Origin of the sequence: Mesorhizobium sp. dw_380, assembly GCF_018588885.1 — a bacterium.
Classification (GTDB): domain Bacteria; phylum Pseudomonadota; class Alphaproteobacteria; order Rhizobiales; family Rhizobiaceae; genus Mesorhizobium.
Genome location: NZ_JAFFIW010000028.1, coordinates 1 through 55,146 on the forward strand (window position 1 = coordinate 1; position 55,146 = coordinate 55,146).

Annotated in this window: 55 protein-coding genes (1 of these 55 only partly in view); 26 read left to right on the plus strand and 29 right to left on the minus strand. The window is 63.8% G+C overall.

Annotated features, from left to right (window positions below; all coding sequences use genetic code 11):
- Positions 1-39 precede the first annotated feature (39 nt).
- The 4 genes from carB to JT360_RS23080 form a co-directional block, all read right to left on the minus strand.
- Positions 40-3,543, minus strand: coding sequence for a carbamoyl-phosphate synthase large subunit (carB, locus tag JT360_RS23065; protein WP_214474391.1), 3,504 nt, complete (start codon positions 3,541-3,543; stop codon positions 40-42).
- A gap of 207 nt (positions 3,544-3,750) precedes the next feature.
- Positions 3,751-4,620: an SH3 domain-containing protein gene (locus JT360_RS23070; protein ID WP_214474393.1), complete on the minus strand. Its 870-nt coding sequence runs from the start codon at positions 4,618-4,620 to the stop codon at positions 3,751-3,753.
- A gap of 142 nt (positions 4,621-4,762) precedes the next feature.
- Entirely contained in the window at positions 4,763-5,521 is a 759-nt protein-coding gene (locus JT360_RS23075) for a metallophosphoesterase family protein (RefSeq protein WP_214474395.1), read from the minus strand.
- A gap of 7 nt (positions 5,522-5,528) precedes the next feature.
- Positions 5,529-5,885, minus strand: coding sequence for an ArsR/SmtB family transcription factor (locus JT360_RS23080; RefSeq protein WP_214474398.1), 357 nt, complete (start codon positions 5,883-5,885; stop codon positions 5,529-5,531).
- 218 nt (positions 5,886-6,103) lie between these two features.
- Between JT360_RS23080 and JT360_RS23085 the strand changes: the two genes are divergently transcribed.
- Complete coding sequence (locus tag JT360_RS23085; RefSeq protein WP_214474401.1) at positions 6,104-7,282, plus strand: MFS transporter; 1,179 nt, start codon at positions 6,104-6,106, stop codon at positions 7,280-7,282.
- Positions 7,283-7,303: 21 nt separating this feature from the next.
- Here the strand turns inward: JT360_RS23085 and JT360_RS23090 are convergent, their stop codons facing one another.
- The gene (locus JT360_RS23090; protein WP_214474403.1) at positions 7,304-7,762 is read right to left on the minus strand and encodes a MarR family winged helix-turn-helix transcriptional regulator; all 459 of its coding nucleotides are present in this window, start codon (positions 7,760-7,762) and stop codon (positions 7,304-7,306) included.
- A 216-nt stretch (positions 7,763-7,978) separates the two neighbouring features.
- Between JT360_RS23090 and JT360_RS23095 the strand changes: the two genes are divergently transcribed.
- Positions 7,979-8,773 (plus strand): SDR family NAD(P)-dependent oxidoreductase, encoded by a 795-nt coding sequence (locus JT360_RS23095; RefSeq protein ID WP_214474404.1) that lies wholly within the window; start codon positions 7,979-7,981, stop codon positions 8,771-8,773.
- A 201-nt stretch (positions 8,774-8,974) separates the two neighbouring features.
- Here the strand turns inward: JT360_RS23095 and JT360_RS23100 are convergent, their stop codons facing one another.
- Positions 8,975-9,574 (minus strand): LysE family translocator, encoded by a 600-nt coding sequence (locus JT360_RS23100; RefSeq protein ID WP_214474405.1) that lies wholly within the window; start codon positions 9,572-9,574, stop codon positions 8,975-8,977.
- 56 nt (positions 9,575-9,630) lie between these two features.
- Between JT360_RS23100 and JT360_RS23105 the strand changes: the two genes are divergently transcribed.
- On the plus strand, positions 9,631-10,539 hold the full coding sequence (locus JT360_RS23105) for a LysR family transcriptional regulator (protein ID WP_214474406.1): 909 nt from the start codon (positions 9,631-9,633) through the stop codon (positions 10,537-10,539).
- 66 nt (positions 10,540-10,605) lie between these two features.
- Here the strand turns inward: JT360_RS23105 and JT360_RS23110 are convergent, their stop codons facing one another.
- The 3 genes from JT360_RS23110 to JT360_RS23120 form a co-directional block, all read right to left on the minus strand.
- Positions 10,606-11,256 (minus strand): dihydrofolate reductase family protein, encoded by a 651-nt coding sequence (locus tag JT360_RS23110; RefSeq protein ID WP_214474407.1) that lies wholly within the window; start codon positions 11,254-11,256, stop codon positions 10,606-10,608.
- Positions 11,257-11,363: 107 nt separating this feature from the next.
- Positions 11,364-12,218, minus strand: a complete 855-nt coding sequence (locus JT360_RS23115; RefSeq protein WP_214474408.1) for a protein-L-isoaspartate O-methyltransferase family protein — start codon at positions 12,216-12,218, stop codon at positions 11,364-11,366.
- A gap of 53 nt (positions 12,219-12,271) precedes the next feature.
- Positions 12,272-13,636, minus strand: a complete 1,365-nt coding sequence (locus tag JT360_RS23120; protein WP_214474409.1) for an Nramp family divalent metal transporter — start codon at positions 13,634-13,636, stop codon at positions 12,272-12,274.
- A gap of 233 nt (positions 13,637-13,869) precedes the next feature.
- On the opposite strand from JT360_RS23120, the gene mntR reads away from it, so the two are divergent.
- From mntR to JT360_RS23140, 4 genes are all read left to right on the plus strand, one after another.
- A complete protein-coding gene (gene mntR / locus JT360_RS23125; RefSeq protein WP_056578997.1) occupies positions 13,870-14,322 on the plus strand; it encodes a manganese-binding transcriptional regulator MntR in 453 nt (150 codons plus the stop codon).
- Between the two features lie 273 nt (positions 14,323-14,595).
- Positions 14,596-15,519: a KPN_02809 family neutral zinc metallopeptidase gene (gene ypfJ, locus JT360_RS23130; protein WP_214474411.1), complete on the plus strand. Its 924-nt coding sequence runs from the start codon at positions 14,596-14,598 to the stop codon at positions 15,517-15,519.
- Between the two features lie 301 nt (positions 15,520-15,820).
- Positions 15,821-17,086 carry a TCR/Tet family MFS transporter gene (locus JT360_RS23135; protein ID WP_214474412.1) on the plus strand — a complete coding sequence of 422 codons (1,266 nt, stop codon included), beginning with the start codon at positions 15,821-15,823 and terminating at the stop codon, positions 17,084-17,086.
- On the plus strand, positions 17,083-17,994 hold the full coding sequence (locus JT360_RS23140; RefSeq protein WP_214474415.1) for an aldo/keto reductase: 912 nt from the start codon (positions 17,083-17,085) through the stop codon (positions 17,992-17,994). The genes JT360_RS23135 and JT360_RS23140 overlap by 4 nt, the downstream gene beginning before the upstream one ends.
- A 6-nt stretch (positions 17,995-18,000) precedes the next feature.
- On the opposite strand, the gene JT360_RS23145 is transcribed toward JT360_RS23140, so the two are convergent.
- From JT360_RS23145 to carA, 3 genes are all read right to left on the minus strand, one after another.
- A complete protein-coding gene (locus JT360_RS23145) occupies positions 18,001-18,384 on the minus strand; it encodes a helix-turn-helix domain-containing protein (RefSeq protein WP_214474417.1) in 384 nt (127 codons plus the stop codon).
- Positions 18,385-18,395: 11 nt separating this feature from the next.
- Positions 18,396-18,647: a type II toxin-antitoxin system RelE family toxin gene (locus JT360_RS23150; protein WP_214474418.1), complete on the minus strand. Its 252-nt coding sequence runs from the start codon at positions 18,645-18,647 to the stop codon at positions 18,396-18,398.
- Between the two features lie 67 nt (positions 18,648-18,714).
- Complete coding sequence (carA, locus tag JT360_RS23155; protein ID WP_214474419.1) at positions 18,715-19,920, minus strand: glutamine-hydrolyzing carbamoyl-phosphate synthase small subunit; 1,206 nt, start codon at positions 19,918-19,920, stop codon at positions 18,715-18,717.
- Between the two features lie 275 nt (positions 19,921-20,195).
- On the opposite strand from carA, the gene JT360_RS23160 reads away from it, so the two are divergent.
- The gene (locus JT360_RS23160) at positions 20,196-20,645 is read left to right on the plus strand and encodes a GatB/YqeY domain-containing protein (RefSeq protein ID WP_214474420.1); all 450 of its coding nucleotides are present in this window, start codon (positions 20,196-20,198) and stop codon (positions 20,643-20,645) included.
- A 27-nt stretch (positions 20,646-20,672) separates the two neighbouring features.
- On the opposite strand, the gene JT360_RS23165 is transcribed toward JT360_RS23160, so the two are convergent.
- Entirely contained in the window at positions 20,673-21,599 is a 927-nt protein-coding gene (locus tag JT360_RS23165) for a LysR family transcriptional regulator (protein ID WP_214474421.1), read from the minus strand.
- 100 nt (positions 21,600-21,699) lie between these two features.
- On the opposite strand from JT360_RS23165, the gene JT360_RS23170 reads away from it, so the two are divergent.
- Positions 21,700-22,491: an alpha/beta fold hydrolase gene (locus JT360_RS23170; RefSeq protein WP_214474422.1), complete on the plus strand. Its 792-nt coding sequence runs from the start codon at positions 21,700-21,702 to the stop codon at positions 22,489-22,491.
- A gap of 49 nt (positions 22,492-22,540) precedes the next feature.
- Here the strand turns inward: JT360_RS23170 and JT360_RS23175 are convergent, their stop codons facing one another.
- Positions 22,541-23,548 (minus strand): murein L,D-transpeptidase catalytic domain family protein, encoded by a 1,008-nt coding sequence (locus JT360_RS23175; RefSeq protein ID WP_214474423.1) that lies wholly within the window; start codon positions 23,546-23,548, stop codon positions 22,541-22,543.
- 225 nt (positions 23,549-23,773) lie between these two features.
- On the opposite strand from JT360_RS23175, the gene JT360_RS23180 reads away from it, so the two are divergent.
- Positions 23,774-24,331, plus strand: coding sequence for a GNAT family N-acetyltransferase (locus JT360_RS23180; protein WP_214474425.1), 558 nt, complete (start codon positions 23,774-23,776; stop codon positions 24,329-24,331).
- Positions 24,332-24,344: 13 nt separating this feature from the next.
- On the opposite strand, the gene JT360_RS23185 is transcribed toward JT360_RS23180, so the two are convergent.
- Complete coding sequence (locus tag JT360_RS23185) at positions 24,345-24,761, minus strand: MerR family transcriptional regulator (protein WP_214474427.1); 417 nt, start codon at positions 24,759-24,761, stop codon at positions 24,345-24,347.
- A gap of 112 nt (positions 24,762-24,873) precedes the next feature.
- Between JT360_RS23185 and JT360_RS23190 the strand changes: the two genes are divergently transcribed.
- On the plus strand, positions 24,874-27,117 hold the full coding sequence (locus JT360_RS23190; protein WP_214474428.1) for a heavy metal translocating P-type ATPase: 2,244 nt from the start codon (positions 24,874-24,876) through the stop codon (positions 27,115-27,117).
- 16 nt (positions 27,118-27,133) lie between these two features.
- Here JT360_RS23190 and JT360_RS23195 read toward each other — a convergent pair whose 3' ends face one another.
- The 3 genes from JT360_RS23195 to JT360_RS23205 all read right to left on the minus strand — a co-directional run bounded on the left by JT360_RS23195 (position 27,134) and on the right by JT360_RS23205 (position 30,427).
- Entirely contained in the window at positions 27,134-28,318 is a 1,185-nt protein-coding gene (locus tag JT360_RS23195) for an MFS transporter (RefSeq protein WP_214474431.1), read from the minus strand.
- 101 nt (positions 28,319-28,419) lie between these two features.
- A complete protein-coding gene (locus JT360_RS23200; RefSeq protein WP_214474434.1) occupies positions 28,420-28,629 on the minus strand; it encodes a DUF2061 domain-containing protein in 210 nt (69 codons plus the stop codon).
- Positions 28,630-28,762: 133 nt separating this feature from the next.
- On the minus strand, positions 28,763-30,427 hold the full coding sequence (locus JT360_RS23205) for a Na/Pi cotransporter family protein (RefSeq protein WP_214474435.1): 1,665 nt from the start codon (positions 30,425-30,427) through the stop codon (positions 28,763-28,765).
- A 389-nt stretch (positions 30,428-30,816) separates the two neighbouring features.
- On the opposite strand from JT360_RS23205, the gene JT360_RS23210 reads away from it, so the two are divergent.
- The 8 genes from JT360_RS23210 to JT360_RS23245 all read left to right on the plus strand — a co-directional run bounded on the left by JT360_RS23210 (position 30,817) and on the right by JT360_RS23245 (position 38,288).
- Positions 30,817-31,179, plus strand: coding sequence for an RcnB family protein (locus JT360_RS23210; RefSeq protein ID WP_214474437.1), 363 nt, complete (start codon positions 30,817-30,819; stop codon positions 31,177-31,179).
- 126 nt (positions 31,180-31,305) lie between these two features.
- Positions 31,306-31,554, plus strand: a complete 249-nt coding sequence (locus tag JT360_RS23215) for a type II toxin-antitoxin system RelE family toxin (protein ID WP_214474438.1) — start codon at positions 31,306-31,308, stop codon at positions 31,552-31,554.
- Between the two features lie 12 nt (positions 31,555-31,566).
- On the plus strand, positions 31,567-31,932 hold the full coding sequence (locus JT360_RS23220; RefSeq protein WP_214474439.1) for a helix-turn-helix transcriptional regulator: 366 nt from the start codon (positions 31,567-31,569) through the stop codon (positions 31,930-31,932).
- 114 nt (positions 31,933-32,046) lie between these two features.
- The gene (gene dnaG / locus JT360_RS23225; protein ID WP_214474440.1) at positions 32,047-34,011 is read left to right on the plus strand and encodes a DNA primase; all 1,965 of its coding nucleotides are present in this window, start codon (positions 32,047-32,049) and stop codon (positions 34,009-34,011) included.
- A 440-nt stretch (positions 34,012-34,451) separates the two neighbouring features.
- On the plus strand, positions 34,452-36,476 hold the full coding sequence (gene rpoD, locus JT360_RS23230) for an RNA polymerase sigma factor RpoD (protein ID WP_214474441.1): 2,025 nt from the start codon (positions 34,452-34,454) through the stop codon (positions 36,474-36,476).
- A 200-nt stretch (positions 36,477-36,676) separates the two neighbouring features.
- Complete coding sequence (locus JT360_RS23235) at positions 36,677-36,970, plus strand: GYD domain-containing protein (protein ID WP_214474442.1); 294 nt, start codon at positions 36,677-36,679, stop codon at positions 36,968-36,970.
- 126 nt (positions 36,971-37,096) lie between these two features.
- Positions 37,097-37,465, plus strand: coding sequence for a thiol-disulfide oxidoreductase DCC family protein (locus JT360_RS23240; RefSeq protein ID WP_214474443.1), 369 nt, complete (start codon positions 37,097-37,099; stop codon positions 37,463-37,465).
- Between the two features lie 139 nt (positions 37,466-37,604).
- Positions 37,605-38,288: a PadR family transcriptional regulator gene (locus JT360_RS23245; RefSeq protein WP_214474445.1), complete on the plus strand. Its 684-nt coding sequence runs from the start codon at positions 37,605-37,607 to the stop codon at positions 38,286-38,288.
- Between the two features lie 272 nt (positions 38,289-38,560).
- Here JT360_RS23245 and JT360_RS23250 read toward each other — a convergent pair whose 3' ends face one another.
- A complete protein-coding gene (locus JT360_RS23250) occupies positions 38,561-38,701 on the minus strand; it encodes a hypothetical protein (RefSeq protein ID WP_214474446.1) in 141 nt (46 codons plus the stop codon).
- Between the two features lie 130 nt (positions 38,702-38,831).
- Here JT360_RS23250 and JT360_RS23255 point away from each other — a divergent pair, with 130 nt between their 5' ends.
- Positions 38,832-39,473, plus strand: a complete 642-nt coding sequence (locus JT360_RS23255; protein ID WP_214474448.1) for a TetR/AcrR family transcriptional regulator — start codon at positions 38,832-38,834, stop codon at positions 39,471-39,473.
- Positions 39,474-39,520: 47 nt separating this feature from the next.
- A complete protein-coding gene (locus tag JT360_RS23260) occupies positions 39,521-39,808 on the plus strand; it encodes an HlyU family transcriptional regulator (RefSeq protein WP_214474450.1) in 288 nt (95 codons plus the stop codon).
- 92 nt (positions 39,809-39,900) lie between these two features.
- Here the strand turns inward: JT360_RS23260 and JT360_RS23265 are convergent, their stop codons facing one another.
- The 3 genes from JT360_RS23265 to JT360_RS23275 form a co-directional block, all read right to left on the minus strand.
- Positions 39,901-40,599: a helix-turn-helix transcriptional regulator gene (locus tag JT360_RS23265; protein ID WP_214474451.1), complete on the minus strand. Its 699-nt coding sequence runs from the start codon at positions 40,597-40,599 to the stop codon at positions 39,901-39,903.
- A gap of 45 nt (positions 40,600-40,644) precedes the next feature.
- Positions 40,645-41,577: an NAD(P)-dependent alcohol dehydrogenase gene (locus JT360_RS23270; protein WP_214474495.1), complete on the minus strand. Its 933-nt coding sequence runs from the start codon at positions 41,575-41,577 to the stop codon at positions 40,645-40,647.
- 102 nt (positions 41,578-41,679) lie between these two features.
- On the minus strand, positions 41,680-42,057 hold the full coding sequence (locus tag JT360_RS23275; protein WP_214474453.1) for a nuclear transport factor 2 family protein: 378 nt from the start codon (positions 42,055-42,057) through the stop codon (positions 41,680-41,682).
- A 229-nt stretch (positions 42,058-42,286) separates the two neighbouring features.
- Here JT360_RS23275 and JT360_RS33675 point away from each other — a divergent pair, with 229 nt between their 5' ends.
- From JT360_RS33675 to JT360_RS23285, 3 genes are all read left to right on the plus strand, one after another.
- Positions 42,287-43,084 (plus strand): NAD(P)/FAD-dependent oxidoreductase, encoded by a 798-nt coding sequence (locus JT360_RS33675; RefSeq protein ID WP_250889016.1) that lies wholly within the window; start codon positions 42,287-42,289, stop codon positions 43,082-43,084.
- Positions 43,084-44,724: a glycine cleavage T C-terminal barrel domain-containing protein gene (locus JT360_RS23280; protein ID WP_250889017.1), complete on the plus strand. Its 1,641-nt coding sequence runs from the start codon at positions 43,084-43,086 to the stop codon at positions 44,722-44,724. The genes JT360_RS33675 and JT360_RS23280 overlap by 1 nt, the downstream gene beginning before the upstream one ends.
- A gap of 100 nt (positions 44,725-44,824) precedes the next feature.
- On the plus strand, positions 44,825-46,264 hold the full coding sequence (locus JT360_RS23285) for an FAD-binding oxidoreductase (RefSeq protein ID WP_214474454.1): 1,440 nt from the start codon (positions 44,825-44,827) through the stop codon (positions 46,262-46,264).
- 77 nt (positions 46,265-46,341) lie between these two features.
- Here JT360_RS23285 and JT360_RS23290 read toward each other — a convergent pair whose 3' ends face one another.
- Entirely contained in the window at positions 46,342-47,232 is an 891-nt protein-coding gene (locus tag JT360_RS23290; protein WP_214474455.1) for a LysR family transcriptional regulator, read from the minus strand.
- A gap of 102 nt (positions 47,233-47,334) precedes the next feature.
- On the opposite strand from JT360_RS23290, the gene JT360_RS23295 reads away from it, so the two are divergent.
- A complete protein-coding gene (locus JT360_RS23295) occupies positions 47,335-48,204 on the plus strand; it encodes an SDR family oxidoreductase (protein ID WP_214474456.1) in 870 nt (289 codons plus the stop codon).
- 28 nt (positions 48,205-48,232) lie between these two features.
- Here JT360_RS23295 and JT360_RS23300 read toward each other — a convergent pair whose 3' ends face one another.
- The 5 genes from JT360_RS23300 to JT360_RS23320 form a co-directional block, all read right to left on the minus strand.
- Complete coding sequence (locus JT360_RS23300; protein WP_214474457.1) at positions 48,233-49,027, minus strand: ATP-binding cassette domain-containing protein; 795 nt, start codon at positions 49,025-49,027, stop codon at positions 48,233-48,235.
- Positions 49,027-50,124, minus strand: a complete 1,098-nt coding sequence (locus tag JT360_RS23305) for an ABC transporter permease (RefSeq protein ID WP_214474458.1) — start codon at positions 50,122-50,124, stop codon at positions 49,027-49,029. Before JT360_RS23305 ends, JT360_RS23300 begins: the two co-directional genes overlap by 1 nt.
- 77 nt (positions 50,125-50,201) lie before the next feature.
- Positions 50,202-51,158, minus strand: a complete 957-nt coding sequence (locus JT360_RS23310) for a rhizopine catabolism ABC transporter substrate-binding protein (RefSeq protein ID WP_214474459.1) — start codon at positions 51,156-51,158, stop codon at positions 50,202-50,204.
- A gap of 113 nt (positions 51,159-51,271) precedes the next feature.
- Positions 51,272-52,171 (minus strand): myo-inosose-2 dehydratase, encoded by a 900-nt coding sequence (gene iolE / locus JT360_RS23315; RefSeq protein WP_214474460.1) that lies wholly within the window; start codon positions 52,169-52,171, stop codon positions 51,272-51,274.
- On the minus strand, positions 52,168-53,286 hold the full coding sequence (locus JT360_RS23320) for a Gfo/Idh/MocA family protein (protein WP_214474462.1): 1,119 nt from the start codon (positions 53,284-53,286) through the stop codon (positions 52,168-52,170). Before JT360_RS23320 ends, iolE begins: the two co-directional genes overlap by 4 nt.
- 98 nt (positions 53,287-53,384) lie before the next feature.
- On the opposite strand from JT360_RS23320, the gene mocR reads away from it, so the two are divergent.
- Complete coding sequence (mocR, locus tag JT360_RS23325; RefSeq protein ID WP_214474463.1) at positions 53,385-54,854, plus strand: rhizopine catabolism transcriptional regulator MocR; 1,470 nt, start codon at positions 53,385-53,387, stop codon at positions 54,852-54,854.
- Between the two features lie 218 nt (positions 54,855-55,072).
- Here the strand turns inward: mocR and JT360_RS23330 are convergent, their stop codons facing one another.
- A protein-coding gene (locus JT360_RS23330; protein WP_214474464.1) for an AfsR/SARP family transcriptional regulator crosses the window boundary here: on the minus strand, positions 55,073-55,146 show its 3' portion. 1,627 nt of this gene lie beyond the right edge of the window; 74 of the gene's 1,701 nt are visible here — the last part of the coding sequence; the start codon falls outside the window, past its right edge; it ends in the stop codon at positions 55,073-55,075.

Sequence of the window (55,146 nt, forward strand, 5' to 3'; positions counted from 1 at the left end):
TTCTCCCCGTATAGTGACGGGGAGAAGAGAGCCTATCGCCTAGGCAAAATACTCCTGTAGCGGACGCACTTCCAAACTCCCCGCCTTCAGCGCCGCGATCGCCTCCGCCACTGCGGCAGCCCCCGACAACGTCGTGTAATACGGCACCTTCTGCATCAGCGTAGCCCTGCGCAGCGACTTCGAGTCCGACACCGCCTTCTGGCCATCCGTGGTGTTGAAGACGATCTGGACCTGACGGTTGCGGATGGCGTCTTCGATGTGGGGGCGGCCTTCCAGGACCTTGTTGATCTTTTCGGCGACGACGCCGTTTTCGGCGAGGAAGCGCTGCGTGCCTGAGGTGGCCAGCACCTTGAAGCCGAGGCCGGCGAGGCGTTTGACGGCTGGCAGGATGCCCTTCTTGTCCTCGTCGCGCACCGAGACGAACAGCGTGCCGGAGCGGGGGAGGTCGACGCCGGCGCCGAGCTGGCTCTTGGCGAAGGCGAGGGCAAAATCGCGGTCGAGGCCCATGACTTCGCCGGTCGAGCGCATTTCCGGGCCGAGCAATATGTCGACGCCGGGGAAGCGGGCGAAGGGGAAGACGGCTTCCTTGACCGCGATGTGGCCGGGGTTGCGCGGGTCGGGCATGGCGCCGTAATGGGCGAAGGCGTCTTCAAGGCTCTCGCCGGCCATGATACGGGCGGCGATTTTCGCGATCGGACGGCCGATGGTCTTGGCGACGAAGGGCACGGTGCGCGACGCGCGCGGGTTGACCTCCAGCACATAGACCGTGCCGTCCTTGATCGCATACTGCACGTTCATCAGGCCGCCGACATTGAGCGCGCGGGCGAGGGCGGCCGTCTGGCGCTCCAGCTCGTCGACAAGCTCTGAAGGCAGCGAATGAACGGGGAGCGAGCAGGCACTGTCGCCCGAGTGGATGCCGGCCTCCTCGATGTGCTCCAGGATGCCTGAGACGAAGGTCGCCTTGCCGTCGCAGAGGCAGTCGACATCGACCTCGATGGCGCCTGAGAGGTAGGTGTCGAACAGCAGCGGGTTCTTGCCCAGCAGCGTGTTGATCTGGCCGGTCTTGTCGTTGGGGTATTTCTGCTTGATGTCCTCCGGCACCAGGCCGGGCACGGTGTCGAGCAGATAGGATTGCAGCATGCTCTCGTCATGGATGATCTGCATGGCGCGGCCGCCGAGCACATAGGAGGGGCGCACCACCAGCGGGAAGCCGAGCTCGCCGGCGACGAGGCGGGCCTGCTCGACCGAATAGGCGATGCCGTTCTTCGGCTGGCTGAGGTTGAGCTTGTGCAGCAGCTTCTGGAAGCGGTCGCGGTCTTCGGCGAGATCGATCATGTCGGGGGAGGTGCCGAGGATCGGAATGCCGGCTTTCTCCAGCGCGTCGGCCAGCTTCAGCGGCGTCTGGCCGCCGAACTGGACGATGACGCCGACCAGTTCGCCCGAGGCCTGTTCGGCGCGCAGGATCTCCAGCACGTCTTCCGCCGTCAGCGGATCGAAATAGAGCCGGTCCGACGTGTCGTAGTCGGTCGAGACGGTCTCCGGGTTGCAGTTGATCATGATGGCTTCATAGCCGGCGTCGCGCAGCGCAAACGCCGCGTGGCAGCAGCAATAGTCGAACTCGATGCCCTGGCCGATGCGGTTCGGACCGCCGCCGAGGATGACCACCTTCTTGCGCGACGACACCTGCGCCTCGTTGGCGAGCGCGCCGGCGAAGGGCACTTCATAAGTGGAGTACATGTAGGCGGTGGGCGAAGCGAACTCGGCGGCGCAAGTGTCGATGCGCTTATAAACCGGATGAACGTCGAGCTTTTCGCGAATCTTCTGAACGACTTCGACGTCGGTCTTCGTCAAAGAGGCGAGGCGTGCATCGGAGAAGCCCATCGCCTTCAGCATGCGCAGATTGACCGCATCTTGCGGCAGGCCGTGCTCGCGGATGCGGGCTTCCATGGCCAGGATGCCCGCGATCTGCTCGAGGAACCACGGGTCGATCTTGCACATGGCGTGCACGTCTTCCAGCGAGGTGCCCATGCGGATCGCCTGCGCCACCATGCGCAGCCGGTCGGGTGTCGGCGTGCCCAAGGCGGCGCGGATGGCATTGCGGTCGTCGACATGGCTGGCGGGTGTCGTCCCATGGCCGATGCCGGGGATCTCGATTTCGTCCAAACCCGTCAGGCCGGTTTCGAGACCACGCAAAGCCTTCTGCAGCGATTCCTGGAAGGTGCGGCCGATGGCCATCACTTCGCCGACCGACTTCATGGCCGTGGTCAGCACCGGCTCGGCGCCGGGGAATTTCTCGAAGGCGAAGCGCGGGATCTTGGTGACGACGTAATCGATCGACGGTTCGAAGGAGGCGGGCGTGGCGCCGCCGGTGATGTCGTTCTCCAGCTCGTCCAGCGTGTAGCCGACGGCGAGTTTCGCCGCGATCTTGGCGATGGGGAAACCGGTCGCCTTCGACGCCAGAGCGGACGAGCGCGAGACGCGCGGGTTCATCTCGATGACGACGAGACGGCCATCGTCCGGGTTGACGGCGAACTGCACGTTCGAGCCGCCGGTCTCGACGCCGATCTCGCGCAGCACCGCGATCGAGGCGTTGCGCATCATCTGGTATTCCTTGTCGGTCAAGGTCAGCGCCGGGGCGACGGTGATGCTGTCGCCCGTATGCACGCCCATCGGGTCGATGTTCTCGATCGAGCATATGATGATGCAATTGTCCGCCTTGTCGCGGACGACCTCCATTTCATACTCCTTCCAGCCGAGCACGCTTTCCTCGATCAGCACTTCGGTGGTCGGCGAGGCGTCGAGGCCGGACTGGACGATGTCGTAGAATTCGGCCCTGTTGTAGGCGATGCCGCCGCCGGTGCCGCCCATGGTGAAGGACGGACGGATGATGGCGGGGAGACCGACATGGTCGAGCGCCTGGGCTGCGATCGCCATGGCGTGGCTGATGTAGCGCTGCTTGCGGTCGCCTTCACCGAGGTTCCAGCGTGTCTCCAGCGCATCGAGCGCGGTATCGAGATCGGCCGGCTTCTCGGCCTTCAGCGCGGCGCGCTCGGCCTCATGCGTCTTGCGGTCGGCGTTCTTGACGTCGGTGGCGTTGGCCAGCATCGACTTCGGCGTTTCCAGCCCGATCTTCTTCATCGCCTCGCGAAACAAAGCGCGGTCCTCGGCCTTGTCGATGGCCGTCGCGTCGGCGCCGATCATCTCGACATTGTAGCGCTCGAGCACGCCCATGCGGCGCAGCGACAAAGCGGTGTTGAGCGCGGTTTGGCCGCCCATGGTCGGCAGCAGCGCGTCGGGCCGTTCCTTGGCGATGATCTTGGCGACGACCTCGGGTGTGATCGGCTCGATATAGGTGGCGTCGGCCAGTTCCGGGTCGGTCATGATGGTGGCCGGATTGGAATTGACCAGGATGACGCGGAAGCCTTCCTCCTTCAGCGCCTTGCAGGCCTGGGTGCCGGAATAGTCGAACTCGCAGGCCTGGCCGATGACGATGGGGCCGGCCCCGATGATCAGGATCGACTTGATGTCGGTGCGTCTTGGCATGTCTTCGGATTCCGTTCGGCGAGCGGCTTGCACGAAAAACCGGGACGGGAAGACCCGGCCGGTTGTGCTTGCGATTCTGGTATCAGGCTAGGAGGGCCTTATAGGGAAGAGTTTTGTCGGATGTAACCCCGAAAATGAGGGGAGTAGGGCAGTAGGGCAGTAGGGCAGTAGGCAGTAGGCAGTAGGGGAGTAGGCAAGCCCTACTGCCTAATCCCTACTGCCTTCTTTCCCGAACGCAATGGCATCCGTAATCTCGAAGCGTTCGGAGACTCCAACTCGGATCATGTTGAGGCTGCCTTCGCGTGTGAAGCGGAAATCGCTGCCGGCGTCCGAGCCGGCCGGCAGGCCGGCACTGAAGGAGATCACACGCGTGCCGCTATCGGGCCAGGTCACGGTCACTTCGGCCTTGCCGGTGCCTTGGTGCAGGACGGTTGCCGCGCACCGGGTCATCGGCTGGCCGACATTGCGGGCGCAGGGGATCTCGACGGCACCGCCAGAGGCAAGGGCGTCGGGCTGGGGCGGCAGTTCCGCGACGGTCTGCTTGTCGGCGGCGAGGTCGGGAAGCTCTCCGGTCGGCGGGGCTTCAGCCGCCAGAGCCAGGCCATAAGCATCCTGCATGGCGGTCTCGGCAACGGATTTCATCGGCGTTTCGACAGGGTCGGCCGTATCGCCCAGGCGTGCTGTGAGGTCAGGCGCCGGCGGCGGGGCGGCGGTATCGCCGGCAGGCGCATCCGCCGCCTGGTCCAGATCGGACACGGTCGCCGGATTGAGGGGGACGAGATAGCGCGCGGGGGCCCAGCCGGTGGCTTTCGGATTGTCGGATGCAATCTTGCACCATGGATGCCCGTCAATGTCGTTGCAGCCGAGGTTCCTGACGCTCGCTCCGGCAGCCAGACGGGCCTCGGTCTTGCCGATCGCCGATGGCTTGGAGCGGACATTGAGCAGGTCGTCGGGGGCCAGTCCGGTGACGACGGAAATGAACGGCGCCTCTTCGGCATGGGCCGCGAGCGCCGCCAGCAGCGACGGCGCGGCAATCAATGCGTAGAGCACTTTGCGAAGCGCAATTCGGCGCCCCATCGTCAGGCCGTGGCAGATAGATTGTATTCCCAAAGGAGACCCAAAACGCTGCCGCACGCGAAGCCGGTTTTATAAGCGAGGGCGCGGCGCCATGTCTACCACCGAGATGGTCAGCACGGCATTCAGCCTGACATGAGCAAGCTCAGCCTGGCATAAACCCAGTCCTGAGCGCATGGGCCCATTCCGGGCGTCCCGCCCGCTCGGCCTGTCGTGCCGCCGCTTCATGGTCGTAATCGACGGCGATCATCTCGAAGCGGTCGGGCTGGCCGGCGCCACCCAAGGTGACGATGCCGTAGCGCGCATGCGGCGAGCCCTGTTCGGAGACATGCGCCGGCGGTGTCGAATCGTCATAGGCGGGGCAGCCGATGCTGCCCGGGTTGAAGATGACCGGACCATCGGGAATGCGGACCAGCTCCGCGCGGTGGCTGTGACCGCACAGCGCAATGCGGCAGGCCGGATCAAGCGCCTTCAGCCGCCGCCGGATCGCCGCCAGCGGCGCGCGCACCAGCTGGCCGTCGACGATCGCGTCGAGCAGATATTTCTCGTCATGGTCGGGGCGGGCGTGGAAGGCGATGACGCCCGGCGCGATCTCCAAACTCAGCGGCTGGGCGAACAGCGCCTCGCGCTGCGCTTGCGTCAGCCGCTCCTGCGCATAGACGTCGGACGCCCACATGGTCTCGTCGGCCGGGTCGACGGCGACGCGGCGGTCATGGTTGCCGCGCACCGTCGGCAGGTTCAGCGCCTCCAGCCGTCCCATCGTCTCGCGCGGCCAGAGCGGCCCGGAGACGCTGTCGCCCAGGTTGACGGTGAGGTCTGCGCCACCGCGCCGGCGCAAATCGTCAAGCACGGCGTCCAGCGCCAGGACGTTGCCATGGATATCGGCGAGGACGGCGATGCGCATGCTGGGCTCAGGCCGGCATTTCGATGTCGTGGCCGCCGACCGCCGGCAGTGCGGGATCATCCACGGCGGCGGCGATGACGCTGTCGAGCAGGCCGGGGAAGCGGGCGTCGAGGTCGGCGCGGCGCAGCGTGATCATGCGGTTGGTGCCGGCCACTTCGGCGCGGGTGATGCCGGCCTCGCGCAGCTTGGCGAGGTGGTAGCTCAGATTGGTCTTCGAACCGAGATCGAGGAACTGGCTGCAGTTCAGCGGCACGCCTTGCTTGCTGGCAAGATAGCGCACGATCGCCAGCCGCGTCGGGTCACCGAGCACGCCGAGCACGATCGGCAGGCTGATCTGGTCCGTATTGGGATGAGGCAGCGTCATGGCTGGAACCTAAGCACAGTTCGGGCCGATTTCAACGCATCCGTCCTCGCCTGCCTGTACACGCGTTTCTCCCGTTTCGATCCGTGCTGAACGACCGTGCTGACCGAATATGCTGACATGGGGCTGTCAGGATGGTTCAGCTATTTTCCCCTGGCTTTATTGACATCATGCCCTGCTATGTCCAATTGTTCAATAACTTTTGAACTAAGGAATCTGCCATGGACAAGCGGCTCTTCTGGCTTGCGCTCGGATCGTTCACGATCTCGACCGAGGGCTTTGTCATTTCCAGCCTTCTGCCCGACATCGCCCGGGATGCCGGCATCTCCATCCCGCTCGCCGGCACGCTGATCACCGCCTTCGCGCTCGCCTATGCGGTCGGCACGCCGATCCTGGCGACGCTCACCGGCGAATGGGACCGGCGCCGCGTCATCTTGTGGACACTGGTGTTCTTCGTCATCGGCAACGTTGCCGCCGCCCTGAGCTCCTCCTTCGAAGTGCTGCTCATCGCGCGCATCATCATGGCGCTGTCGTCGGGCCTGTTCGCGGCGACCGCGCAGGGGACGGCGGTGGCACTGGTCGATGATCATCACCGGGCGCGTGCCATCGCGGTCGTCGTCGGCGGCACCACGGTGGCCGTCGCGCTCGGCGCGCCGCTCGGTGCGCTCGTGGCCACGGTTGCCGGCTGGCGCGGCACCTTCTTTGCCATTGCCGGGCTCGGCGCGCTGGCCGGCGCCATCCTGTGGTACCGGCTGCCGCGTGGCATCGTCGGCACCAGGCTGCCGCTGAAGCGGCGGCTGGCGGCGGCACTTCGCCCCGGCGTCATGCCGATCCTGCTGACGACGGTTATCGCCCTGATCGGCGCCTTCACCGTCTTCGCCTACATCGCGCCTCTGGCCATCGAGGGCGGCGGATTGAGCCCGCTTGCGCTGCCCGGCATGCTGCTCGCCTTCGGCGTCGGCGCCGTCATCGGCAACATCGCCGGCGGGCAGGCCGCCGACCGCTTCGGCGCGACGCGCACCGTTGCCTGGTCGCTGGCGCTCAGCGCGGCGATGCTGGTCACGTTCTCGCTGATCCCGACCTTCCTGCCGCACAGCATTGCCGGGCCGGCGCTGATGGGCATGATGGTGCCGTGGGGCGTCGTCGGCTGGGCCTTCCCGCCGGCGCAAGCCAGCCGCATCATCAAGCTGGCGCCAGATGCCGCCCCGATTGTGCTGTCGCTCAACGCCTCGGCGCTCTATCTCGGCGTGGCGCTGGGCGCCGTGGTCGGCGGCGCCGTGCTGCGCTACGGCGTGCCGGCCGACCTCGGCCTGGTCGCCGCAGCCTTCCCGTTGATCGGGCTCGGCATCATGCTGGCCGGGCGGATGCTGGCGCGGCCGGTGGCGATGCCTGCCGAGTAGTTGCAAGGCCGGCCTAACACCTCATTGTGTGGCCGGCGGCAAGTCAAAATCCAGCGCGGTGATGTCATCCAGCACTGCGCGCAGGCGTTCCGCCTGCTCCTTGCCCACCACCTCTTCGAAATGGCGCTGGGCGATTTGCCATAGCTTCATCACCTCATCGAGCTTGGCCAGGCCCCGAGGCGTCAGCCGCACGCGCTTGACACGGCGATCGGCCGGATCGGCGAAGGTCTCGACATAGCCGTCGCGGATCAGCGGCTTCAGCGTGTGGCCGAGCGCCGACAGGTCCATGATCAGGGAAGCCGCAATGGTGCCCATCGCCGGCTCGTTGCCGATGTGGATCTGGTAGAGCAGGCCCTGCTGCGTGGCCTTCAGGCCCGAGGGCGCCAGCACATCATCATAATACTGGCCAATCTTGCGCGTCGCGCGACGCAGCACGGCGTTGTTGCAGAGCGTCAGACCGGGCAGGGCCTCTTTCGACATGATGGTTCCCTAAGCGGCGCAGCCATGGGTGCCCGCCGCTGCCTGACAAATAATCCCGGACCCGCTCATTGACAAGATAGTGGCATATGCCTACTTCGTCGAAAGTGGTATATGCCACTAATTCAGATCAGGCAGCTTGCCGGCAAGGCGAGGGCGGACGCCCACGGGCGCCGGCGGCCAAATCGAAACAAGCAAATCAGCAGAAGGAACAGGACAATGAGCGGACAGAGCAACAAGGGCACGGCGGTCGTCACCGGTGCATCATCGGGCATCGGCGCGGTCTATGCGGACCGGCTGGCAGGGCAGGGCTATGATTTGGTGCTGGTGGCGCGACGCGCCGACCGGCTCGAGGAATTGGCCGAAAAGCTGCGCCATGCCTATGATCGCAAGGTCAGCGTGATCAGCGCCGATCTGTCAAATGACGATGATGTGCGCCGCGTCGAACAGGCGATATCAGGCGACGACAGCGTCACGCTGCTGGTCAACAATGCCGGCCTGGGTGGCGCGCCGGTGGTGGCGACAGCGGACGCCGATGTGGCCGAGCGCATGATCAAGGTCAATGTCATCGCCTTGACGCGGCTGACCCGTGCCGTGCTGCCGGGGCTTTTGGCGCGCAACCGCGGCGCCATCGTCAACATCGCCTCGGTGCTCGCCTTCGACACTTCGTTCGGTGGCATCTACAGCGGCACCAAGGCCTATGTCGTCAACTTCACCGAAGCCCTGCACCGCGAGGTCGCGGGCACCAATGTGACGGTGCAGGCCGTGCTGCCGGGCGCGACCCGCACCGATTTCTGGGAAGCCTCCGGTGGCGATATCGACCAGCTTCCAAAGGAAATCATCATGGCCGCCGACGATATGGTCGATGCCGCCCTTGTCGGCCTGGCCAGGGGCGAAGCCGTCACCGTGCCGGCACTTGCCGACGCGGCCAAGCTGGACACGTTCCTCGGCGCCCGGCAAGCCTTCTTCGGCAGCCTGCACGCCGACAAGCCTGCGGCCCGCTACGCGGCTTGAGGGCTGGTTCGCCAAGCGAACCAGTACCCCCACCCCGCTCACTTCGTTCGCGACCCTCCCCACAAGGGGGAGGGTGAGGAACCGCGGTATTCCTTTTTTGAGACACGGCGCAGCGATGGGCTTCCCACCTCCCCCTTGTGGGGAGGTCGGACCGAAGGGCCGGGTGGGGGGCGGCGCCAACATCTCGGCGAAGCCGCGCCTCTAAGCCGATCGCCACATCGGAATGATCGACGCGGCCAGCACCAGCGCCAGCACGATGTTGAGCGCGCGCCATTGCCATTCGGTCTTGAGCAGCCGGGCCAGCACCATGCCGGCCATGCACCAGACGGACAGCGAGATGGCGGCGGCGAGGCCGAAGGTCGAGCCGAGCAGCAAAGCGAGCTGTCCCGGACCATCGGCGAGAGCCGCGAACGAAGCCGCCGCGCCCAGCCCCATCGCCCAACCCTTGGGGTTCATCCACTGGATGCCGGCGCCGCCAAGGAAGCTGTTGGGCTTGGCCATCGTGACGTCCAGATTGGGCGGCCCGGCGCGGCCGATCTTGATCGCCAGCCAGACGAGATAGAGCGAGCCGATCACCTTCATCGCCAGTTGCAGCGACGGCACCGCAAGCAACAGTCCGGCGAGCCCGGCGGCGGCAGCCCCTGTCACCGTGGCGAGACCGGCGGCACTGCCGATCATCAGCGGGACCGAACGGCGAAAGCCGAACTGCGCGCCCGAAGCGGTCGACAAAGTGGTAGCGATGCCGGGCGTCGCGGTGGCCACGAAGGCAAACAGGATGAGCGGCAGGACAGGCTGGAGCATCGGGCGTCCTTCGTCGGAGGCTCCATGGTAGACGCGGACCGGAATCAGTAAATGCAATGTTTGTGATATGTGGCATTAACATCTATAATGCCGACATGATCCGCAACCTCGATACTGCGCTGATGCGCACCTTCGTCACCGTCACCGACAAGGCCAGCATGACGGCGGCGGCCAATGCGCTGCACCTGACACAGGGCGCCGTCAGCCAACAGATCAAGCGGCTGGAAGAGACGCTCGGCTGCAGCCTGTTCGAGCGCGAGCGGCGCGGGCTGCGCCTGACGCGTTCGGGCGAGCGGCTGTTCGACAAGGCCAAGCGCCTGCTCAGCCTCAACGACGAGATCTGGGCCGAGATGGCGGGCAGCGCGGTGGCCGGCCAGGTGCGGCTCGGCGTACCTTACGATCTCGTCGGCACCTTGCTGGCACCGGTGCTGAAGGCCTATGCCGAGACCTATCCGCAGGTCGAGATTTCTCTGGTCTGCGCCTCCTCACCGGAATTGGCGTCAGCGCTTGCGGCGGGGACCATCGACCTCGCGGTGATCGAGGAGCGGGTCGGCCCGACATCAGGCGAATGCCTGGCCATCGACCGGCTGGTCTGGGTCGGCGCCCGGGGCGGCGTTGCCCGTGCCAAGCGGCCGCTGCCGGTCTCGATCGTCGCCGACACCTGCGCCTTCCGCCCGGTCGTGCTTGCGGCGCTCAACGAGCATGGGCTGGAATGGCGCACCGTGTTCGAGAACGGCAACATCGACGCCACGACGGCGACGGTGCGCTCCGACCTCGCCGTCACCACATGGCTGGCTTCCACCGTGCCAGCCGATCTCGACATCCTGCCGTTAGAGACCGGCCTGCCGCCGCTGCCGAATTTCTCGATCAACCTGCATTTGCCGAGGCACGGGGTCGGCCCGGCGGCGCAGGAGTTTGCGCGGCATATACGCGATGGGCTGGCGCGGCGGCCACAGGCGGCTTGAACGCCTCACTTCGCTGGAACACCCCTTGTACAAGGGGTGTTCCAGCTTGGCGCCATATCAGACATTTTACCTCCAGTTCTTGCGCCGCTCGAGCTCGGCGTCGGATGGCTCCCCGGTAACAAAGGAACCGACCTTGATTTCGCCCGCGCGTTCATAGGTCGCCGTGATGACACCGGTGCTGGTGGCCTGCGACTTGGTAAGCTTGAAGGCGGCCGGCATCGCGTCGTCGCCGAACAGACGCTTGCCCTTGCCCAGCAACAGCGGGAAGGTCATCAGCCGGATCTCGTCGATCAGCCCGTTGGCGAGCAGGGTCTGGATCAGATTGCCCGATCCCTGGATGAGCAGGTCAGGCCCATCTTCCTGCTTGAGGCGGCGCAACGCCGCGATGATATCGGGCCCAAGCGATTGCGTGTTCTGCCAGGTGAGCGAATCCGGCCGATGCGTCGCCACATATTTGATCGCGGGGTTGAAGGCATCCGCGATCGGATCTTTCTGATAGGGCCAGTACGCGGCGAAGATGTCGTAGGTTCTGCGGCCGAGCAGCAGGGCGAAGGGTTTGGAGAATAGTTCATCCAGTGCCGCGCCGGCCACCTCGTCAAAGTAGTGGAACGTCCAGCCGCCGAACTTGAAGCCGCCGATCGGATCCTCCTCCGGACCGCCCGGTGCCTGCATGACGCCGTCGAGGCTGATGAACGTCGCGGCGATGATCTTTCTCATTTCACTCTCCCTTGTTCCATCCACGCCGTCACGGCCGGACTATAGCCCAAGGACGAACGATCGGCCGCCAATCCGACAGGGCATGCGAAATTCCTGGCGGTCCTCCGTCATTTCCGGGGTCTGGCGTGCGGTCCCGCATCGAGGTTTTTCGACGAAAACCAGACGTCGCCGAAGATGGCGGTGGCGGTGCGGTCCGGCTGCTTGTCGCGCGTCAACCAGATCGAGCGGCTGCGCGTGGCCTGTTTTCGTGTCGGGATTTTCGCCGCAAGATCCGCAAGCGAGGCACCGAAGCATGGGATGAACCAGGAGCGCATGAAGGGATCGCAGGCAAAGCCCTTTTCGGTGCGGGTCACCATCACCGCCAGCGGGATGCGCTCGGCCGGGCGCCAGGGAAAGATCATGCGGCCGCCCGGGCGCAGCGCCTTCAGCCAATCGGCCGGAGGGGCGACGACGCCGGCGTTGACATAGACGATGTCGGATGGCGGCAGGGACGTGGCCACGGCGTCGCCATGGACGACAGTCACATTGCCATAGGCTTCGAGATTCTCGCGCGCCAGATGGGCCAGCCTGTCGTCGAGCTCGAAAGCGGTGACGGTGCCGCCAGGCGAAACCAGGCCGGCCAGCAAGGCGGTGTAGTAGCCGGTACCGGCGCCGATATGCGTGACGGCCTCACCGGGTTTCGGCGCAAGCTTTCCGATCCACATTGCATGCAGGAACGGTTCGCCATTGTTGATGCCCTTGTCGGCATCGAGCGCCACCAGCACGTTCTGGTAGACATGGGCCGGGTCGGTGCTCGGCGTCGTGACCTTGCCGTTGCCGGCGACGACCGTCCATGGTCCCGGGCCGAGAAAGGCCTCGCGCGGCACACTGGCAAAAACCGCTTCCAGGCGCGGATCCGATGAGGCGGCATTGGCCGCCATCAGCCGCGCGTAGAATTTCCTGATGTCTTCGATATTGCTCATGGCGCCAGGAAGGATAGCGCAATTTGACCGCTTGTCTCGTAATCCGTCGGAGTTCAGCCGACCCCAAACAGCGTGTCGTAGAGCAGCTTGAAATTGAGCACGAGGATGATCGCCGCGACCACCCAGGCCAATGCGGCCACGCCGCGCGGAATGGCGAGGCTGCCCATCTTCTTCTTGTCGGACACGAACTGCACCAGCGGGATGACCGCGAAGGGCAGTTGCATCGACAGGATCACCTGGCTGAACACCAGCAGCTGGCCGGTGCCCTTTTCGCCATAGAGCGCGGTGATGACCACCACCGGGACTATGGCGAGGCCGCGCGTCAAAAGCCGGCGGGCCCAGTTCGGGATGCGCAGCCGCAGGAACCCTTCCATGATGATCTGGCCGGCCAGCGTCGCGGTCACCGTCGAGTTCAGGCCCGACGCCAGCAGCGCCACGGCGAACAGGATCGAGGCGATGCCGAGGCCCAGCAGGGGCGACAGCAGTTCGAAGGCCTGGTTGATTTCGGCGACATGCTGGTGGCCGGTGTCGTGAAAGGCGACCGCCGAGACGATCAGGATGGCGGCGTTGACGAAAAGCGCCAGCATCAGGGCGATGGTCGAGTCCGTCGTTGCCCATTTGACGGCATCGCGCTTGCCCTTTTCGGTGCGCTCATAGGCGCGTGTCTGCACGATCGAGGAGTGCAGGTAGAGATTGTGCGGCATGACCGTGGCGCCGATGATGCCGATGGCGATGTAGAGCATCGCCGGGTTGGTGACGATCTCGGAGGACGGCACGAACATCGCATGCAGTATCGTGCCGGCCGGCGGGGCGGCGACGAAGATCTGGATGGCAAAGCAGCTGAAGATGATGATCAAAAGCGCGATGACGAAGGCTTCGAGGTAGCGGAAACCCTTGTTCATCAGCAAAAGCACGAGAAAGGCATCGAGCGCGGTGAGGATGGCGCCGCCGATCAGCGGAATGCCGAACAGCAGCTGCAGCGCGATTGCGGTGCCGATCACTTCGGCGAGGTCACAGGCGATGATGGCGAGTTCGCAGGCGATCCACAGCACGAAATTGACCTGCTTGGGATAATAGGCGCGGCAGGCCTGGGCGAGGTCGCGGCCGGTGGCGATGCCAAGCCGGGCGGCCAGCGCCTGCAGCAGGATCGCCATCAGGTTGGACAGCATGATGATGAACAAAAGCGTGTAGCCGAACTGGGCGCCGCCGGCGAGGTCGGTCGCCCAGTTGCCGGGGTCCATATAGCCGACCGAGACCATGTAGCCTGGCCCCATGAAGGCGAACAGCCGGCGGAACCAGACGCCCGAGCTCGGCACCGCGATGGTGGAATTGACTTCGCGCAGGCTAGGCTGGTCGTCCTCGTCGCGCCTGGTGAACCGCCATGCGGACCGAGGGGCTGTAGCTTCTGCTTCTGACATCAAAACGCTTTCCGCGACTTCGGGTGGATAGCTGTAAGGTATGCCATGGCTCAACATTATGCAATATGCTATATTTCATTGTCGGTGCTTTTGCGAGCCCTCCGAACTGCATGCAGAAGCGGCAATCGGAAACGCCGGTTGCGCCTGTGGGGGGAATGCAAATAAACGGCCTGAAGAATCAGAGCCCGTGCTATAAAAGCGGCGACGGCCAAACTCCCGAGGAGGAGCGCGCATTGGCGCTGAAGAACAGACCGGTCCCGCGTGAGCCGCTGCCCGACGCCGATGTCCATTCGGAAGGGTTCCGGCAGACGCGCGAAGCGCGCCGCAGCGCGCTGGTCGAGGATTATGTCGAATTGATCGCCGATCTGATCGAGGATGGCAACGAGGCGCGCCAGGTCGACATCGCCGCGCGTCTCGGCGTCGCCCAGCCGACGGTGGCCAAGATGCTCACCAGGCTGTGCGCCGACGGGCTGGTGTCGAGAAAACCCTATCGCGGCGTGTTCTTGACCGATGCCGGGCGCAAGGTGGCGGAAGAAAGCCGCATCCGCCACCAGACGGTGGAAGCTTTCTTGCGTTCGCTCGGCGTCAGCGCCGAGACGGCGCGCATCGACGCCGAAGGCATCGAGCATCATGTCAGCGCCGAAACGCTGGAAGCGTTCCGCAAGGCGATGACGGCGCCGCGCTGAAGCGCGGCGACCAACTTGGCGGCAAGGCTTCCGTCTGCTTCAATCCGGGCACGAACGAAGCCATCGTCACACTTCGCGAAATCAAGGCGAGCACTGTCCTTGCAATCTGCGGCCTGGAGACAAACGAACTGACGTTGTGATCGCTCGCCGGTTTGTCTCGCTCAAGGCCGCCGAAAAATGCTGTGACTTGGCGCAACCGTTACGATAATTGTTTGTCCGGGTTGAGCCGGCCTTGCCGGAGCAACGAGGAAGTTCAAGTCGCGGGGAGTTGCCATGCTCTGGAGAGGCCGTCGTCAGAGTGACAATATCGAGGACGACCGCAGCGACAGCGGCGGCGGCGGTATCGGCGGCGGCCCTGGCCAGTTCCGCATCCCGATCGGCGGCCGTGCCGGCGGTGGCGGCAGCATCTTCCTCGTCATCCTAGTCGTGCTGGCCGGATGGTATTTCGGCTTCGATCCCTCGACAATCCTGGGCGGTGGCGACGGCGGCCTGCTGCCGGGCGGTGGTGGCCAGATCACCGACAACAGCGGCGGCCCGGACAGCGGCACCGCCCCCGCCAATGACGAGATGAAGCAGTTCGTGGCGACCGTTTTGGCAGAAACCGAAGACACCTGGACCGGCATCTTCAAATCGCAAGGCCTGACCTATGAGGACCCGAAGCTGGTGCTGTTTTCCGGCCAGGTGCGTTCGGCCTGCGGCTTTGCCTCGGCCGCGGCGGGACCGTTCTATTGTCCTGGAGACCACAAGGTCTATCTCGACATGACCTTCTTCCAGCAGCTCGACCAGCAATTCGGCGCTTCCGGAGAATTCGCGCGGGCCTATGTGATCGCGCATGAGGTCGGCCACCATGTGCAGAACCTCACCGGCATCATGTCCAAGTTCAACCAGATGCGGCAAAGCATGAGCGAGGCCGATGCCAACCAGTTGTCGGTGCGCATCGAGCTGCAGGCCGACTGCTTCGCCGGCGTGTGGGCACACTACACCGGGCAGAAGGGGATATTGGAGCAGGGCGACATCGAAAGCGCGCTGAATGCCGCCAAGCAGATCGGCGACGACACGCTGCAGAAGAAGATGCAGGGCTATGTCGTGCCGGAAAGCTTCAACCACGGCACCTCGCAGCAGCGGCAGACCTGGCTGGCGCGCGGCTACAAGAGCGGCAAGCTTTCGGATTGCAATACGCTGAGCGGCCCGCTCTAACGAGGCTGTTTGGAAATTCTACTCTGACGGCCATCTGAAGGCGTTTTCTGTGCTTCCGGTGCTCACGGACCTGAATGTCCGCTGCGCTCCGGTTCTCGAAACCACCTTCATATGACTCGCCAGAGCGAATTTCGAAACAGTCTCGGGCCAGCGGTTTCTCGCACTAGTCTGGGCAAAGATGCCGTCAGGGATTGTCAGGATCAAACATTCCTGCCCGTTCTCGCATTGTTCCTTTTTGCCGGCTCGCCTATAAGGTGCATCGCCTGCGCCCCAGGGCGGGCCAGAGGAGCTTGACGCAATCATGATCAACCCCAAAACCGCCAGGCGGGGCCTTGCGCTGGTTTTCACCACGCTGCTGCTCGACATTATCGGCTTCGGCATGATCATGCCGGTGCTGCCGGCCTATCTCAGGGAACTGTCCGGCGTCAGCATCAGCGGCGCGGCGATCGAGGGCGGCTGGCTGTTCTTCGTCTATGCGGCCATGCAGTTCTTCTTCGCGCCGATTATGGGCGGCTTGAGCGACCGCTTCGGCCGCCGGCCGATCCTGCTCGCCTCTGTGCTGACCTTCTCGATCGACAATCTGATCTGCGCGGTCGCCTGGTCCTATCCGATGCTGTTCATCGGGCGTGTGCTGGCCGGCATTTCCGGCGCCAGCTATTCGACGACATCCGCCTTCATCGCCGACATCTCGAATGATGAGAACCGGGCGAAGAATTTCGGCCTGCTCGGCATCGCGTTCGGCGTCGGCTTTGTCATCGGGCCGGTGCTGGGCGGATTGCTCGGCACGTTCGGACCGCGTGTGCCGTTCTATTTCGCCGCCGGGCTCGCCTTCGTGAACTTCCTGATCGCGATGTTCTTCCTGCCCGAAACGCTTGATGACAAGCACCGCCGCCGCTTCGAGTGGAAACGCGCCAACCCGGTCGGCACGCTCCTGCAGATGCGCCAGTATCAAGGCATTGGCTGGATCGGGCTCGTCTTCTTCCTGATGACGCTCGGCCACATGATGTATCCGGCGGTGTGGTCTTTCGTCTCCAACTACCGCTATGGCTGGAGCGAGCAGCAGATCGGTTTTTCGCTGGGCGCCTTCGGCCTGTGCGGCGCGATCGTCATGGGCACCGTGCTGCCGCGTGTCATCCCGAGGCTCGGCGAATGGAGGACGGCGGTCATCGGCCTGACCTTCACGGCCGCGAGCGCCTTCGGCTACGCCTTCGCCTCGCAAGGCTGGATGGTCTATGCGGTGATCGTCGTCGGCTGCCTTGAGGCGTTGGCCGATCCCCCGCTCAGGAGCCTTGCCGCCGCCAAGGTGCCGCCTTCGGCGCAGGGTGAACTGCAGGGCGCGATGACTTCGATCTTCTCGATCACCTCGATCATCACGCCGCTGCTCTACACCGCGATCTTTTCCTGGTTCACCGGGCCAAGCGCACCCGTGACCTTCGGCGGTGCGCCCTATCTGGTTGGCGCGTGTTTCCTGGTGCTGGCGCTGATCGTCTTCGTCACCAAGGTGGCGAGGCCGGCGGCAATCAGAAACGTCGCCACCGATGTCGCGGAAGATGGAGCGCATGGATGAGCCGTGACGGGCGCATCGTCCTGACCAAGGACGGGCTGTCGCTGTCGCGGCTGGTCTTCGGTGCCTCGCGCCTGTTCAATGGCGCCGTGCGCCTGGAAGTCGCCCGGCTGATCGGCACCGCCATCGATCTCGGCCTGACCAGTTTCGACCATGCCGACATTTACGGGAATTACGAAGTGGAGGCGGCGTTCGGCGCCGGGCTGTCGTGTTGGAGAGGCAAGCGCGAGGAGATCGAGCTGATCTCGAAGTGCGATATCATGCTGGCCTCGCCCAACCGGCCGCAAAACCGGCTGAAGCATTATGACACCAGCGCCGCCCATATCTTGGCTTCAGTCGACCGTTCGCTCACCAATCTCGGCACCGATTATCTCGACCTGTTGCTGCTGCATCGGCCGGATCCGCTGATGGATGCCGACGAGACGGCGGCGGCACTGGCCGGACTGGTCAAATCGGGCAAGGTGAGGGCGGTCGGCGTCTCCAATTTCACACCGTCGCAGTTCGATCTCCTGGCCTCGCGACTCCCTTTCGTGCTCGCCACCAACCAGATCGAGATGTCGGTGCTCAAGACATCGGCGCTGACTGACGGCAGTCTCGATCACGCGCAGCGTCTCGGCTACGCGCCGATGATCTGGTCGCCGCTCGGCGGCGGTTCCCTGTTCACCGGCATGGAAAGCCGGGAAGCAAGGGTGCGGGCGGCGCTCGCGGCGGTGGCCGCCGAAGTCGGCGCCGGCGATCTCGCCACTGTCGCCATTGCCTGGCTGCTGCGTCATCCGGCCCGGCTGCTGCCGGTGATGGGTTCGATGAAGCCCGAACGTTTGGCGGCGATGGTCAAGGCGCTGGAGATCAACCTCGACCGCCAGCAATGGTTCGCCATACTGGAAGCCAGCGAAGGCCGGCCGGTGGCGTAAGTCGGACTAGGATTCGATCCATTCGCCGGGGACATCCAACGTCTTCGCCAGCATGGCGCTGGTCTGTGCCGATGGCTTGCGGCGATTGGATTCAAGATCCGACAGGAAACCTTGGCTGACACCGATGGCATTTGCCACCTCGGCTTGCGTCAGCTTGCGCCAGTTGCGCAGCGCTCTGAGGCGGCTGGAGCCCCGCAAAATATCCATCGTCACGTCGGCGGGCAGGGTCTTTTCCGTTTTGAGTTCAGCCTTTCGTTCATCATAGATGGCCACATCCGCAGCGTCTTCGAGAGCTTCTTCGGCAGCATGAAGCAACGCCTCGTAGTCGGCCTTCGGGATGACGACCAGTTCTTCGCCGGTTGAGGTCTTTATGATTTGCGGGGCGTTCATGATGTGCTGTCCTATCGCCTGATATAGGTAGTCGTTTCCCGCTTGCCGATGTAGACCGCGAGGATGGTGATACGATCTTCATCGAATATGACGCGGTAGCGACCGATCCGCAGCCTGTAACCGTCCCTGCCGGCAAGACGCTTTACATCTCCACGGCCGCTGACTGCGTAAGCGATCAAACCTTCCGAGACCTGCTCGCGGACATCAGCCGGCAGGTTATCGAGATCGCGAGCCGCCGATGCAGAAAGAACAATCGTCTTCACCGGCGGTAATATCGCAGATTTATCGCTCCGCGTTAAGCGATATTATCGCAATCGCTGACGTGCAGCATCAAGCCCGTTCGGCCAGCAATTCCTCGCCGCGCTTTTGGCGGATCAGGTTGACGAAGCGGCGGAACAGATAGTGGGAATCTTGCGGGCCCGGGGAAGCCTCGGGATGATGCTGGACCGAGAACACCGGGCGGCCGGTGAGCGTAATGCCGCAGTTCGAGCCGTCGAAGAGCGAGACGTGGGTTTCCTCGACGCCTGATGGCAGCGAGTCGGCATCGACGGCAAAGCCGTGATTCATCGAGACGATCTCGACCTTGCCGGTGGTGTGATCCTTCACCGGATGGTTGGCGCCGTGATGGCCCTGGTGCATCTTGGCGGTCCTGCCGCCCAGCGCCAGCGCCAGCATCTGGTGGCCGAGGCAGATGCCGAACACCGGAATGTCTGTTTTCAGCAGATCCCGGATGACCGGCACGGCATAGTCGCCGGTGGCTTCCGGGTCGCCGGGGCCATTGGACAGGAAGATGCCGTCCGGCTGCATGGCGAGGATTTCTTCAGCTCCAGTCTTGGCCGGCACCACGGTGACCTTGGCGCCGAGACCGGCGAGCAGGCGCAATATGTTGCGCTTGACGCCATAGTCGATGGCCACGACGTGCATGGAGGGTTCGGCCTGTTCGCCAAAACCTTCGTCCCATACCCAGGGCGTCTCGCGCCACACCGAGGACTGGCCTGACGTGACCTCCTTGGCGAGATCGAGGCCGATCAGGCCCGACCATGCCGCGGCGCGCCGCTTCAGGTCGTCGAGGTCGAACACGCCCTCGGGGGCATGCGCGATGACGGCGTTGGGCATGCCCTTTTCGCGGATCAACGCGGTGAGCGCGCGGGTGTCGATGCCCGACAGCGCGACGATGCCGCGCTTCTTCAGCCACTGGTCGAGATCGCCGGCGGCGCGGTAGTTGGACGGGTTGGTAACATCGGCCTTGAACACCGCGCCCACGGCGCCGGCCCGGGCGGCCGGGTTGAGATCCTCGATGTCCTCGCCATTGGTGCCGATATTGCCGATATGCGGGAAGGTGAAGGTGACGATCTGGCCGGCATAGGACGGGTCGGTGAGGATTTCCTGATAGCCTGTGAGTGCGGTGTTGAAGCAGACTTCCGCGACGGCGGAGCCGGTGGCGCCCAGGCCGCGGCCCTCGATGACGGTGCCGTCGGCCAGCACCAGAAGGGCGGTCGGCTTTTCGGTGGCCCAGGCGGGCGTCATCTCGGCCATGGCGGCACTCCTATCAGGCCGCGCGCTTCCTAGCCCGGCGGGCAATCTGCGCGGCAAACGGCGCGAAGCGGCGATTTCGCGGCTCCCACGCAGTCAAGCTTCAGTTCATGCAAGGCCCAGTACATAGGGGAAGGGGGCAGGGCGGTCAATGATCATGCGAGATGCGGCTCTGATTTATTTCATCAAGCAATATCAGAGGCTTGCCAGGCAATATCAGGGTTTGCGTTGGCTTGCCCCCGGCGCTATTGTCCGCGCCGACCGAAGGAGAGAGCACGATGCGCGCAAAAATCGCCGAATCCCTGAAGAGCGCGATGAAGGCGCAGGACAAGCACCGGCTGCCGACATTGCGGCTGATCCAGGCCGCCATCCACGATCGCGACATCGCCAATCGCGGAGCGGGCAAGGAGCCGGCCAGCGACGAGGAGATCCTGCAGATCCTGGCCAAGATGGTGAAGCAGCGCGAGGAATCGGCTAGGGCATTCGAAGACGGCAAACGGCCGGAACTGGCAGCGCAGGAGCGGGGCGAGATGGAGATCATCCGCGGCTTCCTGCCGACGCAGCTCGACGATGCGGCAATCGCGGCCGCGGCGCGCGAGGCGATCGCCGCCACCGGTGCGGCCAGCCAGAAGGACATGGGCAAGGTGATCGCCGCGCTGAAGCAGAAATATGCAGGCCAGATGGATTTCGGCAAGGCGAGCGGCATCGTCAAGGGACTGCTGCAGTAGGGCTTCAAGCGCCTGTTCCGGTTTGCCCTATGAAGTAAGATTCCCCGGCTCCAATGCGCGGCGCAATGCCGGCGCTTCCTGCTGGATGTGATCCCACAGGCGGTTGGCGATCGGTCCGTGCGGCCGATCGCGGCGGCGCGCCACCACCAGCTCGTCGGTGCGCCCCGGCATATGCCGGCCGGCAATGGAGTGCAGGCTTCCGTCATGGAGTTCGTCCTCGATCAGGAAGCGGGGCAGGTGGCCCCAGCCGAGACCCTGCAGGATGATCTCCTTCTTCATGCCCTGGTCGGCCACCAGGCATTGCGGCGCGCCTTCGATCATGAAGTAGTCGCGTTGCGGTGAATGGCGGGCGGTGTCGCGCATCACACATTGGGTGAGCGCCTGCATCTGGTCCAGCGTGATCGGCTGCTCGATGCCCTCCGGCAGAAAGCCCGGCGCCACCACGGGAATGAACGGCACCTTGCACAGATCGATCCATTCGACCCGCGCATCGCCCTTGTCGATCCAGTGCAGGATCAGATCGGCCTCGTCGTCGAAAAGCCGCTCCCACGGGCCGCCGACGGCCTCGAAGTGCAGATGCAGGCGTGTGCCCGGACACTGGGCGAAGAACCGGCCGAGCATGCCCAGCACCTGCGGGCGCGGGCAGAGGTCGCCGATCACGGCATGGATCTCGCTCTCCTCGCCCATTGAAAGCTGGGCGGCGTGCACCCGCAGGCCTTCCAGTTCGCGCAGCAGCGCTTGCGCGCGACGATGGAAAGACAGCCCCGCCTCGGTCGGGCGCACGCGATAGCCGCTGCGATCCAGGAGGACGAGGTCGAGCTGCCGTTCGAGCTTGGCGACGGCGGCGAACACCGCCGGGTGCGAGCGGTGCAGCAGGGCAGCTGCCGGCTGAAAACCACCGGTTCGGATCACCGCGTCGAAGCACTGCAGGTCGTGCAAGGTGAATTCGGCCATGTCAGCTTTGTCTACAGAGATTGTCCTATCTTTGTAATATCACCAGAAACGGACCGCGGCTACGCTCTGCCTCATTCAACGCTCCAAAAGGAATTTCATCATGAGTGAGCTGAATTTCGTGACGGTTGGCGACGGTACGCGCATCGCCTACCGCTTTGACGGCGACGCGACCAAGCCGGTGCTGGTGCTGTCGAACTCCATCGCCACCACGCTGCATATGTGGGACGGGCAGGTCGGCGAACTGTCCAGGCATTTCCGTGTTCTGCGCTACGATTTTCGCGGCCATGGCGGATCAAGTGCGCCAGTCGGCGCCTATTCTCTCGACCGGCTTGGCCGCGACGTGATCGAGCTGCTCGATGCGCTCGGCCTTGGACGCGTGCATTTCCTCGGCCTGTCGCTGGGCGGCTTCGTCGGGCAGTGGCTCGGCATCCATGCGCCCGAGCGGATCGACCGGCTGATCCTGAGCAACACCTCGTCCCATCTCGGGCCGGCAAGCTATTTCGACGAGCGGATCGCCGTCGTCCGGCAGGCGCCGGACATGTCGGAAACCGCCGAAACATTTCTCAACAGCTGGTTCCCCGCGCGGATGGTGGCGGCCAATGAGCCCGTCATCGAGGAATTCCGCGCCATGCTGCTGACGATCGACCGGCAAGGCCTGGCGGGTTTGTTCGCGGCGGTTCGCGATGCCGACCTTCGCCGCACCGTGGCGTTGATCAACCGGCCGACGCTGGTGATAGCCGGCGAGCACGACACGGTGACGGCGGCCAGCCACAGCGAGCTGATCGCGGCAGCGGTGCCTGGCGCGAAGCTGGTTATGCTGCCTGCGGTTCACCTGTCGAACGTGGAATACCCGGCCGAATTCATCGGGGCTGTGCTCGGTTTCCTGCGCTGAACTGGCATGCGATCCCGTAGGGTCCGTTTTCCCAAGGGCGGAGCGGACCTTACGATTGCTTGCACATCGGCACCGGCTGCGGTGGCGGTGCCGGGTGGTCTTTTTTGTATTGCACGATGATCGGTTCGAGGGTTTTTCGCGGCCAGAATTTCGGCGCGCCGATTTCCTTCAGGCAGGATGCGTTCCAGTAGAGGTCAGTGCCGGACAGCGAATGGCCTTTTGCCGATGCTTGCGCGACGGCGGCGATGTCGCGCGATTCCGGGTAGATGTAGAGCGTCGTCGGCTTGTCCTTGACCATCGCGATGATCTGCCGCGCATCCGCCGGCGACCAGCTGGTGCAGCCATTGCTGCGGCCGCCGGCATAGTCCACCAGCTTGCCGAACGGTGCCAGACCATCGTGGTCGGCATAGGAGCTGTTCGGGCTTTTGCGCATGCACATGCCGCGCAGCACCTGGGCCGCATGGCCGCCGATCACGCGCTGCCTGGCGTTGGCGGCTTCGCCTTCGCCGTCGAACTGTATGAAGGTGCGCTGGAAAGCCACGTCCTGTTTCGCGCCGGTGCGATAATAGCCCTTGAACGAGGTTTTCGCCTCGCGGGTCATATAGGCGCCGCCGGCGGTCAGCTCCGAATCCATGGCATTACCGAAGTTCTTCGCGCAGCGCCTGCCGTTTGAAAAATCGACCGTGCCTTTCAGGTTCCGGCCGCCGCCGTGACCCGATGAGATGGCGCGAAACGACCGGCTGGCTTCGCAGACGACATAATACCGGCGCCCGAGCACGCCATTGCCGAGATCGCCGGGACGTGTGGCGTCCATGGCGAAATAGCAGGGATTGCTGACGGCGCCTTGCGCCATTTTTTTCAGGTACAGCGCGCGCGCCCGCTCCAGCACCACAGCCGAGATCTGGCCGTCCGCGTCGCCGACATGCGCCTGCAGCCAGGCCGGGACACCAGATGGCTGCAGCGCAGCGAAGGACCGGGCCGATGCCGACAGAGCTATAGCCAAGACGAGGAGACCGAGGAGCGTGGCGACACCCAACGGGACAGATCTCAACCGCACCGGTTCAATTCTCCTGCCGAAGCCATTTTGCGAATCTTTGCGGTGTTGCCACCACCAGGCAATCATAAAAGACCTTACACCGATCGGCGAGACACATCTTGTTTAGCACACCCGCAAATTCCCACGAACAGGCCTTAGACGGAGATGCTGGTCCAAGGCTTGCGGCATTGGCTTGAGCGCTCTCCCGGCTACGATTATGCCTGCTTTCTGAGGAGAGCATGGATCATGGTCGAGATCGTCAAACCAGCGCTTGAACATCTGCCGTCCTACAGGGCGGCGCTCGAGCGCGGCTGGTCGCCGGACAATGTTAGGCTCATGGAGGCGACGCGCGAGCAACTCGCGGCCATGGAGGACGATCCGGTGGCGTTCCTGGCCGACCTCGATGATCCCGAGGGCAAGGGGCCGGCCGTCACCTTGCCCGACGGCACACAGGTGCCGCGCCTGCCGGGGTTCCGCCGCTGGATCTGGGACGGCGAGGCATCGGGCTCGATCGGCTTCCGCTGGCAGAAGGGCACGGCCGAACTGCCGTCCCATGTGCTTGGCCATATCGGCTATGCGGTCGTGCCTTGGAAGCAGCGGCGCGGCTATGCCACCGAGGCCTTGCGGCTGATGCTGGAAGAGGCGAGAAGGGTTGGCCTGCCCTATGTCGAGATCACCGCCAAGCCGGGCAATCCGGCATCGCACAAGGTGATCCTGGCCAATGGCGGCAGGCTCGTCGAGCGCTTCTTCAAGGATGCCGCCTATGGCGGGGTGGAAAGTTTGCGGTTCCGTATCGAGCTGTAGGGCCGAACCATCCTCACCCGTGCTCGTCGGCACACAGCGCGTGGTCCGACAGCGCGCGGATGACATAGCAGTCGCCGACCGTCTTGCCGTCGCAGCAGGAGGCGATGCGCTCAAGCTCGGTTTCCAGCCGCCTTAGCTGGGCGATCTTTTCGCGCACCGAAATCAGTTGTTCCTCGGCGATCTTGTCGGCATGGCCGCAGGGCTGCTCGGGGTGGCCGCTGAGGTCGATCAGTGCGCGGATGTCCTCGACCGCGAAGCCGAGGTCGCGGGCGTGGCGGATGAAGGCCAGCCGCTCCAGCTCCTGCCTGCCATAGCGGCGCTGGTTGCCTTCCGAGCGCTCGGGCGCGGCGACCAGGCCCATCTGCTCGTAGTAGCGGATGGTGGGCACCTTGACCCCGGTGCGGCGGGAGAGATCACCGATCGAAAGCATGAATTTTGCCTCTTGAAGCTCTAGTGACTAGAGCAATTACAGTGCCTGACATTAAGGATCAAGACCCATGCGGCGGCACGCAGCGCGGACAAAGAAGCGGGCAGGTGATGTGATGACGGCTCCCCTCGACCAGGCAAGAACCAGGCAGACACGATTCAAGATCGGCGGCATGGATTGCGCCTCCTGCGCGGTCAAGATCGATACGGCGGTGCGCCGCCTCGACGGTGTCGCCGACGTCTCGGTTTCGGTGACCGGCGCCAGCATGACCGTCAGCCACGGCGGTCCGCTCAATGACGACAAGGTGCTGCGGCAGGTGGCGCGGCTGGGCTACGGCATCGTCAAGGCTGAGGCCGGAAACAGCAAACGCTCATCCTTGGCGACCCCGAAACCCGGGGCGGATGACCATGCCGATCATGACCACGAAGGTCAGGACCATGCGGGCCATGATCATCGCGGCGGACAGGCCGCAGGGTCATCTCGTCCCCACAGCGGCGCCGAATCGGGGCAGGCGTGGTGGCGCGCAAGGCGCGCGGCGCTGACGCTGACGTGCGCCGCAGCCCTTCTTGCCGCTTACGGCATCGGTCATCTATTTCCGGCGGCGGAGCGCTGGGTCTTCCTGGCCGCACTGCTGGTCGGGCTGGTGCCGATCGCGCGCCGTGCGCTGATGGCGACCTTGGCCGGCACGCCGTTCACGATCGAGATGCTGATGACCATCGCTGCTGTTGGCGCGGTGATGATCAACGCCACGAAAGAAGCCGCCGCCGTGGTGGTGCTGTTCCTGATCGGCGAACTTCTGGAAGGTGTGGCCGCCGGCCGTGCGCGGGCCAGTATACAGGGTCTGGCCGATCTGGTGCCGAAGACGGCCCTGGTCGAGCGGGCAGGCGGCACATCAGAGATTCCCGCCGACCGGCTTGCGGTCGGCGACATCATCGTGGTGCGGCCGGGCGATCGCATCCCGGCCGACGGTGAGATCGTCGAGGGGTCGAGCGATATAGTCGAGGCGCCGGTGACCGGCGAAAGCACGCCGAAGCGCAAGGGCGTCGCGGAAACCGTCTTTGCCGGCACGATCAACAGCGATGGCGTGCTGAAAGTGCGGGTGACGGCGGTGGCCTCCGACAACACCATCGCCAAGGTGGTGCGCCTGGTGGAGGAGGCGCAGGAAGCCAAGGCGCCGACCGAGCGCTTCATCGACCGCTTCTCGCGCGTCTACACGCCGGGCGTGCTGGTGGTTGGCGCGCTGGTGGCGCTGTTGCCGCCGCTGGTTGCCGGCGGCGATTGGAACGAATGGATCTACAAGGGACTGGCGATCCTGCTCATCGGCTGCCCCTGCGCTCTGGTCATCTCGACGCCGGCGGCGATCGCCGCGGGTCTTGCGACCGGCGCACGGCGTGGGCTGTTGATGAAGGGTGGCGCGGTGCTGGAAGGCTTTCGCCGGATCACGGCGGTCGCCTTCGACAAGACCGGCACGCTGACCGCGGGCAAACCTGTGGTTACCGACATCGTGGCCTATGGCCGCGACAAGCGCGGCGTGTTGGCGCTGGCGGCAGCGCTCGAGCAAGGCTCCAGCCATCCGCTGGCGACGGCAATCCTGGACAAGGCCAAGGCCGATAAGGCGCCGGTGCTGGCGGCCAAGGCGATTTCGGGCAAGGGCGTCGAGGGTAGCGTCGGCGGCATCACCGTCTTCCTCGGCTCCGGTCAGGCGGCGGGCGAGCGCGCTGACATGACGCAAGCGCAGCGGCTTGCCGTCGACAGCCTCACCGGCCAGGGCAGGACCGTCTCCGTTCTGGTCGCCGACGGCGTGGTGGCAGGGCTGATCGCGATGCGTGACGAGCCGAGGCCGGATGCGGCGGCCGGGATAGCGGCGCTGAAGGCCGAGGGCATCCGTGCGGTGATGCTGACCGGCGACAATCGCCGCACGGCACAAGCTATCGCCACTTCGCTCGGCATCGAGGCGCGCGCGGAACTGTTGCCGCAGGACAAGCAGCGCATCGTCGGCGAATTGCAGCGCGAGGGCCTGACAGTGGCCAAGGTCGGCGACGGCATCAACGATGCGCCAGCGCTCGCCGCCGCCGATATCGGCATCGCCATGGGCGGCGGCACTGATGTGGCACTGGAGACGGCGGACGCGGCGATCCTGCACGGCCGTGTCATGGACGTTGCCCGCATGGTGCGGCTGTCGCGGGCGGTGATGGCCAATATCGGCCAGAACATTACCGTGGCGCTGGGGCTGAAGGCGGTGTTCCTGGTCACCACCATTTTGGGCATCACCGGCCTGTGGCCAGCGATCCTGGCCGACACCGGCGCCACCGTGCTGGTCACCGCCAACGCCATGCGCCTGTTGCGCTGGCGCGGGTGAGGGCTTTGACATGGCCCTACTCGGCCGGCACCATCAGCGGCGGTGTGGCGTTGCTGCGCCCTTCCCAGACATTGGAGACGACAGCGACGACCACGGCCACCAGCATGGCGAAGACACCGAGCAGCGGCAGGCTGCGATAGCCGTAGCCGGCATTCAGCATGGCGGCGCCCAGTGACGCGGCGAGCGCGATGCCGACATTGAAGCCCGACGGGATCAGCGAGGAGGCGAGGTTCGAGGCGTCGGCCGTCCAGGCCAGGATGCGGGTCTGGATCGGGGTGCCGATGGCGAAGTTGAGACCGCCCCAGACGACGATCGCCACGATCATCGGCACGGGATACGGGCTGACGGCGTAGATGACCGCCAGCGTCACCGCTTGCAAAGCGAGCATGGTGATCAGCGACGGCATCAGCTTCCAGTCGGACAGCTTGCCGCCGAGGAAGACGCCCAGCGTGGCGCCGACGCCGTTGAGCAGCAGAACCCAGGGCACCAGGTTCTCGTCGAGCCCGGTGATCTCGAGCAGTGTCGGCGTGATGTAGGTGAACAGGCCGAACTGGCCGATCATCAGTATCAGCATCAGGATCAGTGAGGTCCAGACCTGCTGGCGCGCCAGCACGCGGACCTCGCGGGCAAGGCCGGCGGGCTTGGCCTGGTATCCGGTGGTGCGCGGCAGAAGCGCCGCCATGGCAAAAGTTGCCGCCACGCCCAGCGCGCACATCACCCAGAAGGTGGCGCGCCAGCCCCAGATGTTGCCGATCGCGGTGCCGGCCGGCACGCCGATGACATTGGAGACGGTGAGGCCGGACAGGATGACCGCCACCGCCATGCCGCGCTGATCTTCGCGCACCAGCCCGACCGCGACCACCATGGCGACGCCGAAATAGGCGCCGTGCGCGACCGCAACGGCGATGCGCAACAAGAGCATCGAGGTGAAGTCGGGCGCCAGCGCGCAGGCCGCCTGGCCGATGGTGAAGGCGATTGCGAGGCCGAGCAGCAATGTCTTGCGCGACAGCGACTTGGTGGCGAGCGCCAGCAGCGGACCGCCAATGGCGATGCCGCAGGCATAGCCGGAGACGAGATAGCCGGCCGAGGGAACCGAGACGCCAAGCCCTTCCGCCACTTGCGGCAGCACGCCGGCGATGACGAATTCGGTGGTGCCGAAGGCGAAGGCGGCGATGAACAGGGCGATGAGCGGCAGCGACATGGCGGGAATTGCATCCTCGAATGCAGCCTCAAACCACGGATGGGGGTTGCCGGCAATCCAGAAATTTTTGTCGCCGCTTTAGCTTTTCTTGACCGGTCGCATCAGGCCGGGGTCTTGCGTCCATAGGGGATCTTCAGCCACGCCCGCTCGTGAAAATAATAGAGCAGCGATTTGGTGAAGACCTCGGTCACCCCGATGGCGGCCGCCAGCTTGACGCTTCCCGTCACCACCAGGGAGATGATTATCGTGTCGATGGTGCCGGTCATCCGCCAGGAAAGCGCCTTGGCGAAACTGCGCGAATGGGTATCCATCGATTTCCTCCCGGTGGGGCCCGATGCTTAGCCGACCGACAGCAGGATGAGCAAAGACTAATTTTGCCGTTTACGCAGGGATGACGCAACCTTGTTCCCAAGTTCATGCCGGTGCGGCAAATCTCTTACCGCCTCAGCTCGCCTTCAGCCGCGACCCGGTGAGCAGGCCGCGCTCTTCCAGCACCGGATAGGCCATCGAGGCCAGCAGCGAATTGATCTGCTTCAGGTCGCGGATGGTGTCGAGGTGGATGGAGCTGGTTTCGACGCTCTTGGCGGTGCCTTCGCGCAGCCGCAGGAAATGGCTGGCGCTGGTTTCCTTCTCGCGGTCGCGCAGCTGGTCCTTCTCCAGCACCAGCTGGCGGGCGGTTTCGGGATCGCGCGACACCAGCACGTTGAAGGCAAGCCGCGCATTGGCCAGCACCGAGCCGTGGAAGGCGCTCAATTCGCTCCAGCCTTCGTCGGTGAATTCCAGGCCGCGGTCGAACTTCTTCTTAACATGCACCAGCATGTTGCGCACGATGATGTCGCCGACCTGCTCGAGCTTGACGCAGGCGCCGATCAGTTCCTGGCAACGCAGCGCCTCGTCCTCGGTCAGCGGGTTCTTGGTGATCTTGGCGAGGTAGAGTTTTATGGCCGCATGCTTGCGGTCGACGCGGTCGTCGAGGGCAGCCAGCGCCTTGATCTTGTCGCTGTCGGCGCTCTCATAGAGCTCGATGATGCGTTTCAGCATGATCTCGACCGTCTCGCACACCCGCACCACCTCGCGTGTGGCGTTGGCCAGCGCCTGGCTCGGCACGTCGAGCGCGCTTTCGTTGAGCGCTGACAACTCGATGACGTCGAGCGAGGCTGCCGGCGCAGCCTTGGTGCCGAGCGCCACGATCTTCTCCGAGGTGCGGTAGACGAAACCGGCCAGCGGCAGGCCGGTGAGCAGGATGATGATATTGAACAGGATGTGGGCGTTGACGATCTGGTCCGCCGCCGTCGCGCCGAGGAAGCCGACATGCGGCCTGAAAATCATGAACAAGACCAGCATGACCAGCGAGCCAAGCCCACGCATCAGGAGATTGCCGATCGGCACGACGCGCACGGCGGGTCCGGCCGAGCGGGTCAGCATCGGCGCGATGATCGAGGAGCCGAGATTGACGCCGAGGATGAGGACGACGCCGAGCTCGGGGCTGATCAGGCCGCGCCCGGCGAGCGTCGCCATCAGCAGAACCGCCGCGATGCTCGACTGGAACAGCCAGGTGATCAGCGCCGCCAGCAGATAGGCGGTGATGGAATCGCTGGAGAAATAATTGATGATGACCGGCATGAGCTGGCTGTTGCGCAGCGGCTCCGACGCCTGGCCGATCATTTCCAGCGACAGGATCAGAAGGCCGATGCCGACAAGGATGCGGCCCGTCTGTCGCCAGTCGCGCCGCTCGGTGGCCATGAACATCACCGTGCCGGTGATCAGGCAGAGCGGCACCAGCAGCGTGAGGTCGAAGGTCAACAGCTTGACCACGAGCGCCGAGCCGATCTCGGCGCCACGCACCGCCAATTGGCCGGCGGCACCCGAGACGATGCCTGAACCGGCGAACGAGCCGACCAGCAGGGTGACCGCGGTGGAGCTTTGCAGCGCGATCGCAAGGCCGGTTCCGGCCAGCACCGCCATGATCGGGTTGCGCATGGTGGCGCGCAGTTTGTGTCGCAACACATCGCCATAGGCACGCTCGACGCCGGTCTTGACCATGCGGGTGGCAAACAGCATCAGCGCCACGGCGCCGGCCAGATGCAAGAGGACGACGGAACCGCTCATCTTGGCGCCCGCATGCAAGCAGGAGCCGCGACGCGGAGAGCGTGACGGGCAGGGCGGAAAGCGAGGTTGCGAATCATGGTCATGGCAGTCATCGATAATAGCTGGAATATTTTAGCCGGATAATAAAATTTTGTCGATTTCAAGGGCCGCCGGGGCGCGACGGACCGCGTCGGAAACGGACGGGGACGTAAATGGTTGCACAGCCGGGCCGTGGGCCGGACAGGAGAGAATGGCCGCCTTCGGAGTTAGCTGGTGCCGGCCTTTGCGATGATGTTCAAATTTCTGGAGTAAACGACGGAATTCATTACACAATTGTAATGCTGACGTTCAGTTTCAGTTCATCCATTGACCGTTACTCCTCGGGGCATCGACAACCAAGGAGACTTCTCATGAAACGCATCGTTCTTTCCGTTCTCGCCGTCTCGATGCTGGCGGCCACCCAGCTCACCGGTCAGGCCGCGCCGATGAATGCGCCGGCCGCGCCACCGTCGAATTACACCAAGGTCGACTGGCAGAAGCCCGGCAGGCATGTCGAGAAACGCGTCGTCAAGAAGAGGGTCGTCATGAAGCGCAACCACTGGCGCAACGGCCAGCGATATTCCAACTGGAAACGCCACCAGCCGATCCGTGACTACGGCCGTTACGGCCTGCGCCGTCCCGGCCCCGGCCAGGAGTGGATCCGTGTCGGCAATGACTATGTGCTGGTGAGCATCCTGTCCGGCATCATCTTCGGCGCCATCGCCGCGCAGTAAATCCGCTAGATCCGCGCGATACTGGGCTTAAAGGAAGGCGGCCAAAGACGGCCGCCTTTTTTCGTCCCCTCGCGACAAAGTCAGAACCGTCTTGCCTGAAATATCACAGTATGCGATATTTTCGAAGTGAAGCGGGTCATTCTTCTCCCTCTGGCTGTCAAGGCGCTGCGGAAGCATCGAGCGGATGCCGAGAGAATCCTGGCGAAGATCGAAGGATATGCCGGGGACCCGAGCAGCCTTGCAAACATGGTCAAGGATCTGCAGGGCTCGACCGCCCTGCGATTGAGGGTCGGTGACTACCGCGTGGTCTTCGAGGAGACGGATCAGGAAATCATCGTCACGAAGATCGGACCGCGTGGATCGGTCTATGATTGAAGGAATGCCGAGATGAACAACGTTGCTTATGTCACGACGCCGGGTGGCGAGGAGCTGGCTATCCTGCCGCGCAGCGAACTGGATGCCTTGCGCGAGTTACTTGAACACGCGCAGTCGCTTGGTGGGTTTCGCGCCGGCCAGCTTCCCGGCCTTACGCCGGATGAAGCACGGGCTCTTGTTGCCGCGACTTCTCCGCTCGCCTTCTGGCGCAGATATCGCAAGCAGACCCAGGCCGTCCTTGCCGCCTCCGTTGGCGTGACCCAAAACTATCTTTCGGAAATCGAGAACGGAAAGCGCGGCGGCGACGTCGCGCTCTGGTTGCGGCTGGCTCGCGCGCTTGAGCTGCCGGTCGAGAGTTTGGTCGACGAAGGCGATTGACCGACAGAATATCGGTCGCGCCGCCTTTTGCCCTGTGGAAACCGGGCATCCCCTGCATTAGGGGTCGTCGGATTTGGCGCGCATGATTATATGGTGGGGAAACGAGTTCCCCACATGCGCTTTCCGCCCGCCTTCCTCGACGAGATACGCGACCGCGTGCCGATTTCGCAAGTGATCGGCACGCGTGTCGCGTGGGATAGGAAGAAGACCAACGCGCCGCGTGGCGACTACTGGGCCTGCTGCCCGTTCCATGGCGAGAAGAGCCCGTCCTTCCATTGCGAGGACAAGAAGGGCCGCTACCACTGTTTCGGCTGCTCGGTCTCGGGCGACCATTTCAAATTCCTTACCGAACTCGACGGGATGAGCTTTCCCGAGGCGGTCGAGAAGATCGCCGACATGGCCGGTGTGCCGATGCCGGTTCGCGACGCGCAGGAGGAACGGCGCGAGAAGGAGCGCGCCAGCCTGACCGACGTCATGGAAATGGCGACCGCCTTCTTTCAGGAACGATTGCAGGGACCGGAAGGGGCCAAAGCCCGCGCGTATCTGCGCGATCGCGGGCTGACGCCGGCAACGCAGCATTCGTTCCGGCTTGGCTTCGCGCCGGACAGCCGCAACGCGCTGAAGGAGCATCTCGCGGCAAAAGGCGTGCCGAAAGCCGATATCGAGGCCTGCGGGCTGGTGCGCCATGGCGATGACATCCCGGTCTCCTATGACTGGTTCCGTGACCGCATCATGTTTCCGATCCCGGATTCGCGCGGCAAGATCATCGCTTTCGGGGGCCGGGCGCTGGCAGCCGATGCGGTGGCCAAATACATGAATTCGCCCGACACCGAGCTCTTCCACAAGGGCAATGTGCTCTACAATTTCGCCCGCGCCCGCCAAGCGATGGCAAAGGGGGCGTTGGCCAAGGGCGGCACGGTCATCGCCGTCGAAGGCTATATGGATGTGATCGCGCTGGCGCAGGCCGGCTTCGAGAATGTCGTGGCGCCGCTCGGCACCGCGCTTACGGAAAACCAGCTCGAGCTGTTGTGGCGCATGGCGCCGGAGCCGATGCTGTGCTTCGACGGCGACAAGGCCGGGCTGAAGGCGGCATGGCGGGCGGCGGATCTGGCGCTGCCATCGGTGCAGGCCGGGCGCTCGGCGCGCTTCGCGCTGCTGCCGGAAGGCAAGGATCCAGACGACCTGGTCAAGGCCGAAGGGCCGGACGCGTTCCGTGCCGTGCTGGCCGATGCGCGGCCGCTGGTCGATCTTTTGTGGATGCGCGAGACGGCGGGCGGCGTCTTCGACACGCCGGAGCGGCGGGCCGAACTCGAGAAGACGCTGCGCGAGCTGACCAGCCGCATCCGCGATGAAAGCCTGCGCTACCACTATCAACAGGAGATGCGCGAGCGGGTGCTGAGCTTCTTCGGCTCGCAGCGCAACGCGCGGCAAGGTCGCCAGGATGGCGGCGGCCGGCCAGGCGAGCGCGGCCAGGGCAAGACGCCGGGACCCGGCGGACAATTCGCCAAGGCCGGCAGCGGGCGCATGGCGATCACCGAAAGCCTCGGCCAGTCGGCGCTGGTCAAGCGCGGCAGCGAAGGAATGTCGGTGCGCGAGGCGACGATCATCGTCGCCTTGGTCAACCATCCACCGCTGATCGACGAGAATTTCGCCCATGTCGAGTTCCTTGATCTCGCCAATGCCGAGCTGAGGCGGCTGCACGCCGCTATCCTCGACGCGATGGCGCATGACATGGCCAATGACCGCCACGCCGTGGTGGCGACGATCGAGCGCGCCGGCTGCGCCGAGATCTGGGAGCGCGCCGTTGGCCTGATCCGGCGGGCGCGGCAATGGCCGGCGCTGGAGACGGCGGCACTCGACGATGCCCGCGACGCCCTGAACCAGGCGCTGCACTTGCAGCGCAGCGCGCGCACCTTACATAAGGAGCTGAAACAGGCGGAAGCGGCGCTCGAAGCGGATCCTTCGGATGAAAATTTCCGCCATCTGATCGAAATTCAGGCGCAATTCAGCGATGTGCAAGCGACGGAAGCGCTGATCGAAGGATTCGGCGTATCCTCGGGCAGGGCCGGGCGAGCCTAAGTGCAAGTGCGTGCCGGAATGAGAGCGTGGCCGGGCTTCCCCAGGGGGCTGGGCGCGCTAAGTCGGGTAATTGATTCGCTTTTTTCATGCGAATCATGCGACAGGGCGCTTGACCTTCGGACAGAATGGCGGAATCAGGTCGATTCGAAACATTAACCCGCACCCGCGTCGACGGGAAATGCGTCGATGTGAAGGTACTGGTCACTGGACAGGCAGGCCCCCTGCCACAGATATCAGGGTTAATCTGGACTTAATGCATGTCGCCCAAGAGTGGTCGTCCAAGAGTGGAAACCGGTTTTGGGGCAACGACATGCACCAAACAAAAGAGATGATGCGGTTAGTGGCCCGGTGAAGCGCGTTCCAAAACGAGCGTATCCGATTTGACTGGTCCGACAGCTTACGCGGCCCCAAGCTTTGGCCGCTAGGAGAAGATAAAGACTATGGCGACAAAGGAAAAGGAAGAGGTCGAGACCGAACGCGAAGGCGCCACCGATGGCCCTCTGCTCGACCTTTCCGATGATGCTGTCAAGAAGATGATCAAGGCCGCCAAGAAGCGCGGCTATGTCACGATGGACGAGCTGAATTCGGTGCTGCCTTCCGAGGAAGTGACCTCCGAGCAGATCGAGGACACGATGGCGATGCTGTCCGACATGGGCATCAACGTCGTCGAGGATGACGAGCAGGGCGAAGAGGCCGAGGCCGGCGACACCGCGGCCGATGCCGAGGAAGACGCCAACGAGCTGGCCGAGCAGACCGGCACGGCCGTCGCCGCCACCACCACCAAGAAAGAGCCGACCGACCGCACCGACGATCCGGTGCGCATGTATCTGCGCGAGATGGGCTCGGTCGAGCTTCTGTCGCGCGAGGGCGAAATCGCCATCGCCAAGCGCATCGAGGCCGGCCGCGAGACGATGATCGCGGGCCTGTGCGAAAGCCCGCTGACCTTCCAGGCCATCATCATCTGGCGCGACGAGCTCAACGAATCCAAGATCCTGCTGCGCGAGATCATCGATCTCGAAGCCACCTATGCCGGCCCCGAAGCCAAGCAGGCACCGGTGGTCGAGCGCATCGAGGAAGCGCCCAAGGCCGAGGAAAAGCCGCGCCGCGGACGTGACGAGGAAGAAGACATCACCAATGTCGGCGCCGACACGCGCGGCCTGACGGACGACGATGAGGAAGACGAGGACGAGGCCAGCCTGTCGCTGGCGGCCATGGAAGCGGAACTGCGCCCGCAGGTGATGGAGACGCTCGACGTCATCGCCGACACCTACAAGAAGCTGCGCAAGCTGCAGGACCAGCAGGTCGAGAACCGACTGGCCGCCGCCGGCACGCTGTCGCCCAGCCAGGACCGCCGGCTGAAGGAGCTGAAGGACCAGCTGATCAAGGCGGTGAAGTCGCTGTCGCTCAACACGGCGCGCATCGAGGCGCTGGTCGAGCAGCTCTACGACATCAACAAGCGCCTGGTGCAGAACGAGGGCAAGCTGTTGCGGCTCGCCGAAAGCTACGGCGTGCGCCGCGAGGAGTTCCTGAAGGAATATCAGGGTTCCGAGCTCGACCCCAACTGGACGCGCTCGATCGCCAATTTGACCTCGCGCGGCTGGAAGGAATTCACCAAGAACGAGAAGGACGCGATCAAGGATTTGCGTGCCGAGATCCAGCATCTGGCCACCGAAACCGCGATCTCGATCCTGGAATTCCGCAAGATCGTCAACCAGGTGCAGAAGGGCGAGCGCGAAGCCGCGATCGCCAAGAAGGAAATGGTCGAGGCCAATCTGCGCCTCGTCATCTCCATCGCCAAGAAATACACCAATCGCGGCCTGCAGTTCCTCGACCTGATCCAGGAAGGCAATATCGGCCTGATGAAGGCGGTCGACAAATTCGAATACCGCCGCGGCTACAAGTTCTCGACCTACGCGACATGGTGGATCCGGCAGGCGATCACACGTTCGATCGCCGACCAGGCGCGCACCATCCGCATTCCGGTGCACATGATCGAGACGATCAACAAGATCGTGCGCACCTCACGCCAGATGCTGCACGAGATCGGCCGCGAGCCGACGCCGGAGGAACTGGCCGAAAAGCTCGCTATGCCGCTCGAAAAAGTGCGCAAGGTGTTGAAGATCGCCAAGGAGCCGATCTCGCTCGAAACGCCGGTTGGCGACGAGGAGGATTCGCATCTGGGCGATTTCATCGAGGACAAGATGGCGATCCTGCCGATCGATGCGGCAATCCAGGCCAATCTGCGCGAAACCACGACGCGTGTGCTCGCCTCGCTGACGCCGCGCGAGGAGCGCGTTCTGCGCATGCGCTTCGGCATCGGCATGAACACCGACCACACGCTTGAAGAAGTCGGCCAGCAATTCTCGGTCACCCGCGAGCGCATCCGCCAGATCGAAGCCAAGGCGCTGCGCAAGCTCAAGCACCCGAGCCGGAGCCGCAAGCTGCGCAGCTTCCTGGATAGCTGAGACTTACCGATCATATTGAGATCAAGGGCGCCACCGGCGCCCTTTTTCGTGTGGTGTTCGCCCTTGCGGCTCATCCCCTTCGGGAGGATAATCCCGCGTCGGATGCATTTCTGGGCGACAACCCCGGAAGCCCGCCCCGGTCGAGGCCGTGTCGACATGGCCTGAGTGCCGTGCTCCGTGGCCCCGGAGGGAGGTGTGCCATGACAAGCTACATCGTGCTGATGAATTGGACCGAGCAGGGCGCCAAAAATGTGCGCGAGTCACCAAAGCGTCTCGATGCCGCCAGGAAGCAGCTGGGAGACATGGGCGGGTCGTTCAAGGCGTTCTACCTGACCATGGGGGAATACGACATGGTGGCGGTGGTTGAAGCACCCGACGACGCGATCCTGGCGCGTTTCTCGCTGATGCTGGCGGCGGCCGGCAATGTCAGGACCCGGACCCTGAAAGCCTTCCCCGAATTCGCCTATCGCGAGATCATCACCTCGCTCGGCTAGGCACCGGAAGGGCTCGGACCGGCGGGTGCGAGCCCTTCCCGTTTACGCGCAACCGATCGGGCCCTTCTTGACGGCGTCCGATCGTCCGTGGTCCCTGAGGTGCGTTGCCAACCAAGTCCCCGGGCCATGCTGACTGTCTGGTACAACACCCGCTGCCCTGTCTGCGATGCCGGTATCAACTGGCAGAAGCGAAGGTTGATCGAAGCGGTCAAGGCCGGGCGGATCGCGTTTCGCGACATCAATCTGGAGCCGGCAGCGCTTGCCGGATTTGGCGCGTCGCTGGAGGATGTTCGCCGCCGGCTGCATGCCACCGATGCGCATGGCCGCTTGCTGGTCGGCGCCGATGTGGCGATTGCAGTGTGGACGGCAACGCCGGGCGAGGGTTGGCTGGCGAGACTGTTCGGCAATCCGATCGCCTTGCCGCTGACACGCTTCGCCTATGATCGCTTCGCCGATCTCCTCTACGCCTGGAACCGCCGCAAGGGCCGCTGGTAGCGAGCCCGTAGCCGCCGTTCGACATGGTCGGATCCAATGGCTGGCGGAGCGTTCAGATACATCGTAAGATATATCTTGACTCCGCAAACGTGTGCGCTTACTTAAGATATATCGTAAGATAGAACTCAAGGAGCAATCAATGCACAAGCAATTCGGGCACAATCATTTCGGCGAGCGCATGTTCATGCACATGGCCGGCAAATTTGGTGGCAGAGGGGGCGGCGGCTTTGGTCCGTTCGGGCATGGCGGTCGCGGCGGTGGACGTGGTGGCCCGGGCGACATGTTCCGCGCCGGCCGCATGCTGGCCGACGGTGACCTCAAGCTGATCACGCTGTCGCTGCTGGCCGAGGCGCCGCGCCATGGCTACGACATCATCAAGGCGCTGGAAGAGCGCACCAGCGGCATCTACAGCCCGAGCCCGGGCGTGGTCTACCCGACGCTGACCTTCCTGGAAGAGGCCGGCTATGCCGTCTCGTCGAGCGAAGGCAACAAGAAGGTGTTTTCGATCACCGAGGCCGGGCAGGCGCATCTGGCCGACAATCGCGAGATGATCGACGGCGTGCTCGACCATCTCGAGCGCTTCGGCCGCAAGATGGCCAAGGCACGCGACTGGTTCGGCTGGAACGACGATGGCGAGGACCGGCGCGGTGGCCGTGGTGGTCGTGGCGAGCGTTCGGAAACGCGTGACGAATTCCGCGCCATCCGCCACCGGCTGCGCGCGGCGCTCGGCGACATTGTCGATGGGCCGGCTGAAAAGCAGGCCGAGGCGATCGCCATTCTCGAAGCCGCTGCCGAGGCGCTGGAAGCGCTGTCGCACAAGTGATGTAATACGGCGGTATTTGGGCGCCGACTGGGCAAGGCCCGGGTTCCTCGCCCCCACGAATGTGGGGGGAGAGGTGGCTCGGCGAAGCCGAGACGGAGAGGGGGAGTGGCTCGACCTCTAATGTATTCTGAGGAAACTCGCCTACGCCGCAGCCCCCTCTCCGACCGCTTCGCGGCCACCTCTCCCCCATTACATGGGGGCGAGGAAACCAAGTTCTGCACAGCACAAAAAAGCCCGGGAGACCGGGCTTTTTTCGTCAGGGCGTGCCGGCATCATTCCTTGCCGACATACTCGCTGATCAGCTTTTCGTTGCGGGCCTTTTCGATCTTGGCGGTCATTTCGGCCGACAGGCGCTCGTCGGTGCGGTATTTGGCCAGGTTCACCAGGCTGCCGGTGAGCAGCAGGATGCCCATGGCCCAATAGCCCTTGGTCGACAGATCGACGGCATTTTTGAACGCTGTTCACGAAAGCCTTTGTATGGTAACAAAAGGGAGATCGCGGTTCGAACCAGCGTTCCGCGCAGGCATGAATTCAGGGACAAGCATGGCACTGGACAAGGAAGAGACGGGTGAGCGGGTGCTGGCGATTGCCGAGACGCTGCTCAACGAGGGCGGCATGGACAATCTGAAGGCGAGGACAATCGCCGAACAGGCGGGCATCTCGGTCGGCTCGGTCTACAATCTGTTTTCCGATCTCGACGGGGTGCATCGTGCCGTCAATATGCGGCTGCTCGACCGGCTGGGCGCGGCCGGCGCGGCGGCAATGGCCGATCTTAGCAGGCGCGGCATCACCGATGTGCGCCAGCGCCTGCTGGCGCTGGCCGGCGCCTATGTGCGCTTCGTCGAGGCGCATCCGGGCAGCTGGCCGGCACTGCTGGCCTTCAACAGGCGCCGCCCGACGCTGGCCGAACCGGATGCCTATGAAGCGCGGCTCGACCAGCTGTTCGAGATCATCGCCGGCGTGCTCGCCGGCGGCGACTTCGACCTCGACGCCGATACGCGCAGGATCGCCGCGCGCACATTGTGGTCAAGCGTGCACGGCATCGTCACCAGCGGCTACGCGGGTAAGTCCGTTCACCGGCAGGCTGACGAGATCGGCCGGCAGATCGAGCTGCTGGTCTCGGTCTTCATCAGGGGGCTGGAACGCGGGGGCACATTCGCGCATGCTGAGACAACGGCGTCGTGAATCGCGAAGAAGCCGCGGTTTGCAGGACGAACAAGGAGATTTGAGCAATGTCTTTTCTGAAACGTCTTTTCGGCGGCGGCGGCGGTGAAGCGGCCGAGCCCGCGGCACCCGCCAAGCAGGTCGAGCACAAGGGTTTCCTGATCAGCGCCACGCCCTACAAGGCCGAGGGCCAGTACCAGACCTGCGGCATCGTCTCCAAGGAGATCGACGGCGTGATGAAGGAGCACAAATTCATCCGCGCCGACCGCTTCGCCGGGCTCGACGACGCCGTGGACATCTCGATCAAGAAGGGCATCCAGCTGGTGGATGAACAGGGCGAGCGGATTTTTGGGTAACGGCAGGTGGCGCGGTGATCATGGATGTCGCGCTAGAACGGCCCTACTGGCCTGAGGGTCGAACAGACCGTCGCAAGCAATGGATGATCACGTCAGCCGGATAATTTCGCATTTTCGCCATCAACCTTGGCTCGCCATTGTTTGGCCAGATCGCGGCGGCGCCCCGGGTAGCGGCTGGCCTGTAACTCCGCGCGACCAATTCGATCCGTGCGGAACAGCCGAAAGTCTTGCCGCAACTCGCACCAGCCCGCGACGAAGCGTTTCGTCTCGACAAAGCCAAGCATGATTGGCCAAATGATCCGCTCGGTTTCAGGCCCCACGGGGTTACGATAGGTAATGAGAAGCTTGCGCTGCTCGCGCATCGCCTGACGTACCATTTGCAAATCGATCTCCTTCGCATGGGCTGGCGTACGGCCGACATGGAAGGCGTTCTCATTCAAGGTTGAGCGGAGTTCGACGGGCAGCACCGCCCCGATCTTACCAAGCAAGTTTTCCGCGGCGAGTGCGAGGCCCGGATCCGTCTGCCGGCTTACCCACTGCGCTCCCAGGGTGAGGGCGTGCATTTCGTCTTCCGAGAACATCAGCGGCGGCAACAGAAAGCCGGGCTTCAAGATATACCCAAAGCCCGGCTCACCTTCGATCTGCGCACCCAACGCCTGCAGGGCCGCGATGTCACGATAGATGGTCCGTAGAGAGACCCCGGCCTCGAGCGCAAGCTCAGTGCCCGGTACGGGGCGCTGGTGCCGGCGCAACATCTGCATAAGCTCGAAAAGCCGGTTACTCTTGGACATGAGACCATCCTAGCATACCTCTTGCCAAATTTTGGCAGCGGGCTGTTAGGCCATGGATACCAAGCCTTTTCCACCGAGTTTGCGGCCGGATTCAAGGGCGGTCACCAGCGGAATCGCATCCTGAAGGCGAACGACTTCCGCCACCGGCAGCCTGAGCGCACCCTCGCCAGCCGCGTGGGCAAGGTTGTCAAGAACGTCGGCGCGCGCCGTGCATATGATTGGCTTGAGGTGCCGATTGAAAAGAGCGCGGATGAACTTGGCCGGCGTCGGGTCAATGTCCAGATACACGCCGCCCTTGCGAAGCAGGCCAAGCCCAACCGAAACCGTCATTGTGCCGGCGGTGTCGTAGACAACATCGAAGCGATTGCTGATCTTCGAAAGGTCAGTCTTGCGATAATCGAATACGGTCTGAACGCCGAGATCGCGGGCTCTTTGCATGGCTTCAGCACTGCAGCTGCCTGACACTGTCGCGCCGAGCATGCGGGCGATTTGAACCGCCGACTCGCCGACGGCGCCAGTGCAGCCGTTGATGAAGACGTGCTTCCCGGCCGTCAGCTTCGCCTTGTCGATGAGGCCATTCCAGGCAGTGATGCCGGGGGTGGCAAGGCACGCCGCCTCCTCGAAGGAAATGGAATTCGGCTTCTTGGCAAGGAAGCTCTCCGGCACGGTCACGGCTTCACTGATTGCGCCGCCATCTTTGATTGGCGCCAGGCCAAACACGGCATCGCCAATCTTGACGCGCGAGACGCCGGGACCAACCGAGGTGACGGTCCCAGAAAAGTCGCTGCCCAGGGCGCGGGGAAAGGTTTTTCCCGTCACCATCTTCAGCGCGCCGTTGCGCACTTTCCAGTCGATTGGATTGATGGCTGCGAAATTGACCTTTACGGCAACCTCACTATTGCCCGGCGCGCGAAGCTCGAAAGTCTCGAGCTTCATCAATTCAGGGCCGCCGTAGCGGTCATACTGGACGCGTTTCATAGAACGTCTCGTAGGTATGGAGGTGACCACCGCGGCCAAGGTGCTTGGCCGTTGGGTCTCAGGGGTAGTGATAGTCATTGGGAGTCTTTCTGCCGGTGCGGCTCAGTGGGGCTGGACCGTTTTCAGGTATTCAGCGAAGGGCATGCCGTCGTAGATCACGGTGGTCGATGCGATCTTGCCGTTCTTGATGACGACGTGCTCGGCAACAACCGCGCTCGGGACCGGATAGGTTTCCGCATTGTAGACAATGACGGCGTGCTCATCATCGCCGAAGGCTGCAAGCAGCGTCAGCGCCTTGATCATCGAGGCGAAGCCTTCCTGGAAGCTGCGGAATGCTTGCACGCCCTGAAGTTCTCCCACCGGAGAAATGCAGACCACGTCGTTGGCAGAAATAGAGACAATCTGATCTGCGTTCTTGTTGGACATTGCGTCGAAATAGGCCTGCGCGATTGTCATGGCCTTACCGTTTGTTCCAGTCATCGTTCGTTCCTTTGTTGCGTGTTGATGACCAGCATATAGACCAAGGCAGTGACAGATTTTGTCAGCATGATGCGCTGCTAGCAGCAGACGGTGGGTAAGGACGCGCAGCCAAGCGCCGGCTGCATAAATCCAGCTTATCGTCACCCCTAGTTTTTGAAGACGTTACAAGGCGTTTCGGCGTCTGTAGCTTCGACCGTACACATTGGAAATGCCGGGTTTTGGTGGGTCGATGCAGACGCATGCGCGGGTGGTGATTGTTGGCGGCGGGTGCGTCGGCGCGGGAATCCTTTATGGCCTGGCAAAGCGCGGCTGGACCGACGTCGCACTCCTCGAACGCACGCAGCTGACGGCCGGCTCGACCTGGCATGCGGCGGGGCTGATCCCATCCTATGCCCGCAATATCAATGTCGGCCGAATGATCAACAAGACCATCGAGATCTATGAAGGGCTGGAGGCCGAGACCGGGCAGCCGGTCGGATGGCACAAATGCGGCCAGCTGCGCATTGCCAACAGCTGGGACCGGCTCGACGAATTCAAGAGCTATATGAGCGTGGTCGACGTTCAGGGCATGCGGGCGCATTTGCTCTCGCCCACCGAGGCCCGGCGGCTGTGCCCGCTTCTCGACAACAAGCATATGCTGGGCGCCCTCTATCATCCCGATGACGGACATATCGCACCGGCCGACGTGACCCATGCCATGGCCAAAGGCGCGCGGGATCTGGGCGCCAAGATCTATCTGAACACCGAGGTCACCGGCTTTCAACGGACTCCAAGCGGCGAATGGCTGGTGGCGACGAACAAGGGCGACATCACCTGCGAACATGTGGTCTGCGCGACCGGCAATTACGCGCGCCAGACCGGCGCATTGCTCGGCCTCGACATCCCCGCCATCCCGATCCTGCATCAATACTGGATCACCGAGCCCGTGCCGGAGATCATAGAGCGGAAAAAGCAGGGACGTGCGGAAATGCCGATCCTGCGCGACGAGGGTTTTGAGGCTGTTTGCGCGAGGAGGGGGATGGCTTGATGTTCGGACCCTACGAGCGGACCGAACACCTCAAGCTATTCGCCGAGGACGGCGTTCCCGCCTGGTTTGGCGCCGACCTCGTCGAGGAGGATTTCGAGGCGGTGTCGTGGAACTGGGAGCAGGCAACGCAACTTGTGCCGGCGCTGGGACGCGCCGGGATCAAGGCCAATGTCCGCGGTCCCTTCCAGATGACGGCGGACGAGCTTCCCCTGATGGGACCGGCCTGGGGCCTGCCCAATGTTTGGTTGGCCGAGGGTGTGCCCGGCGGCATTCTGTGGGGCGGCACGATCGGCTACTATCTTTCGGAGCGGATCGTCGAGGGCGGCAACAGCCTCGACACCTCCGATCTCGACCCGCGCCGCTTCGGCGACTACGCCAACAAGGCCTGGACGCGCGAGAAGGTCCGCGAGGCCTGGGGCACGCATGCGGAGCAGAAATATCCGGGACAGGACATGCCGGCCGCGCGCCCGCAGAAGACAGCGCCGTCCTATGCGCGGCTGACCGAGTTGGGCGCGGTCTGGGGCGTGCTCAACGGCTGGGAGATGCCCAACTGGTTCGCGCCCAGAGGCGTCGAGGCCAAGGACCAGCATAGCTGGCGCTGGACCGCCAAGGGGGCGTTCGTCGCCGAGGAGGTGCAGGCCGTGCGCAACGCCGTCGGCCTGGTCGAGATGACACCGATGACCAAGTTCGAGGTGTCGGGGCCGAACGCGGCTGCCTGGCTCGACAAGATCCTGGCCAACCGCCTCCCGGCGACCGGCCGGGCTGTGCTGGCGCATCACCTCACGGCGGGAGGCGGCGTGCAGGCGGAATACATGGTCGCGCGGCTCGCGGAAGACAGCTTCTACCTGATTTCGACGCCGCGCGCCGAGCGCTGGAATTTCGACGATCTCTCAAAACTGCTTCCCGCCGACGGCAGCGTCAGCCTGAAGAACGTCACCAGCGAGCGCGGCTGCTTCACAATCGTCGGGCCCAACGCGCGAGACGTGCTGCAACCCCTCACCGAGATCGATCTGTCGAATACGAACTTCCCCTGGTTCGGCGTCAAGTCCGGCAGTGTGGCGCTTGCTAGCGACGTGCGTCTGCTGCGGGTGAACTATGAAGGCGAACTCGGCTGGGAGCTCTACCATCCCATGGCCTACCAGCGGCAATTGCTGGATGCGATCCTGAAGCAAGGCGAGAAGCACGGCATGCGGCTCGTCGGGCTGCATGCGCTGGAATCGCTGCGGCTGGAGAAATCCTACCGCGCCATGTACCGCGACATGAACCCGGAGCTCAACGCGCTGGAGAGCGGGCTCGAACGTTTCGTTCGCCTCGACAAGGGCGATTTCGTCGGCCGCGACGCGGTGCTGAAATACAAGGCGAGAGGCGACCAGCGCCGGTCGGTGACGCTCAAGATCGAAACCGATGGCGCCAGCACGCTCGCCAGCGAGGGCCTTTACATCGGCGGCGAGCTGGTCGGACGTATAACGTCGGGCGGCTATGGCTACACGCTCGGACACGATGTGGCGCTGGCGCTGCTGCCCGAGCGGCTGAGCAAGTCCGGCACGAAGCTGGACGTCGCCATCCTGGGGGAATGGAAGACGGCAGAGATCATCGCGGATTCGCCGTATGATCCCAACTCGGCCAGGGCGCGGATGTAACGCGCCGCAGGTTGCCACCCCCCCGAAACTTGCCTGATGTCTAACATAAGCGCACACTAAAATTAGGAGGAGGGGCAACAACACTATTGGGAGGAAAATCATGGATGCTATGAGCTTCACTACCCTCGAAGGCGGTAAGGCGACGATCGAGGCCGCAGCCCTGGACGCGCTCTCGGCGCAGTTCCGCGGCACGGTGCTGCGGGAAGGAGACGCCGCCTACGATGACATCCGTGGCATCTGGAATAGCATGATTGACCGGCGGCCAAAGCTGATTGTGTGTTGCGTCGGCGCCTCCGATGTCGTCGCGGCTGTGAATTTCGCCAGGGAAAATAGCCTTCTGGTCTCCGTGCGCGGTGGCGGCCACAACATCGCCGGCAGCGCCGTCTGCGACGGCGGCCTGATGATCGATCTGTCCTCGATGAAGTCGATACGGGTCGATCTCGCGGCACGGCGGGCCTGGGTCGGACCGGGCGCCACGCTTGCCGATGTCGACCGGGAAACGCAGGCGTTCGGACTGGCGCTGCCGACCGGCATCAACTCGACCACGGGCATTGCGGGCCTGACGCTGGGCGGCGGCTTCGGCTGGATCACCCGCAAATTTGGGCTAACCATCGACAATCTCATCTCCGCCGACGTGGTAACCGCCGACGGCAGGCTGCTGCGCGCCAGCCACAGCGAAAACCCCGACCTGTTCTGGGCGTTGCGCGGCGGCGGCGGCAATTTCGGCATCGTCACGGCGTTCGAGTTTCAGCTCCATGAGTTCGGGCCGCAAGTGCTATCGGGACTTGTCGTCCATCCCTTCGCCGATGCCGAAAAGGTGCTGCGCGAATATCGCAGGGCGCTCGAAACCGCGCCGGACGAACTGACCTGCTGGGTGGTCATGCGGCAGGCGCCGCCGCTGCCGTTCCTGCCGAGCGAATGGCACGGCAAGGAGGTGCTGGTGCTGGCCATGTGCTATTGCGGCGACATTCAGGACGGCGAAAAGGCGACGCAGGCGCTTCGCGCCATCGGCACGCCAATCGCTGACGTCGTCGGTCCCAATCCGTTCACCGGCTGGCAGCAGGCCTTCGATCCGCTGCTGGCGCCCGGCGCCCGCAACTATTGGAAGAGCCATGACTTCACCGAGCTTTCCGACAGCGCGGTCGAGATCGTCACGGCGGCGATATCCCGGCTTCCCGGTCCGGAATGCGAGATATTCGTCGGCCATGTCGGCGGGGCGGCGGGCCGCGTCAGGGCGGATGAAACGGCGTTCCCACAGCGCAGCTCGCATTTCGTCATGAACGTCCACGCCCGCTGGCGCGAACCGGCAATGGATAGGGCATGCATCGACTGGGCTCGCGGCATCTATGAGGCAGCAAGACCCTATGCCGCCGGCACGGCCTATGTGAACTTCATGCCGGAAGACGAGGTCGATCGGGTCGAAGCGGCGTACGGCGGCAACTATCGCCGGTTGCTGGAAATCAAGCAGCGCTATGACCCGCTAAACCTATTCCGCATGAACCAGAACTTGCGTCCGAAGGAGGGCCTGCGGGCCGCCTGATGACATCAAGCCGCAGGGGAGGGAAAGGCGCGTTCAACCGCGCCTTTCCCTTGAACACCCGAAAGCGGGTTCGGTCATCACCTGCCAATATAGGCGGCTAGTTCGTCCGGCGTCCCATTAGGGAAGGCCTGCTTCAGAAAATCCATGAACGCCGACACACGCGCGCTGAGCAGCCGTCGGGATGGGTAGAGCGTCCATAGAGCGATCTCGGGGCCGTCGATATCCCCCCAATTTACCAGTGTGCCGTCAGCCAAATCGTGGGCCACCAACGAAATGGGAAGACGTGCTGCACCGACGCCTGACCGCACCGCATCGCGAACCATGATCAGCGTTGACAAAGCGAGGACAGGCTCGATTGTAATTGTTGAGCGGCCAGCTTGTGTCTTCACGTGCCATGTTTGCCGATCGCCTACGCCGCGCGCAACGCCAGGAGCGGCGCGTCCACCGGTCGGGCGAGGAAGGCCGGGGCTCGCCACCACGACCAGGCGGTCGCGGAGAAACACCCGTCCGACCAGGCTTTCGTCGGGATCCGGATTGACCCGGATTGCCAGGTCGTAGCCTTCCTCGATCATGTCCACATACCGGTCCTCGGTCGTGACCTCCAGCCTCACCTCCGGATACTGAACGGCAAACCCCGCAGCAATCCTCCCCATTGCGGTCTGAGAAAAATGCAAAGGTGCGCTGATCCGCAATCTGCCCTTGGGTCTCTGACCGCCCGAGGCAATCGCCGAAGCCGTCTCGTCCAGTTCGGCGAGCAACGCCGCCGTCCGCTCGAAGAGCGCCCTTCCTTCTTCGGTAAGCTTCAGGTTACGCGCACCCCGTTCAAACAGGCGCAGATCGAGGCTGCTTTCCAACTCCCCAACGCGCCGGGACAGGGTCGCCTTGGGCCGACTCGTGGCCCTTGCCGCTTTGCCGAAGCCACCATGACGGGCAACGAGATTAAAATCGGCGAGGGCAAGGAGATCCATATCTGTTCCACCAGTGGGACGGTGCGTCTAAAATTTCCGTCTGTTGGGCTCTTTGTGAGCCACACATATTGGAGGTGTCAAGCAAACCAACAGGAGAAATTCATGACCATTCTCGTTACCGGCGCCACAGGCAATATTGGCCGCCAAGTCGTCGAACACCTCGTCAAGCGCGACGCCGATGTGCGTGCTCTCGTCCGCGATCCGTCGAAAGCCAACTTCCCGGCAGGCGTATCCGTCGTGCAAGGCGACTTTCTCGACGTCGATTCGCTGCGCAAAGCCATGTCTGGAGTTTCCACCCTGTTCCTCTTGAACGCGGTGGTGCCGGACGAATTCACCCAGGCTTTGGTCGCACTGAACATCGCCCGATCGGCCGGCATCGAGCGGATCGTCTATCTGTCGGTGATCCACGCTGACGTCTATGTGAACGTGCCGCACTTCGCGGGTAAGTTCGGCGTCGAGCGGATGATCGAGCAGATGGATTTCAAGGCCACGATCTTGCGCCCGGCCTACTTCATCCAGAACGATCTGATGGTCGAAGACGTCATCACCGGTTACGGCACCTACCCAATGCCGATCGGCGCGATGGGCCTCGCCATGATCGACGTCCGTGATATCGCCGAGATCGCCGCCCTTGAGCTGCTGCGCCGCGAACAGTCCGCGGAGCCGCTTGCGCTCGAGCGGATCAACCTCGTCGGTCCAGAGACGCTGACTGGGACGGATATCGCCGCAATCTGGTCAGACGTGCTCGCCCGCCCGATCAACTACGGCGGCGACAATACAGAAGGCTTTGAGCAAAATCTCAAGCAGTTCTTGCCCGCCTGGATGGCCTACGACATGCGCTTGATGGGCGAGCGCTTCTTCACCGACGGAATGCTGCCTGAGGCCGGCGACGTCGCGCGCCTGACTGCCCTGCTTGGACGCCCACTGCGCCCATATCGCGACTTCGCCTCACAGATCGGTGCGTCCGCCTGACGAGCAGCACGTCCGCCACCGCCGCGCGCTAAACCGGGCCGTGTCTGCCCGGCTTGGCCAGCTCCTGCTCCAGGTCCACCAGTTCCTTGCCGCCCGCCATCAAATTGAGGAGCTGGTCGCGGTCGATTTCGCCTTTGGCGTAGGTGCCGGTGCTTCTGCCGCGTTTCAGCAGGGTGAAGCGGTCGCCGACGACATAGGCGTGATGGACGTTGTGGGAAATGAATATGACGCCGATGCCGCGCGCCTTGGATTGCACGACGAGCTTCAGAACCACCGATGCCTGGTGGACCCCCAGCGCCGACGTCGGCTCGTCCAGGATCAGCACCTTGGCGCCGAAATAGACGGCACGGGCGATCGCCAGGCACTGCCGTTCGCCGCCTGACAGCGTGCCGACCGGCTGTTCGGGATCGCGCAGCTGGATGCCCATCGCCGACATCTCGTCATAGGCGGTGCGGCTGGCGAACTCGGTGTCGAACTGGCTGATCGGCCCGAACTTGCGCATCGGCTCGCGCCCGAGGAAGAAGTTTCGCGCCACGCTCATCAGCGGCACCAGCGCCAGGTCCTGATAGACCGTGGCGATGCCGCTGTCGCGCGTATCGGCGGGCGAGGCAAACCGTGCCGGCTTGCCCTGCACGCGGATTTCCCCCTCGTCCGGAGCGTAGACTCCGGACAGCGTCTTGATCAGTGTCGACTTGCCGGCGCCATTGTCGCCGAGCAGGCAATGCACCTCGCCGGGACAGACATCGAAAGACACGTCCTTCAGCGCGACGACCGAGCCGAAATATTTGCTGACCGATTTCAGTTCGACATAGGGCTCGGCCATCACCGGCTCCTCATGGCACGGTTGCGCACATAGCTGTTGAACAGCACAGCGATGACCATCATGGCACCCATGAACAGCTTGAACCAGTCGGTGTCGATGCCGGTGTAGAATATGCCCATCTGCACCACGCCGAAGATCAAGGCGCCGAACATGGCGCCGATGGCCGATCCATAGCCGCCGGTGAGCAGCGTGCCGCCGATGACGACGGCAATGATGGCCTCGAATTCCTTCTGCGTGCCGCGCAGCGTGTCGGCCGAGCCCGTGACGAGGACCTGGATCGCCGCAAACAGCGCGGCCGCCATGGCGGTCATGACGAACAGCGTGATCTTGGTGCGCGCCACCGGCACGCCGAGATTGCGCGCGGCATTGGCTTCGCCGCCCGCGGCAAAGATCCAGTTGCCGAAACGGCTGCGCGTCAAGAGCCAGGTGCAGGCCACCGTCAACACGATCCACCACACGATCGACACCGGAATGCCGGAGATCGACGGCAGGCCGTCCGCGCGCTTGCCGATCAGGCCGATGTCGGAAAGCCAGGCGATCAGGCCGGAAAACACCTGCCCTGAAAACAGGCTGTTGAGCGGATCGTGCAACGCCAGCTCATGCACGCCCGAGACCTGGGTCCGGCCTGAAATGCCGCGCGTGAGGCCAAGGGTGAGGCCGCGCAGCATGAACAGGCTTCCGAGCGTCACGATGAAGGAAGGCAGCCCGGTCCTGACGACGGCGAGCCCGTTCAGCGCGCCGATGCCGCCGCAAACGGCGAAGGTGAACAGCAGCGAAAGCCAGATCGGCCAGCCCCAGAAAACGGCAGGGATGGCGATCAGGATGCCGGCAAAGCCGATCATCGAGCCGACCGAGAGGTCGAATTCGCCGGCGATCATCAAGAGAGCCACGGGCGCGGCGAGAATGCCAAGCTGGGCCGAGACTTCGAGGAAGTTGACGATGCCCTTGGCACTGAACAGCCCCGTGTTGCCCGCCGTGATCGCGAAGAACACGAAGACCAGGACGGTGCCGGCGGCCGCGCCAAGCTCCGGCCTGCTCAAGAGGCGGCTCAGGCGTGAGACGGACCGGACCCGCTCGTCGCGAATCTCTGAAATCATGGCTGCGTGACCTTCACCTAGAGCGGTCCATCGTTTCACTGGTGAGAGCGGCCGGGGCGAGGCCCCGGCCGCCAGTGTTAGCGCTTGCCGAGTTTCGACAGCTCGATAACCGAGGCGGCGGTGTCCTTGGTGACGAAGCCGGGGCCGGTCGGATAATCGGCGATCGGCATGATCTTATACTTTTTCCAAAGGTCGAACATCGCGACCGGGATATAGCCCATGGCATATTGCTGGGCGTCGATGCCCCACTCCATCTTGCCGCCGACAACGGCCTGCAGGATCGTGGGGGAAAGATCGAATGTGCCGGTCTTGACCTTGCCCGAGAGGCCCATTTCATCAAGCGCGGCCAGCGTCGGTTCGGCACCGCTGGCGCCGACGGCGAGAATGAACTGCGTATCGGCATGGGCGGTCATGTAGGCGATCACGCGGTTCTTCATTTCAGTCGGGTCAATGACGCCATTCATCACCGGAACGTCGACGCCCAGACCCTTGGCAAAGCCGGCGCAGCGGTCGTCGAGGCTCGAATTGCCCACCTCATGGTTGGCGCAGACCGCCTTTGTGAGGCCGAGCGCCTTGATGCGCTCGCCGGCCGTGACGCCCGCCTGGAATTCATCCTGCCCCATGAACAGCAGGCCGCCAAGGTCATGGGTAAGCTTCGAGCCGCCGGAATCGATGACGATGACCGGGATGCCGGCGGCGACGGCGTTCTTGACCGGACCCGATAGGGCCGCCGCATCGGGGATCGAAACAACCATGCCGTCGGGCTTCGAGGCCGTGATGGCGTCGATCATCTGGCCCATCTTGGCCATGTCGAAAGTTTCGGGCGCCAGATATTCGGCTTTGACCCCCAGGGTCTTGGCGGCATCGTCCATGCCGTTCTTGACGACCGACCAGTAGGGGTCGCCGCTCTGGCCATGGGTGACGAACACCACCCGCGTATCGTCGGCGGCCGCAAGGGTCGTGGCCGCCGCCATCATGGTGAAGCCGGCCAGCAGGCCGAGCGCAGGCTTACTTAATTTCGCAAGCGAAAACATAAAACCTCCTGTTTGTTTTCCGCCGCCGCAGTTACGGTCAGCAGTCCAGTTGCCCCTTCATTCCAGTTTCATTCCTCAGCACTGGTTCCCTGGAGGCCGCATGCGGCCTCGCTTCATTCCACGACGGTAAATCCGGCTTGCCTTGCCATGCGCGACAGGTTCTGAAATCCCATCGTCGCATAGGTCAGCGGGTTGGCCTTGTTGGGATCCTGCTCGGCCTCGACGACCAGCCAGCCGCTGTAGCCATTGTCGGCCAGCACGCGCAAAATAGCTGGGTAGTCGATGAAACCGTCGCCGGGGACGGTGAATATCCCTTCCATGACCGCAGCCATGAAACTCATGTCTTGCGCGCGGGCTCGCTCAAGGACGGCCTTGCGGGCGTCCTTGCAATGCACATGCACGACGCGATTGACATGCGCCTTGATCAAGGCGAGCGGGTCGCCGCCTGAAAATATCGAATGGCCGGTGTCGTAGAGCAGGCCGACCGCTTCGCCGGTGTGTCGCATCAGCAGGCCGACCTCGGCATCGGTCTCGACGATGGTTCCCATATGGTGGTGAAAGGCCATGCGCACGCCGAAATCCGCCATCCGTTCAGCGAGCGCCGTCAGCTTGCCGCCATAGGCCGGCCATTCATCCGGGCCGAGCGTCGGGCGCTGCGAAATCGGTCCCCAGATGGCGTTGTGGCGGCCTCGCGAGGTGTCGGCATAGACGACATGGGTCGAGCCCATATCCCTGAGAAGCTGGAGATGCGGCATGATCGCATCCATTTCCGCGCCGACGTCCTTCTCGTCGCAACGGCCGTCATACCAGCCGGAAATCACGGCAAGGCCGTAGCGCTCCATGATCGGCTTGAGCTCGGCGGACCGGCGCGGAAACTTGCCGCCAAGTTCGGTGCCGGAATAGCCGGCCTGCCGGGTTTCGCCGAGACAGACCTCAAGCGGCGTATCGCCGCCGAGTTCGGGCACGTCATCATTGGTCCAGGTGATCGGATTGATGCCGATGCGAACCGTCACGGGCGAACTCCTGATTGCTTCGACTGGGCAATGTGATGGCGGGCGAGACCGGCCAGCAGCGTCATGTCGCGACGCGCGTGCTCGGCGGTGTTGCGCACGGGCGTGCCTTCGACGATCGCCGACCAGAAACCCTTCAACTCCTCGACGAAGGCCTCCTGGTAGCCGCTGCCGATGTCGCGGCTGGAAAGCGTGTGGCCGTCGCCGGTACGGACGGTCAGCCGCGTCGGTTGATGGTTGAGATAGGGCGAGGGGAATTCCAGCTCGAGAGATGCGTCGTTGAAGTAGAGCGTGATGCGCTCGCGATAGTCGGGAAGCCCTGGGGCGGCGAGATGCGCCATGTTCCATAGCGCCTGGCCGCCGAGCAGCCGCACCGCGCCCTGGCCGCCTTCGCCCTTGGCAAACAGGCAGGCGCCGACGATTTCACCATCGGCGACACCGAGCGCATCCAGCAAGCCATGGACGGCATTCACGTCGTGCACGATCGACGAACAATAGGCGCCGACAAAGCCGCGAAAGGCGTCGGGATCGTCCATTCCGGGCACCGCGCGATCCACCTGCTCGCGCTGCCCAGCTTCGGTCGAGGCCACCAGCCCGTCCGCGACGTCGTCACCGCGGCAAGTGGAGTGGTGCCGGATGAAGGGCCATGCGTCGGGATCGTTGACCTCGACCGAAATGTAGCGAAGCGTTCGCGCCGTGCCCGGCAGCATTTCCAGTGCCGCCTCGTAGCTCGGATCGAAACGCTTCATGTAGCCGACCTGGAGCACCGTCGCGGCGCGATCCCGGGCGGCGATCAATTCGTCGATGTCGCCGGCGCTGTAGCAAAGCGGCTTTTCGCAGAAGACATGCAGCCCCCTGGCAAAGGCGGCGAGGCTTTGTTCGCGGTGCAGCGCATCCGGCGAGGCTATGACCACGGCGTCAAGCGGAATCGCGAGAAGCGCGTCGAGATCGGAGAATGTCTCAAGACCGAATTCCTCGCCGACAAAGGCGCGGACTTTTCGCGAGGGATCATAGACGCCAACGATCTTGAACTGCCGGTGCAGCTTGAGCAGGTTCGGAATGTGCTCGACCTGGGCGACACCGCCCGCACCGATCACTCCCACTCTTATGCAACGCATCGGCCAGCCCCATCTGAACCCGGACGCTTTTTTCTTGAGCCTAAGGCACCTTTGGTTCCATTGTTAGAGCCAGATTTCATTGATTTTTAGGAACCACGATGAAGACCAGTTTTCCGATCGACGGCATCGCCCTGGATCGCGAGGGTCCGGTCAATTTGCACCGGCAGCTCTATGTGCAGTTGCGGGGCCTGATCGAGCGGCGCGTGCTGCCGAGCGGCCATGCATTGCCCTCGACACGGGTCATGGCGCGGGATTTGAATGTGGGGCGCAACACGGTGATCGCTGCCTGCGACCAGCTGGCGCTGGAGGGCTATCTCGCGATAAAGCCGCGCAGGCCCTCAGTGGTCATGGACCTGCCGACCCGCTCAGTGGCGGCCGAACAGGTGTCGGTCGAGGACGCCAATCCGATATCGCTGCGCGGACAAACCATGCTCGCCCAGCCCTATCATCATGGCCGGCCGGGCATGCTGGCCTTTCATCCCGGCATGCCGGACCCGGACAATTTTCCGTTCAACACCTGGTCGAAACTGCTCAGCCGCCGCGCCAAATTCGCGCATATCGACCTTTTCGGGACCTATCACGTCAAAGGCTATCCGCCGCTTTGCGAGGCCATAGCGCGCTATCTCACCGCTTCGCGCGGCGTGAGGTGCACCGCCGAGCAGATCGTCGTCACCAACGGCGCGCAATCGGCGTTCGATCTTCTGGCCCGGCTGCTGACCGACGAAGGCGACACGGTATGGATGGAGGAGCCGGGCTATTACGGCGCGGGTTCGGCCTTTGTCTCGGCAGGGGCGAAGCTGGCACCGCTGCGCGTCAGCAACGCAGGCTGGAACCTCGACCCGCCGCCGGTCATTCCGCGCATGATCTTCGTGACGCCCTCCTGCCATCATCCGCTCGGCATAACCATGCCGATGGAACAGCGGCTCAATTTGCTTCACATGGCCGAGACCTGGCGCTCATGGATCATCGAGGACGACTATGACGGCGAATACCGTTTTCAGGGGCAGCCCATTCCGGCGCTGCAGGGCAGCGGCGCGTCAAACCGCGTGGTCTATGTCGGCACCTTCGCCAAGATCCTTTTCCCGGCCATGCGCCTCGGCTTCATGGTGGCGCCCAAGGCGATAGACCATACGATCGTCTCGGCGCTGAGCGTAAGCGGCCAGTTCGCCCCGTTGCTCACCCAGGCCGCGCTCGCGGATTTCATGAACGAGGGGCATTTCACCCGCCATCTCAGACGCATGCGGCGTCTCTACGCGGAGAGACGGCAGTCCTTCCTGGAAAGCGCGCAAAGGCACCTTGGAGAATGGCTGGATTTCCACACCACCGAATCCGGCATCCAGGTCGTCGGCATTTTTCGCGAGACATGCAGCGACAGGGTGATCGCCGAGGCGGCGCTGCGGCAGGGGATCAACGTCTCGGCTCTGTCGATCCAGTATCGCCATGGCGCCGGGCAAAGCGGTCTTGTCATGGGCTTCGCGGCTGCCGATGCGCAGACAACCGAAAAGACGATGCACGGGTTTCGTGCCGTGCTGAAAACCCATTTCTCGCGCACGAACGATCTCGGGTGAGATCCCGAGATCATCCGTCGTTTCGAAGTCGCCTTCGCTTCTTCAAGGCACAGTGATCGTCAGGCTGCTATGCTGGCTGCAACTCCCGCCGCGGCAGCGGCGGGAAGGCGATCACTATGCCCGCCGCACCCAGGCCGATAAGGGCTGAGCCGATGAACCGCCAGTGGCAACTGGCACACGGATTTGTGGGTAAAGCGGGCTCGAATTCTCAACACACTTTAGCCCGTCATACGCTCCAGACAACGTGCCTCATCGATGGGCCTGCCGAGAGCGGCAAAGCGCGAGGCAGCTT

What these genes read in the sequence shown, in the direction of transcription:
- JT360_RS23070 (WP_214474393.1), bottom strand. Translation starts at nt 4,620, where the DNA reads ATGGGGCGCCGAATTGCGCTTCGCAAAGTGCTCTACGCATTGATTGCC.
- JT360_RS23290 (WP_214474455.1), bottom strand. Translation starts at nt 47,232, where the DNA reads ATGGATCTCCTTGCCCTCGCCGATTTTAATCTCGTTGCCCGTCATGGT.
- JT360_RS23285 (WP_214474454.1), top strand. Translation starts at nt 44,825, where the DNA reads ATGGATGCTATGAGCTTCACTACCCTCGAAGGCGGTAAGGCGACGATC.
- JT360_RS23160 (WP_214474420.1), top strand. Translation starts at nt 20,196, where the DNA reads ATGCGCGCAAAAATCGCCGAATCCCTGAAGAGCGCGATGAAGGCGCAG.
- JT360_RS23320 (WP_214474462.1), bottom strand. Translation starts at nt 53,286, where the DNA reads ATGCGTTGCATAAGAGTGGGAGTGATCGGTGCGGGCGGTGTCGCCCAG.
- JT360_RS33675 (WP_250889016.1), top strand. Translation starts at nt 42,287, where the DNA reads ATGCAGACGCATGCGCGGGTGGTGATTGTTGGCGGCGGGTGCGTCGGC.
- mocR (WP_214474463.1), top strand. Translation starts at nt 53,385, where the DNA reads ATGAAGACCAGTTTTCCGATCGACGGCATCGCCCTGGATCGCGAGGGT.
- JT360_RS23200 (WP_214474434.1), bottom strand. Translation starts at nt 28,629, where the DNA reads ATGGATACCCATTCGCGCAGTTTCGCCAAGGCGCTTTCCTGGCGGATG.
- JT360_RS23115 (WP_214474408.1), bottom strand. Translation starts at nt 12,218, where the DNA reads ATGAGCAATATCGAAGACATCAGGAAATTCTACGCGCGGCTGATGGCG.
- JT360_RS23250 (WP_214474446.1), bottom strand. Translation starts at nt 38,701, where the DNA reads ATGGGCATCCTGCTGCTCACCGGCAGCCTGGTGAACCTGGCCAAATAC.
- JT360_RS23305 (WP_214474458.1), bottom strand. Translation starts at nt 50,124, where the DNA reads ATGATTTCAGAGATTCGCGACGAGCGGGTCCGGTCCGTCTCACGCCTG.
- JT360_RS23090 (WP_214474403.1), bottom strand. Translation starts at nt 7,762, where the DNA reads ATGTCGAAAGAGGCCCTGCCCGGTCTGACGCTCTGCAACAACGCCGTG.
- JT360_RS23165 (WP_214474421.1), bottom strand. Translation starts at nt 21,599, where the DNA reads ATGGCCGAATTCACCTTGCACGACCTGCAGTGCTTCGACGCGGTGATC.
- dnaG (WP_214474440.1), top strand. Translation starts at nt 32,047, where the DNA reads ATGCGCTTTCCGCCCGCCTTCCTCGACGAGATACGCGACCGCGTGCCG.
- JT360_RS23195 (WP_214474431.1), bottom strand. Translation starts at nt 28,318, where the DNA reads ATGTCGCTGCCGCTCATCGCCCTGTTCATCGCCGCCTTCGCCTTCGGC.
- JT360_RS23135 (WP_214474412.1), top strand. Translation starts at nt 15,821, where the DNA reads ATGATCAACCCCAAAACCGCCAGGCGGGGCCTTGCGCTGGTTTTCACC.
- JT360_RS23085 (WP_214474401.1), top strand. Translation starts at nt 6,104, where the DNA reads ATGGACAAGCGGCTCTTCTGGCTTGCGCTCGGATCGTTCACGATCTCG.
- JT360_RS23205 (WP_214474435.1), bottom strand. Translation starts at nt 30,427, where the DNA reads ATGAGCGGTTCCGTCGTCCTCTTGCATCTGGCCGGCGCCGTGGCGCTG.
- JT360_RS23095 (WP_214474404.1), top strand. Translation starts at nt 7,979, where the DNA reads ATGAGCGGACAGAGCAACAAGGGCACGGCGGTCGTCACCGGTGCATCA.
- JT360_RS23145 (WP_214474417.1), bottom strand. Translation starts at nt 18,384, where the DNA reads ATGAACGCCCCGCAAATCATAAAGACCTCAACCGGCGAAGAACTGGTC.
- JT360_RS23180 (WP_214474425.1), top strand. Translation starts at nt 23,774, where the DNA reads ATGGTCGAGATCGTCAAACCAGCGCTTGAACATCTGCCGTCCTACAGG.
- JT360_RS23075 (WP_214474395.1), bottom strand. Translation starts at nt 5,521, where the DNA reads ATGCGCATCGCCGTCCTCGCCGATATCCATGGCAACGTCCTGGCGCTG.
- JT360_RS23280 (WP_250889017.1), top strand. Translation starts at nt 43,084, where the DNA reads ATGTTCGGACCCTACGAGCGGACCGAACACCTCAAGCTATTCGCCGAG.
- JT360_RS23260 (WP_214474450.1), top strand. Translation starts at nt 39,521, where the DNA reads ATGTCTTTTCTGAAACGTCTTTTCGGCGGCGGCGGCGGTGAAGCGGCC.
- JT360_RS23170 (WP_214474422.1), top strand. Translation starts at nt 21,700, where the DNA reads ATGAGTGAGCTGAATTTCGTGACGGTTGGCGACGGTACGCGCATCGCC.
- JT360_RS23265 (WP_214474451.1), bottom strand. Translation starts at nt 40,599, where the DNA reads ATGTCCAAGAGTAACCGGCTTTTCGAGCTTATGCAGATGTTGCGCCGG.
- JT360_RS23080 (WP_214474398.1), bottom strand. Translation starts at nt 5,885, where the DNA reads ATGACGCTGCCTCATCCCAATACGGACCAGATCAGCCTGCCGATCGTG.
- JT360_RS23255 (WP_214474448.1), top strand. Translation starts at nt 38,832, where the DNA reads ATGGCACTGGACAAGGAAGAGACGGGTGAGCGGGTGCTGGCGATTGCC.
- carA (WP_214474419.1), bottom strand. Translation starts at nt 19,920, where the DNA reads ATGGCCGAGATGACGCCCGCCTGGGCCACCGAAAAGCCGACCGCCCTT.
- JT360_RS23100 (WP_214474405.1), bottom strand. Translation starts at nt 9,574, where the DNA reads ATGCTCCAGCCTGTCCTGCCGCTCATCCTGTTTGCCTTCGTGGCCACC.
- JT360_RS23110 (WP_214474407.1), bottom strand. Translation starts at nt 11,256, where the DNA reads ATGAGAAAGATCATCGCCGCGACGTTCATCAGCCTCGACGGCGTCATG.
- JT360_RS23185 (WP_214474427.1), bottom strand. Translation starts at nt 24,761, where the DNA reads ATGCTTTCGATCGGTGATCTCTCCCGCCGCACCGGGGTCAAGGTGCCC.
- JT360_RS23140 (WP_214474415.1), top strand. Translation starts at nt 17,083, where the DNA reads ATGAGCCGTGACGGGCGCATCGTCCTGACCAAGGACGGGCTGTCGCTG.
- JT360_RS23275 (WP_214474453.1), bottom strand. Translation starts at nt 42,057, where the DNA reads ATGACTGGAACAAACGGTAAGGCCATGACAATCGCGCAGGCCTATTTC.
- JT360_RS23210 (WP_214474437.1), top strand. Translation starts at nt 30,817, where the DNA reads ATGAAACGCATCGTTCTTTCCGTTCTCGCCGTCTCGATGCTGGCGGCC.
- JT360_RS23190 (WP_214474428.1), top strand. Translation starts at nt 24,874, where the DNA reads ATGACGGCTCCCCTCGACCAGGCAAGAACCAGGCAGACACGATTCAAG.
- JT360_RS23310 (WP_214474459.1), bottom strand. Translation starts at nt 51,158, where the DNA reads ATGTTTTCGCTTGCGAAATTAAGTAAGCCTGCGCTCGGCCTGCTGGCC.
- rpoD (WP_214474441.1), top strand. Translation starts at nt 34,452, where the DNA reads ATGGCGACAAAGGAAAAGGAAGAGGTCGAGACCGAACGCGAAGGCGCC.
- JT360_RS23240 (WP_214474443.1), top strand. Translation starts at nt 37,097, where the DNA reads ATGCTGACTGTCTGGTACAACACCCGCTGCCCTGTCTGCGATGCCGGT.
- JT360_RS23235 (WP_214474442.1), top strand. Translation starts at nt 36,677, where the DNA reads ATGACAAGCTACATCGTGCTGATGAATTGGACCGAGCAGGGCGCCAAA.
- JT360_RS23270 (WP_214474495.1), bottom strand. Translation starts at nt 41,577, where the DNA reads ATGAAACGCGTCCAGTATGACCGCTACGGCGGCCCTGAATTGATGAAG.
- JT360_RS23300 (WP_214474457.1), bottom strand. Translation starts at nt 49,027, where the DNA reads ATGGCCGAGCCCTATGTCGAACTGAAATCGGTCAGCAAATATTTCGGC.
- JT360_RS23245 (WP_214474445.1), top strand. Translation starts at nt 37,605, where the DNA reads ATGCACAAGCAATTCGGGCACAATCATTTCGGCGAGCGCATGTTCATG.
- JT360_RS23295 (WP_214474456.1), top strand. Translation starts at nt 47,335, where the DNA reads ATGACCATTCTCGTTACCGGCGCCACAGGCAATATTGGCCGCCAAGTC.
- JT360_RS23120 (WP_214474409.1), bottom strand. Translation starts at nt 13,636, where the DNA reads ATGTCAGAAGCAGAAGCTACAGCCCCTCGGTCCGCATGGCGGTTCACC.
- ypfJ (WP_214474411.1), top strand. Translation starts at nt 14,596, where the DNA reads ATGCTCTGGAGAGGCCGTCGTCAGAGTGACAATATCGAGGACGACCGC.
- carB (WP_214474391.1), bottom strand. Translation starts at nt 3,543, where the DNA reads ATGCCAAGACGCACCGACATCAAGTCGATCCTGATCATCGGGGCCGGC.
- JT360_RS23105 (WP_214474406.1), top strand. Translation starts at nt 9,631, where the DNA reads ATGTTTGTGATATGTGGCATTAACATCTATAATGCCGACATGATCCGC.
- JT360_RS23220 (WP_214474439.1), top strand. Translation starts at nt 31,567, where the DNA reads ATGAACAACGTTGCTTATGTCACGACGCCGGGTGGCGAGGAGCTGGCT.